General features: G+C 72.1%; 45 protein-coding genes and 2 pseudogenes (1 of these 47 running past the window's edge). 16 read left to right on the top strand and 31 right to left on the bottom strand.

Annotation, left to right across the window (positions count from 1 at the left end):
- Window positions 1-1,372, bottom strand: partial view of a phenylacetic acid degradation bifunctional protein PaaZ gene (gene paaZ, locus QSK30_RS29550; RefSeq protein WP_285507833.1) — the 5' portion only. The gene continues 656 nt to the left of window position 1, outside the view; only the first 1,372 of its 2,028 coding nucleotides appear in the window; the start codon lies at window positions 1,370-1,372; its stop codon lies beyond the left edge, outside the window.
- Window positions 1,373-1,765: 393 nt separating this feature from the next.
- Between paaZ and QSK30_RS29545 the strand changes: the two genes are divergently transcribed.
- Window positions 1,766-2,485 (top strand): S1 family peptidase, encoded by a 720-nt coding sequence (locus tag QSK30_RS29545; protein ID WP_285507832.1) that lies wholly within the window; start codon window positions 1,766-1,768, stop codon window positions 2,483-2,485.
- Window positions 2,486-3,128: 643 nt separating this feature from the next.
- Here the strand turns inward: QSK30_RS29545 and QSK30_RS29540 are convergent.
- Entirely contained in the window at window positions 3,129-3,782 is a 654-nt protein-coding gene (locus QSK30_RS29540) for an HNH endonuclease family protein (RefSeq protein WP_285507830.1), read from the bottom strand.
- Window positions 3,783-4,493: 711 nt separating this feature from the next.
- On the opposite strand from QSK30_RS29540, the gene QSK30_RS29535 reads away from it, so the two are divergent.
- A complete protein-coding gene (locus tag QSK30_RS29535; RefSeq protein WP_285507828.1) occupies window positions 4,494-5,078 on the top strand; it encodes a hypothetical protein in 585 nt (194 codons plus the stop codon).
- Window positions 5,079-5,254: 176 nt separating this feature from the next.
- Here QSK30_RS29535 and QSK30_RS29530 read toward each other — a convergent pair whose 3' ends face one another.
- Window positions 5,255-5,563: a hypothetical protein gene (locus tag QSK30_RS29530; protein ID WP_285507826.1), complete on the bottom strand. Its 309-nt coding sequence runs from the start codon at window positions 5,561-5,563 to the stop codon at window positions 5,255-5,257.
- A 3-nt stretch (window positions 5,564-5,566) separates the two neighbouring features.
- Here QSK30_RS29530 and QSK30_RS29525 point away from each other — a divergent pair, with 3 nt between their 5' ends.
- From QSK30_RS29525 to QSK30_RS29515, 3 genes are read left to right on the top strand one after another with little or no spacing between them, the layout of a single operon-like run.
- Entirely contained in the window at window positions 5,567-6,112 is a 546-nt protein-coding gene (locus QSK30_RS29525) for a hypothetical protein (RefSeq protein ID WP_285507824.1), read from the top strand.
- Window positions 6,105-17,741, top strand: a complete 11,637-nt coding sequence (locus QSK30_RS29520) for a DUF7927 domain-containing protein (protein WP_285507822.1) — start codon at window positions 6,105-6,107, stop codon at window positions 17,739-17,741. The genes QSK30_RS29525 and QSK30_RS29520 overlap by 8 nt, the downstream gene beginning before the upstream one ends.
- A 25-nt stretch (window positions 17,742-17,766) precedes the next feature.
- Window positions 17,767-18,414 carry a hypothetical protein gene (locus QSK30_RS29515; RefSeq protein WP_285507820.1) on the top strand — a complete coding sequence of 216 codons (648 nt, stop codon included), beginning with the start codon at window positions 17,767-17,769 and terminating at the stop codon, window positions 18,412-18,414.
- A gap of 10 nt (window positions 18,415-18,424) precedes the next feature.
- On the opposite strand, the gene QSK30_RS29510 is transcribed toward QSK30_RS29515, so the two are convergent.
- From QSK30_RS29510 to QSK30_RS29475, 8 genes are all read right to left on the bottom strand, one after another.
- A complete protein-coding gene (locus QSK30_RS29510; RefSeq protein WP_285507844.1) occupies window positions 18,425-20,050 on the bottom strand; it encodes a monocarboxylic acid transporter in 1,626 nt (541 codons plus the stop codon).
- Between the two features lie 11 nt (window positions 20,051-20,061).
- Complete coding sequence (locus tag QSK30_RS29505; RefSeq protein WP_285507819.1) at window positions 20,062-20,424, bottom strand: DUF485 domain-containing protein; 363 nt, start codon at window positions 20,422-20,424, stop codon at window positions 20,062-20,064.
- A 63-nt stretch (window positions 20,425-20,487) separates the two neighbouring features.
- On the bottom strand, window positions 20,488-22,251 hold the full coding sequence (locus QSK30_RS29500; protein ID WP_285507818.1) for a sodium/solute symporter: 1,764 nt from the start codon (window positions 22,249-22,251) through the stop codon (window positions 20,488-20,490).
- Window positions 22,248-22,598, bottom strand: a complete 351-nt coding sequence (locus QSK30_RS29495; protein ID WP_285507816.1) for a hypothetical protein — start codon at window positions 22,596-22,598, stop codon at window positions 22,248-22,250. The genes QSK30_RS29500 and QSK30_RS29495 overlap by 4 nt, the downstream gene beginning before the upstream one ends.
- 390 nt (window positions 22,599-22,988) lie before the next feature.
- A complete protein-coding gene (locus QSK30_RS29490) occupies window positions 22,989-23,780 on the bottom strand; it encodes a LytR/AlgR family response regulator transcription factor (RefSeq protein ID WP_285507815.1) in 792 nt (263 codons plus the stop codon).
- On the bottom strand, window positions 23,777-24,844 hold the full coding sequence (locus QSK30_RS29485) for a sensor histidine kinase (RefSeq protein WP_285507813.1): 1,068 nt from the start codon (window positions 24,842-24,844) through the stop codon (window positions 23,777-23,779). Before QSK30_RS29485 ends, QSK30_RS29490 begins: the two co-directional genes overlap by 4 nt.
- A 112-nt stretch (window positions 24,845-24,956) precedes the next feature.
- On the bottom strand, window positions 24,957-25,202 hold the full coding sequence (locus tag QSK30_RS29480; RefSeq protein ID WP_285507811.1) for a hypothetical protein: 246 nt from the start codon (window positions 25,200-25,202) through the stop codon (window positions 24,957-24,959).
- A gap of 116 nt (window positions 25,203-25,318) precedes the next feature.
- Complete coding sequence (locus QSK30_RS29475; RefSeq protein ID WP_285507842.1) at window positions 25,319-27,238, bottom strand: ABC transporter ATP-binding protein; 1,920 nt, start codon at window positions 27,236-27,238, stop codon at window positions 25,319-25,321.
- Between the two features lie 110 nt (window positions 27,239-27,348).
- Between QSK30_RS29475 and QSK30_RS29470 the strand changes: the two genes are divergently transcribed.
- Window positions 27,349-28,128 carry an EI24 domain-containing protein gene (locus QSK30_RS29470; RefSeq protein WP_285507809.1) on the top strand — a complete coding sequence of 260 codons (780 nt, stop codon included), beginning with the start codon at window positions 27,349-27,351 and terminating at the stop codon, window positions 28,126-28,128.
- On the opposite strand, the gene QSK30_RS29465 is transcribed toward QSK30_RS29470, so the two are convergent.
- Window positions 28,088-28,435: a nuclear transport factor 2 family protein gene (locus QSK30_RS29465; protein ID WP_285507807.1), complete on the bottom strand. Its 348-nt coding sequence runs from the start codon at window positions 28,433-28,435 to the stop codon at window positions 28,088-28,090. The genes QSK30_RS29470 and QSK30_RS29465 overlap by 41 nt on opposite strands.
- A gap of 94 nt (window positions 28,436-28,529) precedes the next feature.
- Here QSK30_RS29465 and QSK30_RS29460 point away from each other — a divergent pair, with 94 nt between their 5' ends.
- A complete protein-coding gene (locus QSK30_RS29460) occupies window positions 28,530-29,408 on the top strand; it encodes a LysR family transcriptional regulator (protein WP_285507805.1) in 879 nt (292 codons plus the stop codon).
- 76 nt (window positions 29,409-29,484) lie between these two features.
- Window positions 29,485-29,916 carry a nuclear transport factor 2 family protein gene (locus QSK30_RS29455; protein WP_285507803.1) on the top strand — a complete coding sequence of 144 codons (432 nt, stop codon included), beginning with the start codon at window positions 29,485-29,487 and terminating at the stop codon, window positions 29,914-29,916.
- A gap of 14 nt (window positions 29,917-29,930) precedes the next feature.
- Here QSK30_RS29455 and QSK30_RS29450 read toward each other — a convergent pair whose 3' ends face one another.
- The 4 genes from QSK30_RS29450 to QSK30_RS29435 form a co-directional block, all read right to left on the bottom strand.
- Window positions 29,931-30,773: an SAM-dependent methyltransferase gene (locus QSK30_RS29450; protein WP_285507801.1), complete on the bottom strand. Its 843-nt coding sequence runs from the start codon at window positions 30,771-30,773 to the stop codon at window positions 29,931-29,933.
- Window positions 30,774-30,934: 161 nt separating this feature from the next.
- Window positions 30,935-31,810 carry a carbohydrate kinase family protein gene (locus QSK30_RS29445; RefSeq protein WP_285507799.1) on the bottom strand — a complete coding sequence of 292 codons (876 nt, stop codon included), beginning with the start codon at window positions 31,808-31,810 and terminating at the stop codon, window positions 30,935-30,937.
- A complete protein-coding gene (locus QSK30_RS29440) occupies window positions 31,807-32,112 on the bottom strand; it encodes a hypothetical protein (RefSeq protein ID WP_285507798.1) in 306 nt (101 codons plus the stop codon). The genes QSK30_RS29445 and QSK30_RS29440 overlap by 4 nt, the downstream gene beginning before the upstream one ends.
- A 526-nt stretch (window positions 32,113-32,638) precedes the next feature.
- Window positions 32,639-33,541, bottom strand: a complete 903-nt coding sequence (locus tag QSK30_RS29435; protein ID WP_285507796.1) for an XRE family transcriptional regulator — start codon at window positions 33,539-33,541, stop codon at window positions 32,639-32,641.
- 542 nt (window positions 33,542-34,083) lie between these two features.
- Here QSK30_RS29435 and QSK30_RS29430 point away from each other — a divergent pair.
- The 4 genes and pseudogenes from QSK30_RS29430 to QSK30_RS37195 form a co-directional block, all read left to right on the top strand.
- A pseudogene (locus QSK30_RS29430) lies at window positions 34,084-35,325 on the top strand (M14 family metallopeptidase); the annotation flags it as partial.
- Entirely contained in the window at window positions 35,323-35,751 is a 429-nt protein-coding gene (locus tag QSK30_RS37200; protein WP_502871904.1) for a proprotein convertase P-domain-containing protein, read from the top strand. The pseudogene QSK30_RS29430 and the gene QSK30_RS37200, both read left to right, overlap by 3 nt.
- Before the next feature lie 77 nt (window positions 35,752-35,828).
- A pseudogene (locus QSK30_RS29425) lies at window positions 35,829-36,626 on the top strand (S1 family peptidase); the annotation flags it as partial.
- Window positions 36,627-36,692: 66 nt separating this feature from the next.
- Complete coding sequence (locus tag QSK30_RS37195) at window positions 36,693-37,034, top strand: proprotein convertase P-domain-containing protein (RefSeq protein WP_502871903.1); 342 nt, start codon at window positions 36,693-36,695, stop codon at window positions 37,032-37,034.
- Window positions 37,035-37,079: 45 nt separating this feature from the next.
- Here QSK30_RS37195 and QSK30_RS29420 read toward each other — a convergent pair whose 3' ends face one another.
- Window positions 37,080-38,321 (bottom strand): hypothetical protein, encoded by a 1,242-nt coding sequence (locus QSK30_RS29420; protein WP_285507791.1) that lies wholly within the window; start codon window positions 38,319-38,321, stop codon window positions 37,080-37,082.
- 251 nt (window positions 38,322-38,572) lie between these two features.
- On the opposite strand from QSK30_RS29420, the gene QSK30_RS29415 reads away from it, so the two are divergent.
- Together QSK30_RS29415 and QSK30_RS29410 are read left to right on the top strand one after the other, a co-directional pair.
- Window positions 38,573-39,634 (top strand): ice-binding family protein, encoded by a 1,062-nt coding sequence (locus QSK30_RS29415; RefSeq protein WP_285507790.1) that lies wholly within the window; start codon window positions 38,573-38,575, stop codon window positions 39,632-39,634.
- 126 nt (window positions 39,635-39,760) lie between these two features.
- Complete coding sequence (locus QSK30_RS29410) at window positions 39,761-40,912, top strand: hypothetical protein (RefSeq protein ID WP_285507788.1); 1,152 nt, start codon at window positions 39,761-39,763, stop codon at window positions 40,910-40,912.
- On the opposite strand, the gene QSK30_RS29405 is transcribed toward QSK30_RS29410, so the two are convergent.
- Together QSK30_RS29405 and QSK30_RS29400 are read right to left on the bottom strand one after the other, a co-directional pair.
- Entirely contained in the window at window positions 40,905-41,357 is a 453-nt protein-coding gene (locus QSK30_RS29405; protein ID WP_285507786.1) for a universal stress protein, read from the bottom strand. The genes QSK30_RS29410 and QSK30_RS29405 overlap by 8 nt on opposite strands.
- A 53-nt stretch (window positions 41,358-41,410) precedes the next feature.
- Window positions 41,411-41,959 carry a hypothetical protein gene (locus tag QSK30_RS29400; RefSeq protein ID WP_285507784.1) on the bottom strand — a complete coding sequence of 183 codons (549 nt, stop codon included), beginning with the start codon at window positions 41,957-41,959 and terminating at the stop codon, window positions 41,411-41,413.
- A gap of 525 nt (window positions 41,960-42,484) precedes the next feature.
- Between QSK30_RS29400 and QSK30_RS29395 the strand changes: the two genes are divergently transcribed.
- Both QSK30_RS29395 and QSK30_RS29390 read left to right on the top strand, forming a co-directional pair.
- Window positions 42,485-43,825, top strand: coding sequence for a PucR family transcriptional regulator (locus QSK30_RS29395; RefSeq protein ID WP_285507783.1), 1,341 nt, complete (start codon window positions 42,485-42,487; stop codon window positions 43,823-43,825).
- Window positions 43,826-44,073: 248 nt separating this feature from the next.
- The gene (locus QSK30_RS29390) at window positions 44,074-45,354 is read left to right on the top strand and encodes a PucR family transcriptional regulator (protein ID WP_285507781.1); all 1,281 of its coding nucleotides are present in this window, start codon (window positions 44,074-44,076) and stop codon (window positions 45,352-45,354) included.
- Between the two features lie 77 nt (window positions 45,355-45,431).
- Here QSK30_RS29390 and QSK30_RS29385 read toward each other — a convergent pair whose 3' ends face one another.
- The 12 genes from QSK30_RS29385 to QSK30_RS29330 form a co-directional block, all read right to left on the bottom strand.
- On the bottom strand, window positions 45,432-46,133 hold the full coding sequence (locus QSK30_RS29385) for a nuclear transport factor 2 family protein (protein ID WP_285507779.1): 702 nt from the start codon (window positions 46,131-46,133) through the stop codon (window positions 45,432-45,434).
- Window positions 46,134-46,147: 14 nt separating this feature from the next.
- Window positions 46,148-46,642 (bottom strand): Rv1363c family protein, encoded by a 495-nt coding sequence (locus QSK30_RS29380; RefSeq protein WP_285507777.1) that lies wholly within the window; start codon window positions 46,640-46,642, stop codon window positions 46,148-46,150.
- Window positions 46,639-47,835 carry an MCE family protein gene (locus QSK30_RS29375; RefSeq protein WP_285507775.1) on the bottom strand — a complete coding sequence of 399 codons (1,197 nt, stop codon included), beginning with the start codon at window positions 47,833-47,835 and terminating at the stop codon, window positions 46,639-46,641. Before QSK30_RS29375 ends, QSK30_RS29380 begins: the two co-directional genes overlap by 4 nt.
- Window positions 47,835-48,884: an MCE family protein gene (locus QSK30_RS29370; protein WP_285507773.1), complete on the bottom strand. Its 1,050-nt coding sequence runs from the start codon at window positions 48,882-48,884 to the stop codon at window positions 47,835-47,837. Before QSK30_RS29370 ends, QSK30_RS29375 begins: the two co-directional genes overlap by 1 nt.
- Entirely contained in the window at window positions 48,884-49,888 is a 1,005-nt protein-coding gene (locus QSK30_RS29365; protein ID WP_285507771.1) for an MCE family protein, read from the bottom strand. Before QSK30_RS29365 ends, QSK30_RS29370 begins: the two co-directional genes overlap by 1 nt.
- Complete coding sequence (locus QSK30_RS29360) at window positions 49,888-50,880, bottom strand: MCE family protein (RefSeq protein WP_285507769.1); 993 nt, start codon at window positions 50,878-50,880, stop codon at window positions 49,888-49,890. The genes QSK30_RS29365 and QSK30_RS29360 overlap by 1 nt, the downstream gene beginning before the upstream one ends.
- Window positions 50,877-51,905, bottom strand: coding sequence for an MCE family protein (locus tag QSK30_RS29355; RefSeq protein ID WP_285507766.1), 1,029 nt, complete (start codon window positions 51,903-51,905; stop codon window positions 50,877-50,879). The genes QSK30_RS29360 and QSK30_RS29355 overlap by 4 nt, the downstream gene beginning before the upstream one ends.
- A complete protein-coding gene (locus QSK30_RS29350; protein ID WP_285507765.1) occupies window positions 51,902-53,131 on the bottom strand; it encodes an MCE family protein in 1,230 nt (409 codons plus the stop codon). Before QSK30_RS29350 ends, QSK30_RS29355 begins: the two co-directional genes overlap by 4 nt.
- Complete coding sequence (locus tag QSK30_RS29345) at window positions 53,128-53,967, bottom strand: MlaE family ABC transporter permease (protein WP_502871902.1); 840 nt, start codon at window positions 53,965-53,967, stop codon at window positions 53,128-53,130. Before QSK30_RS29345 ends, QSK30_RS29350 begins: the two co-directional genes overlap by 4 nt.
- Before the next feature lies 1 nt (window position 53,968).
- Window positions 53,969-54,691 carry an MlaE family ABC transporter permease gene (locus QSK30_RS29340; RefSeq protein ID WP_285507838.1) on the bottom strand — a complete coding sequence of 241 codons (723 nt, stop codon included), beginning with the start codon at window positions 54,689-54,691 and terminating at the stop codon, window positions 53,969-53,971.
- 68 nt (window positions 54,692-54,759) lie between these two features.
- Window positions 54,760-55,896, bottom strand: a complete 1,137-nt coding sequence (locus QSK30_RS29335; protein ID WP_285507764.1) for an ABC transporter ATP-binding protein — start codon at window positions 55,894-55,896, stop codon at window positions 54,760-54,762.
- Window positions 55,897-55,951: 55 nt separating this feature from the next.
- The gene (locus QSK30_RS29330) at window positions 55,952-57,112 is read right to left on the bottom strand and encodes a hypothetical protein (RefSeq protein WP_285507763.1); all 1,161 of its coding nucleotides are present in this window, start codon (window positions 57,110-57,112) and stop codon (window positions 55,952-55,954) included.
- Window positions 57,113-57,671: the final 559 nt, after the last annotated feature.

Below are 57,671 nucleotides of genomic sequence, written 5' to 3'. Positions count from 1 at the left end.
CGTCCAGCACCAGCAGGCGGCCGTGCCAGGGGGCGGCGCCGAGGACCACCTCGGTGGCGAAGTCGGCGTCGCCGGTGACCACGGAGCCGACGAGGCTGCCCAGGCCTCGGGCGGCCAAGGCGATCACGTGGTCGGTGCCGGTGTAGGGCATCAGGGTGCTGACCGGGCCGAAGGCCTCGACCTCGTGCGGTTCGGCGCGGTCGGGGTCGTCGGCGCGCAGCAGGATCGGGGACAGGAAGGCGCCGCGTTCGGGGTCGGCGTCGATGACCTCGACGTGGTCCGGGTCGCCGAAGACGATCGTGCCGGCGTCGGCCAGGGACTTGAGGGAGCGGCGGACCTCCTCGCGCTGTTCCAGGCCCGCCAGGGCGCCCATCCGGACCTCGGGGTTGGCCGGGTTGCCGATGGTGGTCTTGGCCAGCCGCGCGGAGACGGCCTCGGCGACGGCGTCGATGTGCGTGGCCGGGACGAAGGCGCGGCGGATGGCGGTGCACTTCTGGCCCGCCTTGACCGTCATCTCGTTCACCAGCTGCTTGACGAACAGGTCGAACTCGGTGCTGCCGGGCGCCGCGTCCGGGCCGAGGATCGAGCAGTTGAGCGAGTCAGCCTCGGCGTTGAAGCGGACCGAGTTGCGCACCACCGTGTCGTGGGCGCGCAGCTTGCGCGCGGTGGCGGCGGAGCCGGTGAAGGCGACCAGGTCCTGCGGGGTGAGGTGGTCGAGCAGGTCGCCCGCGCTGCCGCTGACCAGCTGCAGGCTGCCCTCGGGCAGGATGCCGGAGGAGATGATCAGCTCGACCAGCTTCTCCGTCACGTACGCGGTCTGGCTGGCGGGCTTGACCAGGCTGGGCACGCCCGCGACGAAGGCCGGGGCGAACTTCTCCAGCGGACCCCACACCGGGAAGTTGAAGGCGTTGATCTGCACCGCGACACCGCGCAGCGGGCTGGCGATGTGCCTGCCGACGAAGGTGCCGCCCTTGCTCAGCCGCTCGACCGGGCCCTCGGCGAGGACCTTGGCGTTGGGCAGCTCGCGGCGGCCCTTGCCGCTGTAGGTGAACAGCACCCCGATGCCGCCGTCGACGTCGACGAGTGAGTCGCGCTGGGTGGCGCCGGTGCGCGTGGACAGGGCGTAGAGCTCGTCCTTGTGCTCGGTGAGGTGCGAGGCGAGGACCTTGAGCAGCGCGGCCCGCTGGTGGAAGGTCAGCTCGCGCAGCGCCGGGCCGCCGACGCGCCTGCCGTGCTCGAGCGCGGCGGCCATGTCGACCCCGGCGGAGGAGATGCGCGCGATCTCCTCCCCGGTGACCGCGTCGTGCAGGGGCGCTCCGTCGACGGCCGGGGTGTGCCACCGGCCGGATACGTAGCTGCGCAGCAGCGCCATCGGGTTCGACCTCCTGAGTCGGGTGCCGGAGCGGCGCCGTCGCCGTCCCGCCGGGGCCGATGCTAGTGCCCGCCCCCGCGCGGGCGCGGCGCGAGAACGTGCAAAGCAATTCATTGCAATCCGTGGTCCGTCGTTACCAATTACCATTCCACACTCTGGTGACGAACCTGTGAACATCCCACCCTTGCGAATCCGTACATTCTGGTGAAAAAGTGACTACTCGACAGCGTGACGGATCGGTTCCGCCGGGTGACAGGCACGTGACCTGGGCGGATGTCGGTCCCCGGCAGCTCCGGTCCGTTCGCTGGCGCTATTTCCGCGTGGGCCGACTTTGCGGAATGTTCCCGATTCACCCCTGCCCGCGGCCTCGGCCGCAGAATCGAGAAAACGGATATGACGAAGATGAAGATCGCCGTCACCATCGCCGGTGCGGCGGCCGCTCTGCTCGCCGCGGCGCCCTCGGCCGTGGCCGCCCCGCCCGCGGGCGACCCGGTCCTGACCCCGGCGATCATCGGCGGCGGCACGGCCAGCAACGCCCCCTGGGCCGCGCGGCTGTTCGCCAACGGCCAGCAGTCCTGCTCGGCGACCATCATCGCCCCGCAGTACGTGCTGACCGCCAAGCACTGCGTCGCCAGCGGCACGATCAGCTTCCGGATCGGCAGCCTGGACCAGACCAGCGGCGGCACCACCGCCAACGCCTCGACGATCTACCGCAGCTCCAACTCCGACCTGGCGATCGCCAAGCTGGACCGCAGCGTCTCGGCGACCTACGCCCCGCTGGGCACCTCGGCCGACGCCCGGGTGGGCCAGAACGTCCAGGTCTACGGCTGGGGCGCGACCTGCACCAACCAGCCCGAGATCAACTGCCAGTCGCGCTACCTGAAGGTCGCCACCGTGCGGGTCTCCTCGACCAACGCGCGGGACGCCTACAACGGCGTGGCGATCCAGGCGACCCGGGTCAACGGCATCACCGCCGGTGGCGACTCGGGTGGCCCGATGTTCGGCAACGGCCGCCAGGTGGGCGTCGCCTCGACCAGCGACCGGTCGAGCGTCACCAACTACACGAGCGTGGCGCAGTACCGCAGCTGGATCCAGAGCATCGCGGGTGTGTGATCTGAAGTAGGACCGTTGTTCCGGGAGGGCCGTAGCGGGTGCTGCGGCCCTTTCGGGTTTCTCGGGCTTGGGATTCCCCGGCTCCCGGGGTGGTGCTAGTGGTTGCTGCCCGGATTTCCCGGCTCCCGGGGTGGTGCTGGATCGGGCGGCCGCTGCGCCGGATTCCTTGACCCGGGATGGGGCTGCTGCCCTTGGGTTTCCCGGCTCTGGGGGTGGCGCTGGATCGGGTGGCCGCTGCGTTGGATTGGGCGTTCCCGGGTTCCGGGGTGGTGCTGGATCGGGTGGTGTGGCTTGATCTGGGGACCCCGGAAGAGGCGCGGTGGGAAGGCGGGTGGGGAAGGGATCCACCCACCTGCCAGGCAGCTTAGCGCCTCTTCCCCCCAGATAAAGCCACACCACCCGATCCAGCAGTTGGGTTGCGGGGCAAGGGTTTGGAGGTGGTTGGGCTGCTTGTCTGCGGGTCGCTCAGGGGCTTGGTTGAGGGGCTTGCTTGGTTGAGGGGCTTGGTGGGGTGGGGCAGACCTGGCAGGTGGGCGGGCCGCGTTGGTCGAGGGGCTTGATCGGGTGGGACGGGCCGATCGAGTGGGGCAAGCCCGTCGAGCGGGGGCGTGGTCGAGTCGGGGAATTGGCTGCTTGAGGCCGGTCAGGCGCAGGAGCCGAGCATGCGGGTCAGTTCGGCCAGTTCCGCGTCGTCGACGGTGAGCTTGTACTTGGTCTTCACCGCGACGTAGGCGGTGGCGTAGTCGCACCAGTAGGTGCGGACGGGGCGCCACTTGGCGGGGTCGCCGTCGCTCTTCTGCTGGTTGGAGCGGCCGGACACCGCGACCAGGTTGGTGGTGTCGTTGTAGTAGGCCGCCCGCTGCTCCGCCGTCCAGTCGCGGGCGCCGGAGCGGTTGGCCTCGGCGATCGGGACGATGTGGTCGATCTGCAGGTCGGCCGGGTCCTTGGTGGTGACGTCGTCGTAGCGGCTGGTCCAGCAGGTCGCCTTGGGGCAGGTGGCCCGGCACTGGGCGTCCACGGTCTCGCCGTCGCCGTCGCGGATGAGGACCTGCTCGCGGGTGTTGCACTTGGACTTGGGGTCGTAGTCCCAGTCGCCCCAGTCCTTGCGGTTGTAGTGGGCGCCGGTGTCCTCCAGGCGGGGTTGGCCGAGGGCGGCCAGGGCGGCGGCGTGGTCGCCGGGGGCGCCCGCGGCGGGGGCCGGCGGGGTGGCACCGCCCGCGCCGGTGCCCGCGCCCAGGTTCGGGTCGCACGCGGACAGCGTGAGCACGACGGCGGCGGCGACAACGAGACGACGCATCAAGACTCCCTTCTATGCAGATTCAGCTGCATACACTCGCTTGATCATCGCGCGGGGCCGGGAGGCGCGCCGGGCGGGGCGGCGGGGGCGCGGCCACGTGCGGCCACTTCGCCCAACCGGGCCCGCCGACCGGCGGACCGCGCGCGGGTGGGTCCGGTCGGCGCGGTGGCGGGTGGTCGCGCCCGGACCGGTCCCGGTGCGCCCCGGACTCCGGCCCGGGGGAATTCGCCGAGAAATCCGGTTGGCAACGGGGTCGATTTGTCGAGCGAAATCCCGGGTGACCGAGAAAATCGCAGACGCGCGCGTGACCAGTTGTGGATCTCGCAGGCTCATCGCCCCGGGGACAGGGCACCGAAAAGGCATCAAAGTGACCGGCGACGCCGATTACTTACAGCTACGAATCTGCGGGGCTGCCTGGCCTGTGTCGCAGATCATTGCCGGACTTCCTCGCCTGCTCAGCGCAAGCACCAACCCCGACCAGGCGCACGCAGCGTGTTCGCGGCGGCTGCGAGCGGTGTGCTGGGGGCGATCCAGCCCGCCGCCGGCCCGTTGGAGGGCGGAGTCATCACGCTCCGGGGAAATGGGTCGAATTGGTGGGCGGATTCTGTTCGACGCCCCCGAAAAGGACTGATTGACCTGGCCAAGAATAGCTGTAGCGTGGCACTACGAGCGTGACTTCCAGTCAAAACGCTCCGTTTCGAAGGAACCCAAGTGACGACACCACTGTTCGCACGGGACGATTCATCCGCACCGAGGACCCAGCGAGCGCGCGTCCGACGGGCGGCGTTGCGCGGCACTGTCGTCGGGGCCGCGGTGGCCGCCTTCGCCGGGATGACGATGGGCTCGGCGGTGGCCGCGCCAGGCGACACCGACACGGGCAGCACCGACGCGAACGTCGAGGTCACCACCTCGATCGCGCTGACCGGGCTCACCCCGTCGTTCACCCTCTCGGGCATCCCGGGTGCCACCGTGACCGGTCTGGGCGCCGTGGCGCTCAACGTCGAGACCAACAACCTCGCGGGCTACTCGGTCACCGTCCAGAGCCAGACCGCCACCATGGTGGCCGGGGCGCCCGGCAACACCGACTCGATCCCGATCGGCGCGCTGTCGGTGCGCGAGACCGGGACGACGCCCTACACGGCGCTGAGCTCGGCGACGACGGCCACGGTGCACTCCCAGTCGACCAGGTCAGCCGAGGGCGGCGACGCGCTCAGCGACGACTACCAGGTGGACATCCCGTTCGTGAACGAGGACACCTACACCGCGACGCTGGACTACGTGGCGACCACCTTGTAGCAGAGCCGGTCGCCCCCCCACCGAGGAGAAGAGGCCGAGATGGCCGACGTGCTCCGACCCAGTCGCCTCCTGACGACCTGTCTGCTCGTGCTCGGCTGGTCGGCGCCCACCACCGGAGGGGCCGGGGCCACCACCCCGGCCCCTCCGGTCCCGGTCACCCCCTCGGTCTCGACCTCCTACCGCCCGGCCCCGTCGGAGTTCTCGCTGACCATCAGCCCCACCCGGCTGGTGATCAAGCCCGGCGACATCGGCAGCTCGTCGCTGGTGCTGCTGGTCAACCGCGGGACGGCCGCGGTCGACGTCGTGGTCCAGAAGCGGGACTTCACCGGCGGGCTCGACGGCAGCCTCGTCTTCCAGGCGAGCGCGCCGTACTCGGCCTCGGCGTGGGTGACCGTCTCCCCCGAGAGCTTCCGGGTGGCGCCGGGCGCGACCCAACTCGTCACCGCGACCGTCGCCCCCGCCGCGAGCCCGAACCGGGCGATCACCAGGTGGCCCTGGTGTTCCTGGTGCCCGCGGCCGAGACCGCGGCCAACGTCCGGATCAACCGCGGTGTGGCCGCGCCCGTCTACGTCACCGTCCCCGGCCCGACCGACGAGTCGGCCGCCATCAGCGACCTCGCCGTGTCCGGGTTCGCGATGGGCGGCACCGTGGACGTCACCGCACGGGTGCGCAACGTCGGCACCGTGCACCGGGACTTCCGGGGGCCGACCCGGCTCACCGTGGCCGCGCCGGGCTCGGCGGCGGCGTTCCCGGACTTCACCGTGCCGCGCGGTGGGACCCGGGACATCGGCACCACCTGGGACACCCCCTTGATGTGCGTCTGCCACCCGACGATCTCGTTCACCAACGCCGACGGCAGCACCCAGAGCGTGACCACCCGCGTCATCGTCTTCCCGTTGCACCTGCTCGGCCTCGCCATCGGGCTCGTGCTCGCGCTCGTGGTAGGGCTGCGGTTGCGGCGGCGGCACTTCCGGACCCTGGTGGCCGAGGCAGCGGCCCGGCTGACGACCCCCGCCGGGAACGCCAGTGCCTAGGCCCAAGCGGCGCGCCCTGCTCACCGTCGCCGCGGTGACCCTGCTGAGCACGTTCGGCGGCGTGGTGTCCGCCCCGGTCGCCGCGGCGGCGGGCACGGTGCTGTTCCAGAACTCCTTCGCCAACCGGACCGTCGACGGGACCGGGACGGTCACGGTGCCGCTGCCCGCCTCCGGCGTCAACGCCGCCTGCCTCACCGCCTCGGGCAACAGCGCCACGCTCCCCCTACTCAGCTGCGCGGGCACCACCGACGCGCAGGGCGCGGGCAAGCTGCGGCTGACCAACTCCACCATCAACCAGGTGGGCGGTGTGTTCGGCCAGACCAGCTTCCCCACCTCCAACGGCCTCGACGTGTCCTTCACCGCCTACCAGTGGGGCGGCGGCAGCGCCGACGGGATCGCGTTCCTGCTCGCCGCGGTCGACCCGGCGAACCCGGCCGCGCCGAGCACCATCGGCCCCTCCGGCGGGTCGCTCGGGTACTCCCCGGCGGGCTCGGTGCGGGGGTTGACCAACGGCTACCTCGGGGTCGGCCTCGACGTGTTCGGCAACTACAGCTCCAACTCGTTCTCCGGCACCGGGTGCGCCAACCCGTCGACCATCTCCGTGGTGACCGCGGGCGCGGTGGTGGTGCGCGGCCCGGGGAACGGGCTGGTCGGCTACTGCGGGCTGGTCACGACCTACGACGGCACCGCGGGCTCCAAGGTCGCGCTGCGGGCGGCCACCCGGGCCGCCTCCGCCGTCCCGGTCCAGGTGCTGGTGAACCCGACCGCGTCGGCGTTCACCTCCGACTCGGGGGTGTCGGTCGCGGCGGGCACCTACAAGGTCGTGGTCACCCCCGTCGGGCAGGCCACGAGGACCCTGGCGGGGGCACTTCCCGCGGTCGCCGCCGGCCTGTACCCGGCGACGAGCTGGCTCTCCCCGTCCGGGGTGCCCAAGCAACTGGCGTTCGGGTTCGTCGGCTCCACCGGCTCGGTGACCGACGTGCACGAGATCAGCGGGGTCAAGGTCCTGACCTTCAACCCGGTCCCGCAGCTCGCGGTGGGCACCACCTCCTACTCGGCGGCGACCTCGCAACCGGGCGACCCGGTCACCTACAAGATCGCCGCGAGCGTGCTGGCGGGCGCCGACGAGACCAGCCCGGTCTCGATCACCCAGACCGTCCCGACCGGTGTCGTCGCGGTGGGCGGGTACGGCACCGGGTGGGTCTGCCAGGCCCCGGTCGGCCGCGTGATCACCTGCACGACCAGCGGCTCGGCCTTCGCCAACGGCACCGCCCTGCCCGTGCTCACCGTGGTGGCCATCGTGACGGCGGCGAACATGACAGCGGCGACGGTGCAGAGCGCGTCGCCGACCGGGGTCACCGCCGCGGACGCCAACCCCGCCGCCGCGGGCGCCACCGCGGCGGGCACCCTGCCCACCGCGCCCGCCGCCATCACGGTCACCCCCGCCATCGGCTCGGTCTCCGGGGGCGGGACGGTCACCGTCGGCGGCACGAACATCACCGCCGCCACAGCCATCGAGATCGGCACCGCGGCCCAGCAGCAGGCGGGCACGCCGGTCACGCTGCTGCCCTGCCCGGGGGCGGCCGCGCCGGGGTGCTTCACGGTCAGCGGCGGCACGCTCGTCATCTCCTCGATGCCCGCCCGGACCGGTGCCGCGGCGGTCACCGTCACCGTGGTGACCTCGGGGGTCGCGGCCGCGGCGAGCTACGCCTACGTCGATCGGCCCGCGACGCCCGCGGCACCGAGCGTCGCCCCCGGGATCACCAGCGCGACCGTCACCTGGGTGGCCCCGGCGACCAACGGCAGCCCGATCACCGGCTACACCGTCACGCCGTACCGGGCGGGCGTGGCCCAGGTCCCCTCGGTGTTCGACGCCACGACCACCACGCGCACGCTCACCGGCCTCACCGCGGACACCTCCTACACCTTCACCGTCGCCGCGACCAACGCCTACGGGACCTCCGCCGCGAGCCCCGCCTCGGCGGCCGTCGTGCCGTACACGGTGCCCGGCGCACCGGTGATCACGGCGACCAGCGCGGGCAGCCTGGCCGCGGTCCTGACCTGGACCGCCCCGGCCAACGGCGGCAGCGCGATCACCGGTTACCGGGTTGTCCCGTACATCGGGGCGGTCGCGCAGACCCCGCAGACCTTCACCGGCACCGGCACCACGCAGACCGTGACCGGCCTGACCGCGGGCACGGCCTACACCTTCACCGTGGCCGCGCAGAACCTCGCGGGCACCGGCCCGCCCTCGGCCGCCTCGCCGTCGGTGACGCCGAACCAGTCACCGAGCCTCACCTTCCCGGCCCCACCCGCGGGCGAGGTCGGGGTCGCCTACAGCAGGCAGCTCACGGTCACCAACGGGACCGCGCCGGTCACCTGGTCGATCAGCGCGGGCGCCCTGCCCGACGGGCTGACACTCGCGAGCGCGACCGGCCTGCTCAGCGGCACCCCGACCGCGGCGGGCAGCTTCAGCTCCACCGTCCGGGTGGTCGACGCCAGTGGGCTGACCGCCACCAAGGCGGTCACGCTGGTGATCGCCGCCGCGCCCGCGCTGGTGTTCGCCCCGGCGCCGGGCGAGGTGGGCGTGGCCTACAGCCAGCAGCCGACCCTGACCGGCGGCACCGGCCCGTTCACCTGGGCGGTCACCGCGGGCGGCCTGCCCGCAGGCGTCACCCTCAACTCCTCGACCGGCCTGCTCAGCGGCACCCCGACCGCGGCGGGGTCCTTCGCGGTGACCATCGCCGCCACCGACTCGTTCGCCCAGACCGCGGCCAGGACGGTGACCGTGGTCATCGCGGCCCGGCCCACGTTCACCGACGGCGCGCTCCCCAGCGGCCAGGTCGGACTCGCCTACAGCCACTCCTTCGAGGTGGCGGGCGGGGTGGGGCCGCTGGTCTGGTCCATCCCGGCCGGGAGCCCGCCCGCCGGGCTGGCGCTGACCCCGGGGACCGGCGTGCTGTCCGGCACCCCGACCGCGGTGGGCAGTTCCTCGTTCACCGTGGTGGTCACCGACGCCAACAACCAGACCGCGAGCAAGGCGGTCACGCTGGTGGTCACCGCGGGCCCCCTGGTGATCACCAAGACCGCCGACGTCTCCTCCGCCGCGCCCGGGAGCGCGGTGGCGTACACGATCACGATCACCAACAGCTCCACGTCGCCGTTCACCGCGGTGGGCATCAGCGACCCGCTGACCGGCGTGCTCGACGACGCGGCCTACGGCGCCAACGCCACCGCGTCGAGCGGGACGGTGTCCTACACCGCGCCGACGCTCGGCTGGACCGGCACCGTGCCCGCGAGCGGGTCGGTGACCATCACCTACTCGGTCACCGTGAACAACCCGGTGGCGGGCAACAAGGTGCTGGCCAACACGGTCAGCTCGGCGACACTCGGCGCCAACTGCGCGAGCGGCGCGGAGGACAGCCGGTGCACCGCCACCGTCACCGTTCCCGGCCTGGCCATCGTCAAGACCGCCGACACCGCCACCACCACCCCGGGCGGCACCGTCCGCTTCCAGGTCGTGGTCACCAACACCGGGCAGACCGCCTACCCCGCCGCGACCCTGACCGACAGCCTGGCGGGCGTGCTCGACGACGCGGCCTACAACGGCGACGGCACCGCGACCTCGGGCAACGTGGTCTACACCGCGTCCGCGCTGACCTGGACCGGCCAGTTGGCCCCCGGGGCGACGGCGACGATCACCTACTCGGTCACCGTCGCCAACCCCGACACCGGGGACCGGTCGCTGACCGGGACCGTCATCTCGCCCTCGGCGGGGAGTTCCTGCCCCAGCGGTGCCGCGGTGGCCCAGTGCACCGCGACCGTCGCGGTGCTGATCCCGGCCCTGGTGATCACCAACAGCGCGGCCACCAGCACCACCACACCGGGCGCGACCGTGGCCTACACGGTGACCCTGTCCAACACCGGGCAGACCGCCTACACCGGGACCAGCGCGGCGATCGCGCTGGCAGGCGCGCTCGACGACGCCACCTACGCGGGCGACGCCGCCGCCACCTCGGGCACCGCGGTGTTCAGCTCGGGAGTGGTGACCTGGACCGGCGACCTGGCCGTCGGCGCCCAGGTGACGATCACCCTGTCGGTCGTGGTGCGCGTTCCCGATCCCGGCGACAAGGTCCTCACCACGGTCGTCACCTCGGCCGCCGCGGGCAGCACGTGCCCGGTGGGCGGCTCGAACCCCGGTTGCACCAGCACCGTGCAGGTGCGGATCCCGGGCATGACCATCACCGCCGCGGCGGACACCGCGACCACGACCCCGGGATCGGTGGTCCACCACACGGTGTCGGTGACCAACACGGGCCAGACCCCGTACGCCGGCGCCACGTTCAGCGCGGCGCTGGCGGGTGTGCTCGACGACGCCACCTACAACGGCGACGCCGCCGCGTCCGGCGGCTCGGCGTCGGTCACCGGCGCGACGCTCACCTGGGTGGGCGACCTGGCCACCGGCGCCACCGCCACGATCACCTACTCGGTGACCGTCAACGATCCCGACACCGGGAACCTGCTGCTGATCACGTCGGTCACCTCGGCGACGACGGGGTCGAACTGCCCGTCGGGCGGCACCGACCCGCGCTGCGCGAGCACGGTGACCGTGCTGGTCCCCGGCCTGTCGATCACCGCGGTGGCCGACACCGCCACCACCACACCGGGGTCGGTCGTGCGCTACAACGTCACCGTGGTCAACACCGGTCAAACCGACTACCACGACCTGCCGTTCACCCTCGACCTGAGCGACGCGCTGGACGACGCGGACTACAACTACGACGCGGTCGTCTCGACCGGCGGACTGGTGGCGAACCCGGACGGGACCGTCTTCTGGGTGCTGGACCTGGCCCCCGGCGCGAGCGCGGTCGGCACGATCTCGGTGACCGTGCGCAACCCGCCGACCGGCAACAGGTCACTGGTGCTGATCGCCGTCGTCGACGCCCCGGGCAGCCCGTGCGCGACCGGGTCGGCGGTGGTGGGGTGCCGCACCACGGTGACCGTCCTGGTGCCCGGCCTGACGATCACCAAGACAGCGGACACCACGACCTCGGTGCCGGGTGGGACGGTCGGGTACACCATCGCGGTGGTCAACGACGGCGAGACGGCCTTCGCCGCCGCGGCGTTCGCCGACGACCTCGCCATCGTGTTCACCGACGCGAGCTACGGGGGCGACGCCACCGCGACCACGGGGACCGTCGCGCTGACCGGCTCGACGCTGGGCTGGACCGGGGCGCTCGCCCCCGGTGCGACGGCGACGATCACCTACTCGGTGACCGTGAACGACCCGGACACCGGCGACAAGCGGCTGTTCAACACCGTCACCTCCACGACGCCGGGCGGCAACTGCCCGGCGGGCGGCGCCGATCCCCGCTGCGCCGCGACCGTGACCGTGCTGGTTCCCGGACTCACCTCGGTGACGACGGCGAGCCCGGCGACCACGGTGCCGGGCGCGGTCGTGGGCTTCACCACCACCGTCACCAACTCCGGGGCCACGGCGCTGACCTGGGCCACCATCGCGTTGTCGCTGACGGGCGCGCTCGACGACGCCGACTACGCCGGTGGCGCGAGCGCCGACACCGGTGTGGTCGGCTACTCCGGGTCGACGCTGACCTGGACCGGGGACCTCGCCATCGGTGCCACCGCGGTCATCTCCTACGCGGTCACCGTGCACACCGCCACCGGCGGCGACAACCTGGTGACCGTCACCAGCGCCTCGAGCACCTCGGGCGCCAACTGCGCCCCGGGCGGCACGGATCCCCGCTGCGCGGTCACGGTGCCGGTCGCGCGGTTGGTCCTGACCTACGGCTACATCGCGCCGACCATCACCCCGGGCGGCATGGTGCAGTACCTGGCGACCTTCACCAACACCGGGCAGGTGCCCTACGTCGACATCGCGGTGGCCTTCCTCGCCCCGGACACCGTGGACGACGCGCTGCCCGGCGGCAACCAGACCGCGAGCTCGGGCACGCTGCTGCTGAGCGCCTCCGGCATCACCTGGACCGGCTCGATCCCGGTCGGCGGCGTGGTGGACCTGGCGGCCACCCTGCTGATCCAGAACCCGGACCTGGGCGACCGGATCCTAATCGCCACCATCGAGTCTGCCGCGCCGGGGAACAACTGCCCGGCGGGCGGCACCGATCCCCGCTGCACGTCCCTGGTCACCGTCGTGGTGCCTGCCCTGACCGTGGCCAAGACCGCGAACACGACCTACACCGGGCCCGGTGGCACGGTCGGCTACACGATCACCGCGCACAACACGGGTGAGACCCCGTACACCGGGGCCACCATCAGCGACACGCTGGTCGGGGTACTCGACGACGCGAACTACAACGGCGACGCGGCCGCCTCGACCGGAGTGGTCTCGTTCAGCTCGCCGACGCTGTCCTGGACCGGCGACCTGGCCGTGGGGGCGACCGCCACGATCACCTACTCGGTCACCGCGCACGTGGCGGGCGGCGGCGACAAGACGATGGTCAACCCGGTCAGCTCCACCACGGTCGGCAGCACCTGCGCGCCCGCGTCACCGGTACCCGCCTGCCACAGCACCGTGGCCGTGCTGACCCCTGGGCTCACCATCGAGAAGACCGCCGACCTGGCCAACGCCACGCTGGGCACGGAGGTCACCTACACGGTCGTGACGCGCAACTCCGGGCAGACCCCGCAGACCGCGGCGACGTTCACCGATCCGTTGACCGACGTCCTGGACGACGCGGTCTACGACCCGGACGACACCACCGCCAGCAGCGGCACCGTCGGCTACACCGACGGCGTGCTGACCTGGTCCGGTTCCCTGGCCCCCGGGGCGTCGGCGACGGTCAGCTACACCGCGACGATCAACACCCCGGCCTCTGGCGACCGCACCATGGTCAACACGGTCACCTCGACGAGCGCCGGGGCCAACTGCGCGAGCGGGAGCACTGACCCGCGGTGCACGGCGACCGTCGCGGTCATCAACGCGGTGAGCCTGACGTTCACCAAGACGGCGGGTGTCGCCGCGACGGTGGCCGGTGGCGTGGTCGCCTACACCGTGACGGTCGCGAACTCGACCGAGGCCGCGCTGACCGGGGTGGCCTACACCGACCCGCTGGGCGGCGTCCTCGACGACGCCGACTACAACGGCGACGCGCTGGCCAGCAGCGGCACCATCGGCCTGAGCGGCACGAACCTTATCTGGACCGGCACCGTGGCCGCGCTGAGCACGGTCACCGTGACCTACTCGGTGACCGTGCACGCCACGACCACCGGCGACCAGGTCCTCGACGGCGCGGTCAGCTCGACGTCGCTGCCCGAGAGCGACAACTGCGCGCCCGGGAGCGGCGACCCGCGCTGCACCGCCCCGGTGCCGGTCGCCGGACTCGTGCTGGAGCAGCACTTCACCGAGGCCACCACCACCCCCGGCTCCGTGGTGCGGCTGACCGCGACGTTCACCAACACCGGGGCGCTGCCCTACACCGGGATCACCGTCTCCAGCCCGTCCGCGGGCGTCGTGGACGACGCGATCCCGGTCGGCGACCAGACCGCGTCCTCGGGGACCCTGGTGCTCAGCTCGACCGCGATCACCTGGACCGGCGACGTCCCGGTGGGCGGCGTGATCACCATTTCCGGCACCGTGACAGTGCAGAACCCCGACCTCGGCGACCGGTTCCTCACCGGCACGCTGGTCTCGAGCGCGCTGGGCAACAACTGCCCGGCGGGCGGCACCGACCCGCGCTGCGTCTCGGGGCTCGTCGTGCAGCTGCCCGAGTTGACCATCGCCAAGACCTCGAACACCCCGTACACCCTCCCCGGCGGCACCGTGGGCTTCACGGTGACCATCCACAACACCGGCGAGGCCGCCTACACCGGGGCCACCGTCTCCGACACGTTCGCGGGTCTGCTGGACGACGCCGCCTACGACGGGAACGCGATCGCGACCTCGGGCACGCTGGCCTTCAGCAGCCCGGTCCTGACCTGGACGGGCGACCTCGCCGCCGGGGCGACCGCGACGATCACCTACACGACCACCGCGCGCGACCCGGGCACCGGCGACAAGACCATGCTCAACGCGGTCAGCTCCGACGTGGCCGGGAGCACCTGCCCGACCGCGAGCCCCAACACCGCCTGCCGCAGCATCGTCGTGGTGCTGACCCCGCTGCTCACCGTGGTCTCGGCGGCGGACACCTCGACGACCGTGCCCGGCGCGACCGTCGGCTACACCGTCACCGCCACGAACACCGGACAGACCGTCTACCCGGCCGCAGACATCACCATCGCGCTGAGCGGGGTGCTCGACGACGCGACCTACGCGGGCGACGCGTCGGCGAGCAGCGGGTCGGTGCAGTTCAGCGCCCCGGCGCTGAGCTGGACCGGCACCCTGTACCCGGGGTCGACCGTGACGATCAGCTACTCGGTGGTCGTCGACCAGCCGGTCACCGGGGACTTCCGGCTCGACCAGACCGCAGCCTCGGCGAGCGCGGGCAGCACCTGCCCGGCCGCGGGGAACGATCCCCGCTGCGCCACCTCGGTCCCGGTCGCGAGCATGCACATCGTCAACGCGACCGATGTCGCGACGGCCAAGCCGACCTCGGTCGTGCGGACCACCGTCACCCTCACCAACACCGGGCAGGTGCCCTACTTCGGGGCCGTGGTGAGCGACAGCCTCGTCGGCTCGCTGGACGACGCGACCTACAACGGCGACGCACAGGCCACCACGGGCAGCCTGCGACTCGAGGTGGGCACCGGCCGGGTCGTCTGGACCGGTGACCTCGCCATCGGCGAGAGCGTGGCCGTCACCGGTTCGGTGACCGTGGCCAACCCGCCGCCGGGCGACCGCGTGCTGACCTCGCTGGTCACCAGCGACGCCCCCGCCACCAACTGCCCCACCGCGGACCCCGGCCCCGAGTGCGCCACCAGCGTGGCCGTGCTGATGCCCGCGCTCACCATCGTCAAGGCCGCGGACACCACCCTGAGCACGCCCGGCGGGACAGTCGGCTACACGATCACCATCAGCGACACCGGCGAGACGCCGTACACCGCGGCGACGGTGCTCGACTCGCTCGCCGGTGTCCTGCCGGACGCCACCTACGCGGGCGACGCCACGGCGACCAGCGGGTCCGTCGTGCTCGACGGCGAGACACTCACCTGGACCGGCGACCTGGCGGTCGGGCAGAGCGTGGTCGTCGGCTACAGCGTGCGGGTGGACGACCCCGACCTCGGCGACAAGAACATGGTCAACGTGGTGCGGTCGGACGAGCTGGGCAGCAGTTGCCCCTCCGGCGCCCCGGCACCCGGGTGCGCCGTCCAGGTGATGGTGCGGATCCCGGCACTGGACATCGCGATCACCGCGGACCGCACCAGCACGGTGCCGGGCGGGACGGTGGGCTACACGGTCACCGTCCGCAACGCGGGCCAGACCGCCTACCTGACCGCGAGCGTCACAACCCCGCTCGCCGGAATCCTCGACGACGCGGCCTACAACGGTGACGCGGTGGCCACCGCGGGCACGGTCACCCTGGTCGGCCAGAGCCTCACCTGGGCCGGTGACCTGGCCATCGGCGCCACCGCGGTCACGACGTTCACGGTGACCGTCGCCGACCCGGACCTGGGCAACCGGGTGCTGGCCGCCTCAGTCGGCTCCGCCGAGCCCGGCAGCACCTGCGGGACCCAACCGCAGTGCGCGAGCACCGTCGCCGTGCTGATCCCGGGCCTGTCGGTGGCGATCACGGCGGGCACGGCCACCGCGACCCCCGGTGAGCGGATCGCGTTCACGATCACGATCGCCAACACCGGGCAGACCCCGTATCCCGAGGCGTCGGTGAGCACCGCGCTCACCGACATCCTCGACGACGCGGAGTTCGACGGGGTGGTCACCGCCTCCAGCGGCGTGCCGACCTACACCGCGCCCGCGCTGGGCTGGACCGGGAGCCTGGCCGTCGGGGCCACCGCCACCATCGGCTTCGCGGTGACCGTCCGCGATCCCGACCCCGGGGACAAGGCGCTGTCCACGACCGTGGTGTCGCAGGCGCAGGGCAGCAGCTGTCCGGTCGGGTCCGGGAACCCGGCCTGCACCGCGGCGGTCACCGTGCTGGTACCCGCCTTGACCTTGGTCATCGTGGCGGGTGCCCCGGTGACGACCCCGGGCGCGGTCGTCGAGTACACGATCGTCATCACCAACACCGGCCAGACCGCCTACCTGGGCGCGGTGGTGACGAACGCGCTCAGCGCCGTGCTACCCGACGCCGACTACAACGGTGACGCCGAGGCCTCCAGCGGTGTCCTCGGCTACGAGGACCAGACCCTGACCTGGACCGGCGACCTGCCGGTGGCGGCGAGCGCGGTCATCACCTACTCGATCACCGTGCACGACCCGGACACCGGGGACAAGCAGATGGACAACCGGGTCGCCTCGACCTCACCGGGCAGCACGTGCCCCCCGGAGAGCGCCTCGCCCGCCTGCGTCGCCCAGGTCCGGGTGCTGGTGCCCGCGCTGCTGCTGACCAAGGCGGCGGACACCGCGGTGGTGATCGCGGGCGGCACCGTCACCTACACCGTGACCCTGCTGAACAGCGGGGAGACCGACTACCTCCCGGCGAGCTTCACCGACCCGCTGGTCGACGTCCTCGACGACGCCGACTACGGCGGCGACGCCACGGCGGGCACCGGGACCGTCGAGTACGCCGACGGCACGCTGACCTGGTCCGGCGCGCTGGCCGTCGGGGAGACCGCGGTCATCACCTACAGCGCCGCGGTCCGCTTCCCCGCGGGCGGGGACCGCAGCCTGGCGAACACCGTGACCTCGGCGACCCAGGGCGGCAACTGCGCCACCGGTGCCGACCCGCGCTGCGGCGCGGTGGTGGCGGTCCTGGTGCCGGGGCTGGACATCGCCAAGACAGCGGACGCGAGCCAGGTGGTCGCGGGCGGCACCCTGGGCTACACCGTGACGGCGACCAACACCGGCGCGGCCGACTACCCGGCCGCGGCGCTGGTGGACTCGTTGACCGGCGTCCTCGACGACGCCGCGTACAACGGCGACGCGACCGCGACGACCGGCACCGTGTCCTATGTGGACGAAGAGCTCGGGTGGACCGGCGCGCTGCCGGTCGGGGCGACCGTGGTGATCCGCTACTCGGTCACCGCCGCCCTCGGCGGGACCGGGGACGGCAGCCTGGACAACCGCGTGCGCTCGCTCTCGGTCGGCGGCTCGTGCGCCGCGGACAGCACGGACCCCCGGTGTACCACCAGCACCGGGCTCGCCGCCCGGACGCTCACGCTGAGCGGCCTGACGCCCTCGTTCACCCTGACCGGCCTGCCCGGCAGCACGGTCAGCGCGGACGGTGTCGTCACCATGACGGTCACCACCAACAGCTCGAGCGGGTACGCGGTGACCGTGCGGGCCACCGGTGCCGTCCTGGCACCGGCCACGCCGGGCAACACCGCGAGCATCCCGGTGGGGCTGCTGGGTGTCCGGGAGAACGGGGCCGGGGAGTTCCGCGGGCTGTCCGCGGACACCCCGCTGGTGGTGCACCAGCAGGGCACGCCGTCCGGGCCCCAGGGCGACGCGGTCAGCAACGACTACCGGATCCAGATCCCGTTCATCGAGTCGGACACGTACTCGGTGACGCTGGAGTACATCGCGGGCGCGCTGTAGTGCGGTGATCCGCCGAAGGAGAGCCATGAAACCCGTGACCCGGTTGGCCCACATGCTCGTGGGCGGCCTCGGCGCCGTGCCGCTGACCGCTTCGCCCGCCGCGGCGGGCGCCCCGACGGCGACCAACCCAACGGTGACCAACCCGACGGTGGCCAACCCGGCAGCGGCGGCGCAGTTGCGCATCGCGATCGACAACGGCCGCACCAGCGCCACGGTGGGCGACACCCTCGTCTACGCCGTCACGGTGCACAACCTCGGCACCACCGACCTGACCGCGTTGCGGGTGACCCAGAGCGCGCCGACCGGTCTGACGTTCGGGTCGGCGGACTCGGCGGGCGCGGCGGAAGCGGGCGGTGTGGCCTGGGACATCGACCTGAAGGCGGGTGCCGAGGCCGTGCTGCACTCGACGATGACCGTGGCGGGCACCCCGCCCGAGCTGCTCCGACTGGCCACCGTCGCCTGCGCGGCCCGTTCGGCGGACGATCCCCCGATCGTCTGCGCGGCGCACTCCGACCAACTGCCCGCGGGTGCGGCCGCGGCGGTTGGAGCGGCGCCGCCCGCGGCGAACCACCTCGTCGGGTGGTACGGCGCGGGCGGCGCCGTGCTGCTCGGCTGCGTGCTGGCCGCGGTGCTGCTGGTCCGGCGCCGCCACCGGACCCCCAGCACCGCGTGAGCCGCCGGTCCTAGTGCGGGGTGGCCTTCTCCGCGCCCGCGCCGGTCAGGGCGCGGACCTCCATCTCGGCGTACTTGTCGTCGCGCCGCTCCTTGGACAGGACCGTGCCCAGCCAGCCCAGCAGGAAGGCCAGCGGGATGGACACGATGCCCGGGTTCTCCAGCGGGAACCAGTGGAAGTCCACGCCGGTGACCATCGACGGGGTGGCCGCGGTCGAGGGCTTGCCGGACACCGCGGGCGAGAAGACGATCAGGATGATGCTCGCCGCGAGGCCGCCGTAGGTGCTCCAGAGCGCGCCGGAGGTGTTGAAGCGCTTCCAGAACAGCGAGTAGAGGATGGTCGGCAGGTTCGCCGAGGCGGCCACCGCGAACGCCAGCGCCACCAGGAACGCCACGTTCTGCCCGTTGGCCACGATCCCGCCGACGATCGCCACGACGCCGATCACCACCGCGGTGATCCGGGCGACCCGGACCTCGGCGTTCTTGTCCTCCAGCTTGTCCTTCTTGATCACGTTGGCGTAGATGTCGTGCGCGAACGAGGCCGAGGCGGTGATGGTCAACCCGGCCACCACCGCCAGGATCGTGGCGAACGCGACCGCGGCGATCACGCCGAGCAGGACCGGCCCGCCGAGCGCCTGGGCCAGCAGCGGCGCCGCCGAGTTGGCCTTGCCGGGGGCGTTGCGGATGGCGTCCGGGCCGACGATGGCGCCCGCGCCGTAGCCGAGCACCAGGGTGAACAGGTAGAAGATCCCGATCAGCCCGATGGCCCAGACTACCGAGCGGCGGGCCTCCTTCGCGGTGGGCACGGTGTAGAAGCGCATCAGGATGTGCGGCAGGCCCGCGGTGCCCAGCACCAGGGCCAGGCCCAGGGAGAGGAAGTCGAGCTTGCTGGTGCCGGTCGCACCGTACTGCTTGCCCGGGCTCAGCAGCGCCTCACCGGTCTTGCCGCCCGCGTCCACCGCGCCGCCGAGCAGGCTGGAGAGGTTGAAGCCGAACTTGGCCAGCACCCAGATGGTCATCGCCAGCGCGCCGGTGATCAGCAGCGCGGCCTTGATGATCTGCACCCAGGTGGTGCCCTTCATGCCGCCGACCAGCACGTAGACGATCATGATGACGCCGACCACGGCGATCACCACGGACTGGCCGGTCTTGCTGGAGATGCCCAGCAGCAGCGCGACCAGCCCGCCCGCGCCCGCCATCTGGGCCAGCAGGTAGAAGAACGAGACCACCATCGTCGAGGTGGCCGCCGCCGCGCGGACCGGGCGCTGGCGCATCCGGAACGCCAGCACGTCGCCCATCGTGTACTTGCCGGTGTTGCGCAGCAGCTCGGCGACCAGCAGCAGCGCCACCAGCCAGGCCACCAGGAAGCCGATGGAGTAGAGGAAGCCGTCGTAGCCGTTGAGCGCGATGGCGCCCGCGATGCCCAGGAACGAGGCCGCGGACAGGTAGTCCCCGGAGATCGCGATGCCGTTCTGCGGGCCGGTGAAGCTGCGGCCCGCGGCGTAGTAGTCAGCCGCGGTCTTGGTGTTGCGGCTCGCCCGGAACACGATCACCAGGGTGAACGCGACGAACGCCGCGAAGATGCCGATGTTGAGCGCCGGGTTGTTGCCCGTCACGCCCGCCGCCACCGCACTCACCGCCACTGCGCTCACCGCGCACCTCCACTGGTGTTGTCCGGGTCCTCGATGCCCTCGCGGATGCGGGTGGCCAGCGGGTCGAGCCTGCGGTCGGCGTAGCGCACGTACAGCCCGGTGATCACGAAGGTGGACACGAACTGCAGCAGGCCCAGCACCAGCCCGACGTTGATGTCGCCGACCAGCTTGGTGGCCATGAACGCGTGCGCGTAGTCGGCCAGCAGGACGTAGACCAGGTACCAGACCAGGAACAGGGCGGTCATCGGGAAGACGAACCGGCGCAGCCGCCTGCGCAGCTCGACGAACTCGGCGCTGTCGTGGATCTCCACCCAGTCCGGGTCCGGGGGCCGGGTCGGGGCGGGGTCAGGGGTACTCATCGGCGCCTCCTGCACGAGTGTGGTCCGCGCCACGGTAGGGAGACCGCCGGTGACGTTGAGGTGTCAACGGCCCAAACGACGGGTGCTGCGACGAACGGCCGACGAGCGGCGGGCCGACCAGGACGAGTGGCCCAGGTCACGTCCGCGCACCGGCCCGGGGTCGAGGCGTTCCCGCAGGTGCAGGCGCAGCATCGCGGCCGGGGCCCAGGCGGGCGGCCGCCCGGCCAGCGAGACCACCACCATGGTGCCGAAGGCCAGCGGCACCGTCCACGGCGCGGGCTGGGCGATCATGATGGCGGGCCAGCCCGCGACCGGCGGGCCGAACAGCGTCGCCACGATCGCCCCCGCGCAGGCGAGCAGGCCGGCGGCCACACCCGCGATCGCGCCCGCGGCGGTGAGCCGGGACCACCAGATGCCCAGCACCAGCAGCGGGCAGAAGGTGGAGGCGGCCACGGTGAAGCCCCAGGTGACCAGGACGCCCGCGTCCAACCGGGCCGAGGGCAGGGCGAGCAGCACGACCACGGCCGCGGCGCCGACCACGGTATAGCGCAGGCGGGCGACGCCGCCGGGCAGCAGGTCGTGCGAGATGGCGCCCGCGACCACCAGCAGCAGGCCCAGCGAGGTGGCCAGGAACGCGGCGAACGCGCCCGCGGTGAGCAGGATGGTGAACACCGTGCCGGGCATCCCGCTGTCCACTTGGGACGGAAGGGCGACTACGGCCGTGTCGGTGGCGCCGGAGAGGTAGAGCTGCGGGACGAGGACCTTGGCGAGGGTGCCGTAGACCCCGGGGAACAGGTAGAAGACACCGAGCAGACCGACGGTGATCGCCGCGGTGCGGCGCGCGGCGCGACCGTCGGGGCTGGTGTGGAAGCGCATCAGCACGTGCGGCAGGCCCATGGTGCCGAGCATGGTGGCCATCAGGACCGCCCAGGTGCCCAGCAGCGGGTGGCCCGCGTCCTGCAGGTCGAGCAGCGGCCGCTGCCAGCCGGGACCGCCGGGGGCGGTGCCGCCGCGCACGCCGGGGACCTCGGTGCCCGCGGGGAAGACCAGTGTGGTGCCCTCGGCGACCCGGAACTCCCCGGCGGGCAACGTGATCGGCGTGCCGTCGGGGGCCCGGACGGTGGTCGTCTGGTCCAGCTCGAGGGTGACCTCGAGACCGAAGTCGACCGGTGTGTCGTGCGCGAAGTGGGTGAACTCCACCGGGTGCACGGCCTCGTGCCGCACCTGCGGCCCGGCCTGGACGAGCAGCCAGATCGCCGGGACGATGAACAGCAGCAGCTTGAAGCAGAACTGGAACGCCTGCACGTAGGTCGCCGCGCGCATCCCGCCGACCGCCAGCGTCACGCTGACCACCACGGCCGCGATCACCACTCCCACCCAGTACGGGCTGCCGCTCACCACGCTCAGCACCAAGCCCGCGGTGCGGAACTGGGGCACCAGGTAGAGGCCCGCGATCACCAGGACGGTGACGGCGGCGAGCTTGCGCAGGGCGGTGGAGGCCAGCCGCGCCTCGGCGAAGTCGGGCACGGTGACCGCGCCGGAGCGGCGCATGGGGGCGGCGACGAGCACGAGCATGGCGACGTACCCCGCGGTGAAGCCGACCGGGTACCAGAGGCCGCCGATGCCGTCCTTGACCACCAGACCCGCGACCCCGAGGAAGGACGCCGCAGAGAGGTACTCGCCGGAGACGGCCGCGGAGTTGAGCAGCGGCGAGACGCGCCGGGAGGCGACCAGGAAGTCCGAGGTGGTGCGCATGGCGGCGACACCGCGCAGGCCGACCAGCAGGGTGATCAGGACAACCGGGGCGACGGCGAAGACCGCGATCACTCGGGGTCCTCGGCCGACTCGGCCGCCCGGAGGTGGTGCCAGGCGATCAGCAGCATCGCCGGGAACGGGACGGCGACGATGGCGACCCAGCTGAGCGGGATCGCCAGGACCCGGGTCTCGTCGAGGGCGGGGAAGAGCTGGAAGACGATCGGCAGACCGAACAGGAGGGTCGCGAGCGCGGCCAGCGAGACTACGGCGCGGGTGCGCTGGGCGCGGTAGACGGCCAAGGCTTGGCGGGCCTCGGTGGGGTCGAGCGACGGGGGGCGCCAAGCGGTGCGGTGGCGGCGGCGGGAGTGGGCCAGTCGGGTTTGCGGACTGGTGACGGGGATCCGTCTGTGGGGGCTCACTGCTGGTGTCCGGCTGTGCTTCGGGGGTTCGCTGCGCTCTGGGGGTTCGCTGTGCTTCGGGGGTTCGCTGGGCCTTGGGTGGATTGGTTCGGGCCGTGGGCGTTCGCGGGGTCGGGGGGTGTGCTCGATTGGGTGGTGGGTCTTCGGGCGGGGCCCCTAGGGGCGATCGTCGTGGGAAAAGCGGGTGGGGAAGGGCATCCCACGACCACGGCGAGTTTACGATCGCCCCTCCCCCCACCCAAAGACACACCACCCAATCGAGCAGGTGGATTGCGCGAGTGCGGCTGAGTGGGGGGTGGGGTTGGGGCTGGACGGAAATGGGTGTGGGCGGAGGGGGTGCGGATGTGGGCGGCGAGGTGCGGTGTGGCTGTGGGGGTGGTGGGAGTCATGTCAGCTGCCGCGCTTGCGTAGTTCGCCGCGTTGGGCTGCTTGGAGGAGGCGTTCCCTGAGTTCTCTGGCGTGGCGTCTGCTGACCGGGACGTCGCCTAAGTCCGTGTGCGCGAGCAGGCCGCCGACGGAGTCGCTTCTCAGTTCCCGGACCGCGTCGAGGGCTACCAGGAATCCTCTGTGGACTCTCGCGAAGCCGGATCCCTCCCAGTACTCCTGGAGTCTGGAGATGGGCATCCGGACCAGGTGGACGCCGGTGGAGGTGTGCAGTCGGACGTAGTCGCCGTGCGCCTCGGCGTACTCGACCTCGCCCCGGCGCACGTACCTGGTCCGGCCGTCGGACTCGACCGGCAGGGCGGGCATGGCGTCGGGGCTGGGGGGTGGCGCGGTGGCCGCGTGCGCGGTGGCCTGGCGGGAGGCGGTGACGCGGCAGACGCGGGTGAGGGCCTCGGCGAGGCGTTCCGCGCGGACCGGCTTGAGCAGGTAGTCCACGGCGCCGATGCCGTAGGCGGAGACGGCGTGGCCGTCGTAGGCCGTGACGAAGACGATCACCGGCGGGTCGGTGAGCTTGGCCAGCAGCGACGCCAGTTCCAGGCCGTTGAGGCCGGGCATCGAGATGTCGAGGAACACCGCGTCGAACGGGCGGGCCTGGATGATCTTCAGTGCGCTGACGGCGTCGCCCGCGGCGTGGACCTCGGCGACCTCGGGGGCGGCGCGCAGGAGGCGGCAGAGCTCGTCCAGGGCGGCCCGGACGTCGTCCACCGCCAAGACCCGCACGCCCGGGTTCGGGGTCACGGGACCACCCCCGGGGCGAACATCGGCATCCGCACGACCACCCTGGTACCGGCCTGCTCGGCTGTCTCCACGACCAAGCCGTACCAGGAGCCGTAGACGTTGCGCAGTCTGCGGTCGACGTTGGCCAGGCCGACGCTGCCCGCCGGGCCGCGCCCGGCCAGGATCGCCTCGGCGTGCGCGGCGGGCATGCCGACGCCGTCGTCGTCGACGGTGATCACGCAGTCGGACCCCTCGGCCTCGCCGCGGACCTGGACCAGGCCGCCGCCGGTGCGGGGCTCGACGCCGTGCCGCACCGCGTTCTCCACCAGCGGTTGCAGCACCAGGTACGGGATGGCGACCGCCAAGACCTCCGGGGCGACCCGCACCTGCACGCGCAGGCGTTCGCCGAGCACCGCGCGCTGCAGGGCCAGGTAGGTCTCGATCGCGTGAAACTCCTCCGCCACGGTCGTGTAGTCGCCGTGCCGGGCCAGGCTGTACCGGTTGTAGTCGGCGAAGTCGAGCATCAGCTCGTGCGAGCGCTCCGGGTCGGAGTGCACCAGCGAGGCGATGACGGTGAGCGCGTTGTAGACGAAGTGCGGCGAGATCTCCGCCCGCAGCGCGCGCAGCTCGGCCTGGGCGGCGTGTTCGGCGGAGGCCTCCAGCCGGGCCCGCTCCAGCGCCGCGACGAGCAGCTCCCGGACCTCGCGCAGGGCCGCGCGGCGGGTGGGGCCCGCGACCACGAGCACGCCGGCCAGCTCGTCGTGCACGTGCAGCGGCACGGCGCGCAGCGGCGGGCGGCCCGCGTCGGTCTCGGTGTGCAGGACCTGGTCGACCAGGGCGGGCCAGCGGGTACCGGAGGGCACCCGGCCCGCCCAGGTGGGGCGGCCGGACAGGTCGACCAGGCCCACGGCCTCGGCGCCGAGCAGCTTGCGCGCCCCGCGCGCGGCGGACCGCACCCGCGAGCCCGCCAGGCCGTCGGCGAGGTCGTCGCCCACGGCCCTGGCCAGCCCCAGCACGGACGCCGGATCCGTCCTGGACCAGGGCAGCGGCGAGCCCGGTGGCTCGTCCTGCTCCTGCTCCGACATCGGCGGTCCCCTCGGCGGTTTCGTAGATGTTAAGCGTCCGCCACTCGAAGGAGTGATACCGCCGGACCGCCCGTGCCGAAACCGACACCGACGGTCACCTGACCGGGTCGGGCTACTCCGCCCGGATCGGGGTGAGCACGCCGTCCATCGCGGCCAGCCGCGCCCCGGCCCGTCTGCGCAGCAGCCTGCCGAACTCCTCGGCCGACCGGGACCGGCCCGCGAGCTCGCCCGCGGCCTGCAGCACGACCACCTCGACGACGTCCACGGCGATGGCCGGGTGGGCGTCGGCGAGCTCGCGGCAGGTGGTCTCGGCGATCTGCTGGAGGGGACTGGTCTGGGGGTTGGTTGAGGTAGGCATCTCCCTAGAATGCCGACGTTGTAAAGCCCCCGGGTTTCCGCCCGGTGACGGCCGACTGTCCCGTGTGGACTCGCGGTGGGTGCCTCACCCGATCGGCCGTCGGACGACCGGGTGACTCAGACCGGCACCGGTACCGCGCCGTCGACCGTGCCCGCGCTGCCCTCACTGCCCTCGCCCGCCGCGCGGTCCTGGTCGGCGAACTGCGTGTGGTAGAGCTCGGCGTAGCGACCGCCCGCCGCCAAGAGATCGTCGTGGGTCCCGCGCTCGACAACCTCGCCCGCCTCGACAACGAGGATCTGGTCGGCCGCGCGGATGGTGGAGAGCCGGTGGGCGATCACCAGGGCGGTGCGGCCCGCGAGCGCCTCGGCGAGAGCGGCCTGCACGGCGGCCTCGGAGGTCGAGTCCAGGTGCGCGGTGGCCTCGTCGAGGATCACCACCCGGGGCTGGGCGAGCAGCAGCCGGGCGATGGTCAGCCGTTGCCGCTCACCGCCGGAGAGCCGGTAGCCCCGCTCCCCCACCACCGTGTCCAGGCCGTCGGGCAGCGAGCGGACCAGCTGGTCGAGGCGGGCCCGGCGCAGCGCGTCCCACACCTCGTCCTCGGTGGCGCCCGGGCGGGCGAGCAGCAGGTTGGCCCGCACCGACTCGTGGAACAGGTGGCCGTCCTGGGTGACCATGCCCAGGGTGTCCCGGACGGACTCGGCGGTGAGCTCCCGGACGTCCACACCGGACAGTCGGACGGCACCGGAGTCGACGTCGTAGAGCCGGGGCGCGAGCTGGGCGATGGTGGACTTGCCCGCGCCGGACGAGCCGACCAGCGCGACCAGCTGCCCCGGGTCGGCGCGGAACGAGACCTCGTGCAGCACCTCGACCCCACCGCGGGTGTCGAGCGCGGCGACCTCCTCCAGCGAGGCCAGCGACACCTTGTCCGCGGCCGGGTAGGCGAAGCGCACCCGGTCGAACTCCACCGACACCGGACCGTCGGGGACCGCGCGGGCACCGGGCGCGTCGGTGATCAGCGGCGGCAGGTCGAGCACCTCGAAGACCCGTTCGAAGCTCACCAGCGCGGTCATGACCTCCAGCCGCGCGCCCGCCAGCGCGGTCAACGGGGCGTAGAGGCGGGTGAGCAGCAGCGCCAGCGAGACCACCGCGCCCGCGTCGAGGCTGCCGATGATCGCGAGGTAGCCGCCCAGCCCGTAGACCAGGGCGAGCGCGAGCGCGGAGACCAGCGTGAGCGCGGTGACGAACACGTACTGCACCATCACGGTGCGCACGCCGATGTCGCGCACCCGCGACGCCCGGGCGGCGAACTCGCTCGACTCGTCGGCGGGCCTGCCGAACAGCTTCACCAGGGTGGCGCCGGGCGCGGAGAACCGCTCGGTCATCTGGGTGCTCATCTTGGCGTTGTGCTCGGCCGCCTCGTGCTGCAGCGCGGCCAGCCGACCGCCCATCCGGCGGGCCGGGATGACGAAGACCGGCAGCAGAACCAGGGCCAGCAGGGTCACCTGCCAGGAGATACCGATCATGACGATCAGCGTGAGCAGCAGCGTGACCACGTTGCCGACCAAACCTGAAAGAGTTTCTGAAAACGCTCGTTGCGCGCCGATCACGTCCGAATTGAGCCTGCTGACCAGCGCGCCGGTGCGGGTCCGGGTGAAGAAGGCGACCGGCATCCGCTGCACGTGGTCGAACACCTTGGTGCGCAGGTCCAGGATCAACCCCTCGCCGATACCCGCGGACAGGTAGCGGCTCACCAGGCCGAGTGCGGCCTCGACGATCGCGGCGAGCGCGATCACCGCGGCCAGCGTGATCACCACGCTGGGCGCGGACCCGCGGACGATCGCGTCGACCACCCGGCCCGCCAGGACCGGGGTGGCCACCGCGAGCGCGGAGAGCAGCACGCTGAGACCGAGGTACGGGGCTATTCGGCCGCGGTGCGGGCGGGCGAAGGCGAGCACGCGGCGCAGGGTCGCCCGGGAGAGCCCCCGGTCGCCCTGCCGGGCGTGCGAGGCGCGGTAGAGCGATTGCCACGCCGTCATCTGGATGTCCACGCTGGTCCCCCTGGGTGCTGGTGCGCTGTCGGGGGTAACGGTAGGAGTTCGACCATCCTGGAGGTCAAGCCGGAACCGCCCCCCTACACTGCGGGGCCGTGATCACCTTCTTCCGCGACTTCGGCGCCGGTGTCGGGCTGCTCGGCCGCGGCCTGCGCCTCGTGCTGGCCGACCGGGCGCTGCTCGCCCGGGGCGCGCTGCCCGTGCTGCTCACCAGCGTCCTGCTGTTCACCGGCCTGGGGGTGCTCGCGGCGAACGCGAGCGACCTGGTGGCCTGGGCGACGCCGTTCGCCGACGACTGGGCGCAGGTGTGGCGGATCGTGCTGCGGGTGGCGGTGTGGGTGGCCGTGGTCGTCGGCGCGGCGGCGGTGTCGCTGCTGCTGTTCACCGCGCTGACCCTGGTGGTGGGCGGGCCGTTCTACGAGAGCATCGCCGAGCGGGTCGAGGACCGCGAGCTCGGTGGGGTGCCCGGGGCGCAGGAGATCGGCTGGGGTCGGGCCGCGTGGATCGGGGTGCGGGACGCGGTCCTGCTGGTGCTGCGCGGGCTGGTGTGGGCGATCGTGCTGCTGGTCCTCGGGTTCGTGCCGGTGCTCGGCCAGACCGTGGTGCCGGTGCTCGCGGTGTGCGTCGGCGCGTGGCTGGTGGCGGTCGAGGTGACCGGGATCCCGTTCGTGCGCAGGGGGATCGGGCTCGGCGAGCGGCGCCGGGCGCTGCGCGGCAGGCGGGGGCTGACGCTGGGCTTCGGCGTCCCGGTCTACCTGCTGTGCCTGATCCCGTTCGCCGCGCTGCTGGTGTTCCCGGCGGCGATGGCGGGCGGGACCCTGCTGGCGCACCGGGTCATCGGGCAGGTGGGAACAACGGCCGCGGGTCGAAGGTGACCCGGATCCGGGTGACCTTGCCGTCCACCACGCGGCTCCAGTTGGCGGTGGGCAGCGGCGGGGCGTCGGCGGTGTGCAGGTCGAACCAGGTGAGCACGTCGGTGCCGTCGACGAACACGCGCTGGACCTCGATGTCGGTCACGATCCGCGACATGCCCTCGATCCCGGCCCGGCACTCCTCGGCGTCGGCCGCGGTGCCCAGCGGTCCGGCGAAGGTGACCTCGTCGGCCAGGATCGAGCGGAAGCGGTCGAAGTCCTTGGCGCGCCAGGCGTCGAAGTAGGTCCGCATCGTCTCTTCCGGGGTCATCACAGGCTTCCTCTCCTCGGGTTCAACTCCAGTCTGGTGACCGCGCGACCATAAGTCGAATAGCTGGTTCTTGTGAGTGGTAGAACTGGCACTTATGGAACTCCGGCAGCTCGCGTACTTCCTCGCGGTGGCCGAGGAGGGCAGTTTCACCCGGGCGGCGGCGCGCGAGCACGTCGCCCAGCCCGGCGTGAGCGCGCAGATCCGGCAGCTGGAACGGGAACTGGGCCACCCGCTGTTCGACCGCGGTCGGGCCGTGCGGCTGACGCAGGCCGGTGAGGTGCTGCTCCCCTACGCCCGGTCGGCGTTGCGCGCCGCGGCCGACGCGCGGTTGGCGATGGACGAGTTGGCTGGACTGCTGCGCGGCCGGGTCACCGTCGGCATGCTCACCGCCACGCCCGCCGACGAGCTGGTGGAGCTGCTCGGGGCCTTCCACGCGCGGCACCCGGCCGTGGAGGTCAGCCTGCGCGAGGACACCTCCGACCGGTTGGTCGCCGGGCTGCTCGACGGTTCGGTGGACCTGGCGTGGGTGAGCGTGTCCGGGTCGACGCCCGCCGGGCTCGAGGGCGTCCCGCTCACCGACACCGCGCTCGTCGCCGTCGTGGCCGCGGCGGACCCGTTGGCGGGCAAGACTTCCGTGCGGCTGGCCGCCCTGCGCGACCGGGTGCTGGGCAGCCTGCCGCGCGGGTCCGGGCTGCGCTCGGCCCTGGAGGACGCGTGCGCGGTGGCGGGTTTCGCGCCGCGGGTCGGGTTCGAGGCCAGCGCGCCGGAGGTGTTGGCCCGACTCGCGGCCAAGGGCATGGGGGTGGCGGTGGTGCCGGTGGCGATCGCCGAGCTGCACCGCGACCGGGTGCGCCGGGTCGAGCTGACGCACCCGGTGCCGCGCGGGCGGATCGAGCTGGCCTGGCGCGCGTCCGGACCGCTCAGCCCACCGGCCCGGACGCTGGTGGCCATGGTGCGCGCGGGGCTGGAGTGACGCCTGGTCGGCGGTTGTCCAGGTGATCACCACGCTGGTTGACTGGGGTCGAGGGGCTCGCCGACGAGGAGGCGCCATGGCCACGACGACGCGCGACACAACCGAGCTCGCGGCGGCCTACGCGCGAGCCTGGAACGACCACGACCTGGACGCCATCCTGTCGATGCAGACCGACGACATGGTGTTCCACCTTCACGTGGAGGGATTGACCGAGGTCCGCGGGAGCGCCGCGCTGCGTGAGCAGTTCGCGTTCTTCTTCGCCGCGCTGCCCGACTACCGCGCCGACATGCGCCGCAGCCACGTGCGGGAGGGGCTGGTGGTGCTGGAGTACGACATCAGCGCGACCCTGGCGCTGCCGTTCCCGGTGGGCGACGAGGTCGGGCAGCCGACCGGGCGGCCGATGCGCCTGGCCGCGGTGGACGTGCTGACCTGCCCGGTGGGCGCGTTCAGCCGCAAGGACACCTACGTCGACGGGTTCGCGCTGCGCCGCGGGCTGGGACTCGACTAGCTCTCACCGACGGGCTAGGGCTTGCGGGCCAAGGCGCCCAGCATGATGTAGTTCATGTCGGTCAGCGGGGTCTGCCGGGGGCCGTCCGGCCACCACTCGTGCAGGTAGGTCAGGCCGGGGTCGATCAGCTCCAAACCCTCGAGGTAGCCCTCGATCACCTCGCGGGTGCGGAACACCGTTGCCACGTCGGTGCCGACGAACGCCGCCTGCAGCGCCTGGGCGAGCTCGCTGTGCCTGCTCCCGTCGGCCGGGTCGTACTGCTGGCTGAGCACGATGAACGAGCCGGAGGGCACCGCGTCGATCCAGCCGCGCACGGTGTCGTGGGCCCGCCGCTCGTCGACGATGTGCCCGGTGACCGCGCAGAGCATCACCGCGACCGGGCGCTCGAAGTCGACCTTGCGGCACAGGTCGGGGTCGGTGCTGGCGTAGCGCGGGTCGGTGAGGTCGAGGTCGGCCATGTGGGTGTACTCGTTCTCCTCCAGCAGCGCGCGCCCGTGCGCGAGGACCACCGGGTCGGTGTCGATGTAGACGACCCGCGCCTCGGGGTTGTGCCGCTGGACGATCTGGTGGGTGTTGTCGGCGGTGGGCAGGCCCGAGCCGAGGTCGAGGAACTGGTCGACGCCACGCTGGGTGACCAGCAGCCGGAGCGCCCGGCCGAACCACTCGCGGTGGTCGCGGGCCATCTCGTGCACGTGCGGGGCGATCTCGGCGATCCGGTCGACCAGCGCCCGGTCGGCGGCGTAGTTGTCCCGCCCGCCCAGCAGGGCGTCGAACATCCTGGCCTGGTTGGGCGCCTCGAAGTCGAGTGCGGCCACCCTCGGGTACATCTCGCACGACGAGCGTTCAGCGGGCGTCATGTGATGGACTCCACAGTTCGACAACGGACGGTGAACAGCGTAGGACATCCGATGGCCGCCTCGGACGGCCCCCGACGTACGTCGTACCCGGATGGACGCGTTCGGGTGCTCAGTACGGTGACCGGCGGAAACGAATGATGGCCGTGCGTTGTTCGTTGCCGTCAGGGCAGCGGATTGGTCGCGCGCCCGACTTCTTCCCGGGTCGGCGGGTTCGCGCCGGCGCGGGCACACGTGATGGCCGCCACGGCGTTGGCGAAGTCCAGCAGCGCGGGCAGGTCGGCCTCGGCCGGGGTGGCGAGCAGGTCGGCCTCGGTGAGCCAGGCGAGCAGCCCCGCGGTGAACGCGTCACCGGCCCCGACGGTGTCCACCACGGTGGTCCGCGGCCCCGGTCGGTCGAGTGCGCTCGATGCGGTGATGGCGTGCGCGCCGTTGGCACCGAGGGTGACGACGACGAGCCGCGGCCCGCGGTCGAGCCAGTCGCGTGCGGTGGCGTGCGGGTCCGCGCCGGGGTAGAGCCACGCCAGGTCCTCCTCGCTGACCTTGACCATGTCGGCGAGGGACACCTGGCGCTCGACCCGCTCGCGTTCCTGGGCCACCGGGCCGGACAGGGAGGGGCGGACGTTGGGGTCGTAGGAGACCGTGTCCGCGGCGGCCATCGCGGCCTCCACCGCCGCGGGCCCGAGCAGGGCGGCCAGCGAGCCGGTGTGCAGGAAGCCCCGGGCAGGCGGGATCCGCTCGGCGTCCCAGGTGACCCGGAAGTCGTAGCGGGCCACACCCTGCTCGTCGGTGGCCGCGAAGGCGAGGCTGGTGTCGCGGGTCGGTAGCGCGCGGATGTCCACCCCGGACTGTTCGAGGTGGGCGCGGACCATGGCGCCGAACAGGTCGTCGCCGAGGTGGGTGGTGAGGGTGGCCGGGACGCCGAGCCGGGCCAGGCCCAGGGCGACGTTGGCGGGGCTGCCGCCGGGGTGGGCGGTGAAGGTGCGGCCGTCCCGGCCCGCGATGAGGTCGACGAGGGCTTCGCCGAGGACGTTGATCACCGGAACGGCAGCGGGGGCTGGGAGGTGCCGTCGCCGGTGGCGGCCGCGGCCCGCGCCTCGGCGGAGGAGAGGCAGTGGCCGCAGTTGACCGCGTCCGGGACGGGGTGGAGCTCACCCGCGCCCGGGCCGGACCAGCCCTGACCGCAGGCCGGGGACGGGAGGGTCAGGCCTGCCACCCACGGGATCATGCGGACGGCGTGCACGACGGCCGAGCGGCGGACCCGGAGGTTGCGGTCGGCGAATCTCGTGGCCTCCTGGCGGGCCACTGAGGACAGGCCTGCGTAGAGGGGGTCTTCCGTCACGTGCTCAGGATGCCTTATGGGGGTGACAGTTCGCTGCGTGTGTGGCTGCTTGTTGGGGTTGCGCCTGGGGTGTCAGGGGGCCGCGCCCCGGGGTGTCATGGGGCCTGCGTTCCCTACGCACAATTGTGACTACGGGCTGGACCTGGGTGTCAAGGCGGGAAAGATGCCTTGACACCCAGGTCCAGCCCGTGTTTTGGCTGCGTATGGGATGCAGGGCGGGGAGTGGTCAGCGGGGCGGTGGGTTGCCGGGCTGGGGTTGGTGGTGGGGACGGGAGGTTGGAGGGTGGGGGGCTTGGTTGTCGGGGCGGACTTGGTGGGTGGGCTGCAGAGGGTGCGATCGGGGGGTGGGCGGGAGATGTGTGGCCGGGGGGCTGTGGGTGGCCGGGCTGGAGGTGGGTGGGTGGGTGAGTTGGGTGGATGGGAGGGAGTTGGGTGGGTGAGTTGGGTGGGAGGGAGGGGGAGTTGGGAGTCGTCGGGTGGGTGGGGGCAGGGGTCTGGTGGTCGGCCGACTCGGCTGCGGGAGGGGCTAGGGAGCGCCCCAGGACCAGCGGATGCCGTAGCGGCCGGGGTCGAGGTCCAGGGCTACGGCGTGGGCGGTGTAGGCCGAGTCCAGGGTGATGGCGCGGACCTGCTCCCGGCCCGCCACCTCGCTGAACTGGACGCAGTACCTGGGGAGTGCTCGGGGGTGGAAGCGGATCTCGATCAGGTACTCGCGGACCGGCAGCCTGCTCATCCGCTGGTGGCCGTAGGCGACCGGGCGCGGGGTCGGGACGTGGGTCTCGTGTTCGACGATGATCGTCTCGCGGCGGGTCAGGGCGTGGTCGAAGAGCAGTTCGGCCGCCACTTGGCCGCCTCGGACGTCGACGTTGACCTTGCCGAGGGTGCAGTTGCGGGTGCCCGCGAGCGTTGGTGGTGGGCCGCCCCGGCGTTCTGCCCAGCTGGTGACGACGAGGCGGTCGACGCCGTCGGTCTCGGCGCGGAGGACTTGGCGGGTGCGTTGCAGGCGTTTGGCGCGGTCGGCGCCGATCTCGATGCGGTCGTGGGCGCTGATCCGGGTGAGGTGGGCGTCCTGGCTCAGGTCCAGTTCGGCGACCAGCCTGCGGAACTCGCCGGTGTCGGACCACGGGGCGGAGCCCTGGACCGGGACCGGGGTCCTCCTGGCGGCGCGGCCGCGCGGCTTGGGGGCGTCCAGCAGGGCGCGCAGTGTCCCCCGGCCGAGGCCGAGCAGGTCCTCGAGGTGCTCGAGCGCGGCCATCGACCTGGGCCGTTCGGGTCTGCTGCGGCCGGTCTGCCAGTAGCTGAGCGTGGCCAGGCTGACCGGGGTGCCGCGGTCGCGCAGGTGCTCGGCGACCCGTTCGAGGGTCGTGTCGCGGTGCTGGATGGCCGCGCGCAGGGCGTCGGCGAAACCGGAGGGGGACGGGTCCATCACCTACCGCAAGGTAGCTCCAGTGCCGCCGCGGCGGAAGGGGGGTTCGTTGCGGATGGCGCTACGGGTCCGTGGGAAATCGCCGGTGTGCGTTCGGAATCGCCGTTCGGTGTATTCAGAACAAGCGGGCGCGCCTGTCGAACGAGGGTCATCCCTATTGGGAGTTACCCGATCCGGTAACAGCCGGGGAAACCCCACGACATAGCGAAACCGGCACCGGGCAAGCCGGACTTATCGGCTGGGCCGAACGTGTGGGCAGCGGCTTCCACCGTTGACAGAGAGAGACCATCGCGGTCCGTTGCCGTCGTTGACCTGCACAGCGGCCACCAAGGAGTGGATTCACCGGTCGCCGAACGTGGCGACCTGGCCATTTTCGGGTCTGGGAAAGAACCGGGAACATCCCATTGTGCGCGTGCCCTTGTGGCCACCGGTCGACAGGCACCACTATTCGCCGGTAACGCAGTCGGCGGGCTTGTGAGGGTTAGCGCGCCGACCGCGCGGCAATCCCTCCAGCGCCGTTAGCGGCGCCCCCTGCGGGAGGTACGTTGAAACGCACCCGTCTTTCCCTGCTCGCCTGCGCGGTGGCGGCGGTCGCCGTCGTCGCCTCGACGGCGGGCAGTGCCACAGCGGGCGAGAGCGCCGGTTCCGGCCAGGAACAGCGCGCGTCCGCCGAGTACTCCGTCCTGAACGTCCGCACCGCGCAGCAGCGCAACGCCATCGCGGCCACCGGTGCCGCGATCAACGGCGCCGAGGACAGCCGGACGCTCATCACCGCCACCCCGGCCGAGGTCGCGAAGATCCGCGCCCTCGGGCTCAAGGTCGTCGCGGAGGCCACCGTGCCGACCGACCGCGGCGGGATGGGCGCCCAGGACTTCCCGAGCGCCGACTCCGGCTACCACAACTACGCGGAGATGACCCAGGTCATCGACCAGGCCGTCGCCGCGCACCCCGGGATCATCACCAAGCAGGTGATCGGCAAGTCCTACCAGGGCCGCGACCTGTACGCGGTCAAGATCTCGGACAACGCCGCCACCGACGAGAACGAGCCCGAGGTCCTGTTCACCCACCACCAGCACGCCCGCGAGCACATCACCGTCGAGATGGCGGTGTACCTGGTGAACCTGTTCACCGACAACTACAGCACCGACAGCAAGATCAAGTCGCTGGTGGACTCGCGGGAGATCTGGATCCTGCCCGACCTCAACCCCGACGGCGGCGAGTACGACATCAGCACCGGCGCCTACAAGAGCTGGCGCAAAAACCGCCAGCCCAACTCCGGGTCGTCCTACGTGGGCACCGACCTCAACCGGAACTGGGACTACAAGTGGGGCTGCTGCGGCGGTTCCTCGACCAGCACCAGCTCGGAGACCTACCGCGGCCCGGCCCCCGGCTCGGCGCCCGAGGTGTCCACGGTGCAGAACTTCGTCAAGAGCCGGGTGGTCGGCGGCAAGCAGCAGATCGTCACCGCGATCGACTTCCACTCCTACAGCGAGCTGGTCATGTGGCCGTTCGGCTGGACCCAGGAGCAGGTCGTGCCGGGGATGACCCGCGACGAGTACACCACCTTCTCCACCCTGGGCAAGGCCATGGCGCAGACCAACGGCTACACCCCGGAGCAGGACTCCGCGCTCTACATCACCGACGGCGCGATCGACGACTACCTGTGGGGCGCGCACAAGATCTGGGCGTTCACCTTCGAGATGTACCCGACCGGCTCCAGCGGTGGCGGCTTCTACCCGCCCGACGAGGTGATCAACCGGGAGACCGCGCGCAACAAGGCCGCGGTGCTCTACTTCCTGGACTACTCGGACTGCCCGCCGCGGGCGATCGGCAAGACCTGCGGCAGCGACCCGAACCCGCCCACCGGCAAGGTCTTCGAGAACGCGAACAACGTCAACATCCCGGACGCGGGCGCCGCGATCACCAGTGACATCGCGGTCACCGGCGTGACCGGCAACGCGCCCGCCACCCTCAAGGTGGACGTGGACGTCAAGCACACCTACCGCGGCGACGTGGTGCTCGACCTGGTCGCGCCGGACGGCTCCACCTACCGGCTGAAGAACTCCAGCACCAGCGACTCGGCCGACAACATCCTGGCGACCTACACCGTGAACGCCTCCACCGAGGTCGCCAACGGCACCTGGAAGCTCAAGGCCCAGGACGTCGCGGCCCAGGACACCGGCTACATCGACAGCTGGAAGCTCACGTTCTGACCAACCCCGGCTCGATCTCCACACCCTGCAGCAGCAGCCGGCCAACGGTGCTGTGTGGACACTGAGAGGATCCCGCGTTGAAGAGGTTGACCAAGCTCCAGAAGGCCCTGGCCCTGGCGGTCGGCACGATCGCCGCCGCGGCCGCGGTCGCCGGACAGGCGATCGCCGCTCCCCCGCCCGGCGACCCCGGCACGATGCAGCCCCAGGTGGTCGGCGGCACCCGCGCCGCCCAGGGCGAGTTCCCGTTCATGGTGCGGCTGTCCATGGGCTGCGGCGGCGCCATGTACAGCGAGACACTGGTGCTGACCGCGGCGCACTGCGTCACCAGCACCGGCAACAACACCTCGATCACGGCCACCTACGGCGACGTCGACCTGCAGGGTTCCTCGCGGGTCACGCGCACCTCCAAGTACGTCTACCGCAACCCGGGCTACTCCACCTCGACCGGCGGCGACTGGGCGCTGATCCAGCTCTCCAGCGGGATCCCGGGGGCGGCGCTGCTCCCGATCGCCACCACCGCGGACTACGACACCGGCACCTTCACCATCGCCGGCTGGGGCGCGGCGTCCGAGGGCGGGGCGCAGCAGCGCTACCTGCTCAAGGCCCAGGTCCCGTTCGTGGCCGACACCTCCTGCAAGTCGGCGTACCCGAGCCTCAAGGCCCCGGTCGAGATCTGCGCCGGCTACACCCAGGGCGGCACCGACACCTGCCAGGGCGACTCCGGCGGCCCGATGTTCCGCCGGGACAACAACAACGCCTGGATCCAGGTCGGCATCGTCTCCTACGGCCAGGGCTGCGCCCGGCCGAACTACCCGGGCGTGTACGGCCAGGTCAGCGCGCTGTCCTCGGCGATCGCGGCGAAGGCGGCCGAGCTGGGCGGCCAGCCGCCGACCACCACGACCACCCCGCCGACGACGACCACCCAGCCGCCGAACGGCCGGGTGTTCGAGAACGCGAACAACGTCAACATCCCGGACGCGGGCGCGGCCATCACCAGTGACATCGCGGTCAGCGGCATCTCCGGCAACGCCCCGGCCACCCTCAAGGTGGACGTGGACATCAAGCACACCTACCGCGGCGACCTGGTCGTGGACCTGGTGGCCCCGGACGGCTCGGCGTACCGGCTGAAGAACTCGAGCACGAGCGACTCGGCCGACAACATCCTGGCGACCTACACGGTCAACGCCTCCTCGGAGGCGGCCAACGGCACCTGGAAGCTCAAGGTGCAGGACACCTACGCCCAGGACACCGGCTACATCGACAGCTGGAAGCTCACCTTCTAGTCCCCGCGTAGCCGCAGGAACCGGCGCCACCCCCGCCTCGGTCGGTCAGGCGGGGGTGGCGCCGCCGCGTTCCGGGCCGCCCTCGGCCGCGCGCTCGTGTCCCGCGACCTCCGCCGCGTGGCGCAGGCGCCGCTCCACCCGCTCCAGGTGCGTGCGGATCGGGTCGAGGTACTCCTGCGGGGTGGCGGCGCCACGGGCCAGGACCAGCGCCCGGCCGCGGGCGTCGAAGGTGACCACGGCACCCGAGCCGGGGTCCGCGCCGAACTCGAACCCCGCGCGCCCGAGCCGCTTGTCCGGTCGCCGGGCCACCGCCACGAACTCGTCCCACCCGACCGGCCCCTGGCCCCGTGCCCACACGAGCAGTCGCAGCACCGGTCCGCGCCGCCGCGGCGGTGTCAGGACGAACAACCGCTCAGCGGCCCCCTCGTCGCGGATGACACCCAGCTCGTAGGGGAGGTTGGGCCACGGCGCGGTGTGGGTGAGGACGCACCGCGCGGGTCGGACCAGGGCGGTGAACGCCTCCCGCCACCGCTGGTCGTCCACGTACTCCCGGCGGGCGCCCACCGGGGGCAGGTAGTCGGTCGGGTTCCCGAGGCCCCGCCACTCCCCCAGCCGCGCCCGCGCGGTGGGTTCGAGGAAGCGCTCGAAGGTCACGTGCTCCCGGGCGGTCGGGTTCAGGGCGTCGAGCACCCGCCCGGCGGACACCTCCTGGTATCCCGTGTACGTGGTGAACCGCGTGGACTCATGGGCGAACCCGCGCATGTACAAGACCACCGAGCTGCCCGGGCGGACGGGGCCGGGTGGCTCCTGGGCGACGCGCTGGACCGCGGCGAAGCACCGGTACGCCAAGGCGAATCCGATGATGGCGGCCCCGTACGCGGGCCGGCTGTGCTCGGGGTCGGTGGCCAGCAGGTATCCCACCGCGGCGGTCGTCAGGACGACCACCAGCGTGCCGATGAGCCGGAACGGCAGCCGCGGCGCCCGCTGGCCCGCGGGCCGTCGCCTGCTCACCGGGAGCACCCGGACGACCAGGGCCGCCACCGCGAGCAGGGCCGCGTGGACGGTGCAGACCAGCAGCGCGAACCTCCACCCGACCGGGTGCGGGTCGCCTGCCTCGGCGGCGGTCTGGAACCACCACCACACGGCCGCGAACACCGCGCCGAGGGTGATCACCCAGGCCAGGACCGGCGGTACCGGACCGCGGTAGCCCTTGGCCTGGAGCCGCCGGTGGATCCGGGACATCAGGACGCAGACCGCCGCCCAGGTGGCGATCAAGGTCAGCGACACCACGGTCCGCACCCCCGGGGTACTCGGGCGAACCGCCAGTATCCGGTGGTCCGCTCCGGAGGACGACCCGTTCCGGGCGGACAGAAGGCGGTCAGATCCTGGGCGAGCCCGACCAACCCGCCCACGGATGGGTGAACAACCGGTCGGTCCCGGTCTGGTCGGGCTACCGTCCACCGCAGGTCACGCCCCAGCGTCCCTGTTCGGGCCCAGCCCTCGCCCGCTCTGCTCTGCCGGTCGACGAGAGGCTCGCCATGACCGCCCCGCACCAACCCGTTCGCGGGTACCACCGCCTGCTGCCGCCCCTCGCCGTGCTGGTCTTGGCCGTGGGGGTGGTGCTCTTCCCCGCGAGCACGCCCGCCGCGCGCGCGGCGGGTACGCCCGTGGGGCTCGGGAGGGCGGGGACGTACTCGGTGCTCGCTGGGCAGGCGGTCACCAACACCGGGCCCAGCACGCTCGACGGCGACCTCGGGGTCAGCCCGGGCACCGCGATCACCGGGTTCCCGCCCGGCCTGGCCGCGGGGACCACCAACGCGGGCAACGCCGCCGCCCTGGGGGCGCAGTCCGACCTCGTGCTCGCCTACAACGACGCGGCGGGCAGGCCGACCACGGGGTCCGTCGCGGGCGACCTCGGCGGGCAGACGCTGGTCGAGGGCGTGTACACGGCGTCCAGCTCGATCGGGCTCACCGGGACGCTCACGCTCGACGCGGCGGGTGACCCGGACTCGGTGTGGATCTTCCAGGTCGGCTCGACGCTGACCACGGCGTCCGCGAGCGCGGTCGCGCTGGTCAACGGCGCCCAGGCGTGCAACGTGTTCTGGCAGGTGGGCAGCTCGGCGACGCTGGGCACGAACTCGTCGTTCACCGGCACGATCATGGCGCTGACCTCGATCACCGTCACCACCGGGACCGCGGTCGCCGGGCGCGCGCTCGCCCGCAACGGCCAGGTCTCGCTGGACAACAACGTCTTCACCACACCCGACTGCGACGCGCCCACCACCACGACGACCACCACGACCACGACGTCGGCGACCACCACCACGACCGCAGGCGAGACCACGACCAGCACGAGCACCCAGCCGAGCACGACCACCAGCCCCACCACCACGCCGGTGCTCAGCCCGGTGCCGGAGGGCGGGGCGAGCTCCGGCGAGATCCCCGGACAGCCCAGCGGCGGCCCGGGCCCGAGCGACCTCGCTGTCACCGGCGTGAGCGCCGGGCTCGGCGCGTTGGTGGGCCTCGGGGTGCTGCTCGTCGCGCTCGGCGGTCTGCTGCTCGGCGTCCGGCGCACCCGGCGCCCCCACCCTCCCAAGTAGACCGACCGACCGCCGGATCCCTTGTCCGGCGAGCACTTCACCCGTCAAGACAAGCGGTTCGCCGAACAACGACATTGGGCTGTCCGGCGCTGCCGCGGTACCCGGGCCCGGCACTAGCCTGCGGGTATGTCCCCCAAGATCCTCACTCGCGTCGCCCCGGCCGCGCTGCTCGCGCTCGCGGTGGCCGTGCCGTTCACGGCCGGCACCGCCGAGGCCGCCGCGCGCGGCCCCCTGGTGTCCGCGGAGATCCTGCCCCTGCCCGCCGACGGCACCGGCGGCGAGCTGATCGCGCTCAACAGCGGCAACCAGATCGCGGGCGCGGTCTCCTTCCCCACCGGGCCCCGCCACGTCGCGCTGTGGAAGGGCGCGGCGGTCACCGACCTCGGGGTCGGGTCGCCGTCCGGGATCAACGACCGCGGTCAGGTCGTCGGCACCGATTCCGTGGTGGCCTCGGGTTCCTACGAGCGCACGCCGAAGATCTGGTTCCGCGGCAAGACGACCGTCATCACCACCCCGCACAAGGGCTACTTCGTCACCAGCGGCATCAACAGCACCGGCTTGGTGCCGCTGGCGTCCTCGAGCTCGCCCTACGGCTACCACCTGGAGCGCCTCGGGGTCTGGTCCAACGGCACGTACACGCCGCTGAACGGCAACGGCCCGGAGCTCAGCCTCAACGTCGTCACCGACAACGGCCTGACCGCGGGCGCGCTCCTCCCGCGCACCGGCACCGGTTACGCCTACAGCTGCACCGCCGGGACCTGCACCCCGCTGCCCACGCTCCCGGGCGCCACCGGCTTCTACCGGGTGAGCGCGGCCAACGAGAGCGGAGTGCTGGTGGGCACGGTCGGCAGCGTCGGCGTGCGCTGGTCCGGCGGCCAGGTGACCGCGCTGCCCGCGGTGGCGGGGGCGACCTCGGCGACCGTGGCCTCCGGGCCGCAGGCCATCAACGAAAGCGGTGACGTGGTCGGCGAGTCGGGCCCGCACGCGGCTCTGTGGCGCGGCGGCCAGGCCATCGACCTCGGGTCGCCGCTCGGCGGGCGCAGCGCCGCGGTCGCGGTCAGCGACGCGGGCGACGTGCTCGGCTGGACCGAGAGCCCCGACGGCACGCAGCGGCACGCGTTCCTGTGGCGCGCGGGCACGGCGACCGACCTGGGCAGCGCCGGGGCACCGAAGGCCTACCCGGTCGCGATCAACGACCACGGCGTGATCATCGGCAACGGCTACACCGCGGACTACCGGTCGCTGCCGCTGCGCTGGAAGGTGCGACCGGTCAGGTAGTGCGCACGATCAGGACGTCCACTGTGGACTTGCGGGCCGCTTCCGCGGGCACTGACCCGAGGATGCGGCCCGCGATCGTGTCCAGCCCCCGGTTGCCCACCACGAGCAGGTCGGCGTCGAACCGCCGGACGGCCTCGGCCAGCACCGGCACCGGGGCGCCGTCGCGCACCACGGTCTCCACGGTCGTGGCCCCGGCCGAGGTGGCGCGCTCGGCCGCCGTGCGCACGGTCTCCGCCGCGGGCGTGTGGCCGACCACCTGGTAGCCGACGTCGTCGCCGAGCACGTCCCGCGCTCGGTCGACCGCGCGCGGGTCGGGGGCCTGGTACGCGCAGACGATGACCAGCGCGGCACCGGTGTCACCCGCGATGGCCCCGGCCCGGTCGACCGCGCGCAGGGAGGTCTCCGAGCCGTCGGTGCCGACGACGATGGTGCGGTAGACGGGCATGGGACTCCTCCAGCGGGGAGCTAGGCCGGATCACCCACGGGGGCGGGCGGGGCTCACGGGGTGCCGTCGAGCTTGCGGCAGGTGGGGGCCTTGGCGTAGGCGTCGTTGATCTCGGGGTTCTCCCGCAGGTCCTTGAGCGGACCGTCGCTGTCGGTCAGCGCGCCGAGGCTGGGGCCGAGCTCGGTGATCGCCGCCTGGAACGCCACCGGGTCGGTCACCGGGATCGCCGCGAGCTTGGACTTGGCCGAGTCCAACGAGGTCTTGGCCCCGTCGATGCCCGCCAGGGCCTTGTCCACGGCCGGGCCGCCGTTGGCCACCGGCGGGGCGCCCGCGCCGGTGATGCCGTCGTTGACCGAGGTGAGCGCCTCGCTGAGGGTGCCGAGGAAGGCGAGCAGGCCGTCCCTGGCCTCGGCGGGCTTGCCCGGGTCGATCGGCGGCAGCGCCGAGAGCCGGGCGCCGTTTGCCTCGACCGCCTGGCACACCCGGTCCACCCAGCCGACCGCCGGGGCCTGCGGCGCGGGTGCCGGGGAGTCCGACCCGCACCCCGCGGCCGCGCAGACGAGCAAACCGGAGAACACGACGGCGAGCGCACGACCGACCATTAGTCCGCTTCCTCACTCCGAATGGCAAACCCACGCGGAACCGCATTTCGGCCGCGATTGCCGACACCCGTGCCGACCGGTGGGTGAAACCCTACTGAAACCGCGGCGACCCCGGCAAGAACCTGGTTCTCGGCGTCGCCGACGCGCCCGGGGTTTTGTCACCGGCGGACAGTTCTCACCGGTAACTTTTGTGGGATCACCAAGCCGGGACTGCCGCCGTTCGGGTGGTTCGATCCCCACCAGGTAGTCTGACATGGCAAAACACGGCGACGGCCGGTGATCGACACCGGCGGATCCGACTGTGCGCGCACAGCGCTTTTATCACTGGCGCACAAGACGGCGATCCTGTTTCCACCACATCAACGGAAACCGGTGAACCGTTCTGCGCCATACGAGTGGCGCGCTGCCGCGCCGCGCTTTCGTTTGACACGCGCGGGCAGCCGAACTTATGGTCGTCGTCACAAATTAGCGCCCACCCGACGGCGTGCCGCGGTGGAGTTTTGTGAGCGAGCAAAGGGGACGAGAATGCCGACAGAACTGGGCAGGCGACCCGCACCCCCGGCGCCGCGGCAGGACCAGCACCCCCGGCCCCGGCTCGGCGCCGTGCCGCGGCCCAGGCCACCGCAGGACCGGGCGACCGCGCTCTGGGCGAGCCTGCCCAGGGAGCTGGTCGCGCGGTTCCGGCCGGTGGTCGGCAGGCTCACCCAGGACATGATCGCCGAGATCCAGCGCGCGGTGCCCGCCTACGCCCAACCGCTGGACGGGCAGTTCGGCGCGATCATGGTGGCCGGGGTCGAGCAGTCCGTGCTGCGCATCCTCGACACCGTCGGCGTCGGCGGCGGCACCGACGAGGACTGGGCCGAGGTGTTCCGCGGGCTGGGCCGGGTGGAGTTCGGCGAGGGCCGCAGCCTGGACTGCCTGCAGACCGCCTACCGGGTGGGTGGTCGGGTCGCCTGGCGCCACCTGGCCGCCTGGGGCCAGCAGCAGCGGCTGCCCACCGCGATGCTCACCGTGGCCGCCGAGGCGATCTTCGCCTACGTCGACGAGATCTCGACCCTGTCGATCGAGGGCTACACCGCCGCGCAGGCGCAGTCGGTCGGGGTGGTCGAGCGGTCCAGGCGGCGGCTGGTCGAGCTGGTCCTGGGCGAGCCGCCCGCGGCCGCGGCGGCCATCGCCAAGCTGGCGGCCACCGCCCGCTGGCGGGTGCCCGAGACCGTCGCGGTCGTGGTCGTGGAACAGGCGGCGGACGGCGAGGCCGACGAGCTCACCGGGCCGGGCCTGCCCGATGACGTGCTCACCGACATGGACGGGGACCTGCCGTGCCTGGTGGTCCCGGACCCGGAGCGGCAGCTGGGCGGGCTGCCCGCGCGGCTGGGCGGCAGGCGGGCCTGCGTGGGGCCGGTGGTGCCGCTGCGCGAGGCGGCCACCTCGCTGCGCTGGGCGCGCCGGGCGATGGGCCTGGTGCGGCGCGGGATCATCGGCGCGGGCGCCGGGGACGGGCCGGTCACCTGGTGCCAGGACCACCTGTCCACGCTGTGGCTGCTGGCGGACGAGTTCCTGGTGCGCGAGCTGCTGCGGCGCGCCCTGGCGCCGCTGGCCGACCTGACGGTCAAGCAGCGCGCCCGCACCGCCGAGACCCTGCTGGCCTGGCTGGAGACCCGGGGCAGCGCACCGGAGATCGCCGAGCGGTTGGCCATCCACCCGCAGACCGTGCGCTACCGCATGCGCCAGGTGGACAAGCTCTTCGGCGACCAGCTCGCCGACCCGGACGCCCGGCTGGAGCTGGAGATCGCGCTGCGCGCCCGCAGGCTGCTGGCCCCGGTCGACCGCGCGGAACCCGCCCGGGAGGTGCCCCGCGCCGGGTGATCACGCCCAGCCCGGCACCGACGGCCGGTCCCGGTTCCGGGGCCGGCCGTCGGCGTGCTCGCGGGCTGAGCGAGGGGCTCCGGCGGACTGTTCCACAATGACAATTTCAGCGATTCCCGCCGCTGTTAAGGAAATACTTCTCGGAATCGTCCTACTGCGGCGGTAGATTCCGTGGCGGACGTCCAGACGACCAATGTGGAATTGCTCGCGGCCGTGCCGCCGCGATTCCCCGCCCGAGGAGGCCGACGGTGGCAGAGCAGTGCGACGCCGAGGACCGGGCCGCCGGGCTCCCGCCGCGGATCGCCTTCGACTCGCTGCTGTCCCCGCCGGGCGCGGGCGACGAGGTGGCGATCGACCTGTGGTCGCTGCTGCCCGCCGAGCTGGCGCCGCTGTTCCGGCCCCGGGTGCAGGACCTCACCGAGGAGATCCGGACCGAGCTCAACCGGGCCATCCCGGCGTTCGGCAGGCGGGTGGACGGCTCGTTCGGGCGGGCGGTCACCGAGGGGATCGGGCAGGCGGTGCTGCAGTTCGTCGACCGGCTGGCCGACCCGTCGGCGCCGCAGGACGACCGGGTGCGGCTGTTCCGGGAGCTGGGTCTGCACGAGCTCTACGACGGTCCGATCCTCGACGTGCTGCAGACCGCGTACCGGATCGGCGCGCGGGTGGCCTGGCGGCGGATGGCCCAGGTGGGCGAGCAGGCGGGCATCCCGACCGCGACCCTGTGCCTGCTCGCCGAGGCGATCTTCGCCTACATCGACGAGCTGTCCGCGCTGTCGGTGGAGGGCCACGCCTCGGTGCGGGCCCGCGAGCTGGGCGCGGTGGAGCGCAGGCGGCGGCAGCTGCTGGAGGTGGTCCTGTCCCCGGTCCCGCCGAACCCGCAGGCGTTGGCGCGCCTGGCCGAGGGCGCCCGGTGGCCGGTTCCCGAGCGGGTCGTGACCATCGCGCTGGAGCAGCGCGAGGACGCCGCGGCGCCGATCGGGGCCACTGTGGACAGTCGGGTGCTGGTGGACCTGGAGGGCGCGGAGCCGTGCCTGGTGCTCGGCGAGCAGGACCGCGACCTGGTGCCCGACCTGGCCGCCGAGCTGCCCGGCTGGCGCGCCGCGGTGGGTCCCGCGGTGCCGGTACCCGCGGCGGCGGAGTCGCTGCGCTGGGCCCGGCGCACGCTGGGGCTGGTGGCCCGGGGGGCGCTGCCCGACGTCGCGGTGACCTGGTTCGACCGGCACCTGTCGGTGCTGTGGCTGCTCAACGACCCGTTCCTGGTGAACGAGATCGCCGCGCGGGCGCTGGCGCCGATGGCCGAGCTGACCGGCAAGCAGCACGACAAGCTCAGCGAGACGCTGCTGATCTGGCTGGAGAGCAGGCGCAGCGCCCCGGAGATCGCCCACCTGCTCGACGTGCACCCGCAGACGGTGCGCTACCGCCTGCGCCAGCTGGAGCGGCTCTTCGGGTCCACTTTGGACGACCCGGACCGCAGGTTCGACCTCGAGGTGGCCCTGCGCGCCCGCCGGACCCTGCGCGGCGTGCGCTGAGGAACCCGGCCGCGCACCATTTCGTGGAATGGCACGGGCGCCGCTTTCACATTTTCACCGCGGTCGGAGGATATTCGTCACCGGGGTACGAGTGCGGAAATACGCCAGCGCCCGTCGACTTTCTCGGCCGTGATGCTCAGTTGGGCGCCCGCGGTCGTGGCCTGCCCGTTGTCGCCGCGGGTGGCCGCCTGGTCGAGGAAGACCAGGAGGGTGGCGCGGTCGCCGTCGAGCACCGAGACGCCGGAGAGCACGACGTGTGAGCGCAGGACCAGTTGTTGGGCGGGAGCCTGCTCGCGCACCTGGCGGAACAGCTGCTCGTACTGGGTCTTGGCCGCACCGGTGAGCAGATCGCCTGCGGCGGCCTCGGTGGCGGCGGTGTCGGTGTACGAGTAGGAGAAGACCCTCTCCACCGCGTCCCGCACCTGGGTGCTGACCTCAGCGGTGGCGCCGGTGTCCACAAGCGCTGCATTGCCACCGGAATCGCGCGCCTGGAGCGCCAGCCAGGTGCCCGCGGCGGACACCAGGAGGGCAAGGGCGACCAAGACCCACGGCAGTACCCGCCGACGCACCGCGTCCGCGCCGGAGGCTGCTGGGTCAGCCTCGACCAGCTCGTCCGTGTCGGAAGCGTCGAGATCCTCAGTGACCACGACGTCGGCGGGCGCAGCGGTGTCCACGGCAACGGCTTCGGCGGGGGTGGGCGGCCTGCCCGGACTGGGGCGGCGGATGCCGGTGCCCGCCACCACCGGGCGGCGGCGGACGGCGGCGGGGCCGGGGCGCATCGGGTCTCCCTCGCTCAGGTGGTGACCGGGACCTGGGCCAGCGCGCTGAGCCGCCAGCCGGTCTCGGTCCGGGTGAGCTCGGCCTGGAACCGGCCACGCTTGGTGGTGGCCTGGCCGCCGTCGGGGACGACCACCGTCTCGACGGCCGCGAGGACCTCGGCGGTGCCGCGCGCGGTGTCCAGCTCGGTGACGGCGGCGTCGACCACGCGGCCCTCGGTGACGGTCTTGGCCGCTTCGATGCGTTGTCTGCTGCTGTCCCTCGTGCGGGTCAACTCGTCGTGCAGGGTGCCGGTGGACGAGGCCAGCCAGCGGTCCAAGCCCTGGTCGGCCTGGCGGTAGTCCAGGGTGTTGAAGGTGGCCACGGCCTGCCGGGCGGTGGCCAACACCTCGTCCCGGGTGGCGCCCTGGTCGGTGCCACGACCGAGGTACCCGGCGCCCGCCCAGGCCGCGAAGCCCAGCGCGGCCGCCAGCAGGAGCGCGGCGAGGGTGGTGGACCGCTTCGACGTCACGGGTTCAGCTCCAGGAGTTGGCTCAGCGAACTGCGCAGCCCCGGCGAATCGGCCGAGCCGCCGTAGTCGGCGGGGCGGACCGCGGGCGGCACGCCGCCGGAGGGCGCGTTCTGCGACCCGCGCACGTTGCCGCTCGCCGGCGCCAGCGCGCACCGGGCGTTGGTGTTGAACGGCGCCGCCGAGGTGTCCAGGCCGTTGCGGTAGCGCGTCCCCTCGTAGCCCGCCGTGCACGGCAGCGGGTCGAAGAAGGTCGTGGCCAGGCCGAGGTGGGCGCCGTCGGGGCGGATCACGTCGTTGGCCGCCGCGACGGCCTGCGGGGTGACCACCAACAGCTGTTGCAGCCCCGCCTGCCGGGTGACCAGCACGTTGGACGTGGTGAGCAGGTTCGCCAGGAGCACGCCCAGCGTCGGGCCGGTCTCCTTGAGCAGGGCGCTCACCTCCTGCGCCGCGGCGGGGGCGCTGCCCAGCAGGGTGCGCAGGTCGCCGTCGGAGCGGCCGAGCTGCTCGGCGATCAGCCTGGTGTTGCCCGCGAAGTCCTTGATCGCGGCGGCACTGGCGACCTGGGTGGCCAGCACGGTGCCGGAGTCGGTGATCAGCGAGGTGGTCTGCGGCAGGTACTCGGTCGCGAGCTTGGTGAAGCTGTTCGCCGAGTCCAGCAGCGCCTGCAGGCTGGGCCCGGTTCCCTGGGTGGCCAGGTAGAGCTCGTCGACCACCGAGCGCAGGTCCTCCTTCGGCACCGACTCGACCAGCCGGTCCAGGTTGAGCAGCACGGTCTCGCTGGGCAGCGGCAGTCGGGTCGCCACCCGCGGGATGACCGAGCCGTCGGCGAGGTAGGGCTCACCGTCGCGGTGCGGGCGCAGGTCGAGGTACTGCTCGCCGACCGCGGACCGGTTGGCCACCACCGCTTCCACGTCTCTGGGCACCCGCGGCGCGTCGTCGCGGACGCGCAGGTCGACCTCGACGCCGTCGTGCACCAGGTGCAGGGCCTCGACCCGGCCGATGCCGACGCCCCGGTAGGTGACCTCGGCGTTGGTGAAGATGCCGCCGGAGTCGGCGAGTTCGACCTTCACCACGTACCCGGTGACGCCGAAGAGGGTGTCCAGCCCGGCGTAGCGGGCGCCGACGTAGCTCACCCCGACCAGCGCGATCAGCACGAAGACCGCGACTTGGGCCCGGACCCGTCTGGTGATCATCAGCCCGTCCCTCCCGGCGTGTCGGTGGCGGGCAGCGGCAGCGGCGCCGAGGCGGGGCGCGCTCCCGGGCCCTTGGTGGCGGAGTCGAACTGCAGGTAGGTGTTGATGTAGTCGCCCTTCACGGCGTTCATCGCCGAACTCGGGAAGGGGAAGGTGAACAGCAGGTCCATGGCCTGCGGGAGCTTCTGCCCGGCCTCGTTGAGCTTGCGCAGCGTGGGTTCCAGGGCCCGCAGGTCGGCGACCAGGTCCGCGCGGCTGCGGTTGACCGTGTCGGTGGCGACGCCCGAGAGCGAGTCCAGCGCGGTGAGCATCTTGACGAACTGGCCGCGCTGGTCGGAGAGCACCTGGATGCCCGGGCCGAGGCCGTCGAGCAGGCCCGCGATCTGCTCCTTGCGCGCGCCCAGCGAGGTCGACAGCCGGTCCAGGCTGTCGAGGGCGCGGGTGATCTCGGTGCGGTGGGCGTCCAGACCGCCCGCGAAGGTGTCCAGGTTGGTCAGCAGGGCGCGGATGTCGCCGGTGTTGCCGCCGAGGGCGTTGTTGAGCTCGCGGGTGATCTGCTGGAGCTGGCCGACGCCGCCGCCGTTGAGGAGCATCGACAGGGCGCCGAAGACCTCTTCGATCTCGGGGTTGCGGTTGGTGCGTTCCAGCGGGATGTTGGCGCCGTCGGTCAGCACGCCGTCCCGGGCCTCCGCGACCGGGTCGTCGAGCTCGACGAACTTCTCCCCCAGGACGCTGGACTGGCGGAGCCTGGCCAACGCGGTGCCGGAGAGCCGCACGGAACCGTTGACGGCGAGGGTGACCTTGGCCGAGCGGGCGTCCGGCGCCAGGTCGATGGCCTCGACCTTGCCGACGGTGACGTCGTCGACCTTGACGCCGGACTGGGGAACCAGGTCGAGCACGTCGCGGAACTCCGCGGTCACCCGGTACGGGTGGTCGCCCAGGTCCGCGCCACCGGGGAGGTCGACGTCGTAGAGACCGGAGCCGCAGCCGGAGAGCAGCAGCCCGGCGAGGGTGAGCGGGACCACTCGTGGCAGTCGTCGGGCGTTCATCAGTTGCCCCCGGCGACAGCGGGCAGCGGCAGCATCGAGTACTCGTTCAGGTTGGCCCGGCCGTCGATGGTGCGGGTGGCCGGGTCGTAGGCGTTGAGCAGGTTGCTCAGCGCCAGCGGGGTGGCGTCGAGCGCCTCGGACAACGACGCCCGCTGGTCCACCAGCAGCTTCGTCGTGCCGGCCAGCTTGTCCACATTGGACTTGATCCGGCCGCGGTTGTCCTTGATGAACCCCTGGACCGTGCCCAGCGCGATCGCCAGCTCGTGCAGCGCCGCGTCGAAGTTGGCGCGCTCGTCAGCCAGGAAGCCGGTGACCGTCGAGAGCTGGTCGTTGACCTCGCGGACCTGCTTGTCGTTGGCCGCCAGCACCGCGGTGAACTTCGACAGACCATCCACTGTGGAGAACAGGTCGTCCTGGGAGCCGTTGAGCGTGCGGGCGAGGTCGCCCAGGTCGCGGAGGGTCTGGCCCATGTCGGCGCCGTTTCCCCTGAGGTAGTCCTCGCTCGTCTTGATCAGATCGGTGAGGGCGCCGTTGGAGTTGGCCCCCTGCGGCCCCAACGCCGTCGCGAGGGTGTTGAGGTTGCTGAACAGCTCGTCCAGCTCGACCGGGACCACGGTGCGGTTCACCGGGATCACCGCGCCGTCGGCGATGCGCTTGCCGGTGGGGGCCACCGGCGCGAGTTGGACGTAGCGGTCGCTGACCAGGCTCGGGGTCACCACCAGCGCCGTGGCGTCCGGCGGGACGGGGGCGTCGGCGTCGATGGTCATCGAGACCTTCACGTTGGCGCCCTGGGGTTCCACGGCGTCGACGGTGCCGATCGCGACGCCCAGGACGCGGACGTCGGAACCGGGGTAGAGCCCGACGGCGGCGGCGAAGTACGCCGTCACCGAACGGGTCTTGCCCTTGTCGAACAGGGCGACCGTGCCCGCCGCCAGCACGAGGATCGCGACCGCGGTGAGGGCGGCGGCGCGCAGCAGGCGGAACCGGCGCTTGGTGGTGGGCATCAGCGGCCTCCGGGCGTGGGCGGGACGCACCCGGCGGTCCCGTTGGCGGCCGGGATGAGGCCGCAGATGTAGGTGTCGATCCAGTGCCCGCTACCCACCGAGTTGCCGATGAGCCGGTAGAACGGGCCGGCCAGGCGCAGGCTGCGGTCGAGGTTGTCCTGGTTGCGCTGCAACACGGCCGTGACCCGGTCCAGCTGCTCCAGCGCGGGGCCGAGCTGGGCCTGGTTCTCCGCGACCAGGGCGGAGAGCTGCTTGGACAGGTCGCGGGTGCCGGTGAGCAGGCCGTGGATCGCCTCGCGGCGCCGGGCGAACTCGCCGAGCAGGGTGTTGCCGTCCTTGATCAGCGCGGCGAACTGGTCGCCGCGGTCGGCGAGGGTCTTGCTCACCCCACTGGTGCTCTCCAGCAGCTTCTTCAGGTCCTGGTCACGGGAGGAGATCGTGTGCGAGAGCTTGGACAGGCCGTCCAGCGCGGTGCGCACGCTCTCCGGCGTGGTGGCCGAGAACGTCTGCGACAGCGTCTCGAAGCTCTGCGCCAGCTGCTTGGTGTCGATCTCCCCGGTGGTCTTGGCCAGGTCGCCGAAGGCGTCGTTGACGTCGTAGGCGGTGACGGTGCGCTCCTGCGGGATCGGTGTGTCCGGGTCGAGCTCGTTGGCGCCCAACGGGTCCAGCGCGAGGTTCTTCTGACCGAGCAACGTCTTGATCTTGATGGCGGCCACCGTCTGGTCGCCCAGCCAGACGCCCCGGGCGCGGAAGGTGACCTTGACGTAGGTGCTCTCCAGCTCCACGGCGGTGACCTTGCCGACCTTGACCCCGGCGACCCGGACCTCGTCGTCGGGCTTGAGGCCCGCGGCCTCGCGGAAGTGCGCGGTGTAGGTGGTGCCGCCGACGACCGGCAGCCGGTCCCAGTTGAACACCACCAGCCCGACCAGGACCATGACCACCGCGCCGACGACGCCGACCTTGACCGTGTCGCGCTCCCGGAACGGTTTCACGACCGGCACCTCGCATCCGTGACCGGGATGCCCACGTCGCCGGGCGACTGCCCCTGGGCGGGTGGCACGTCGGTCGTCGCCGAGCACAGGTAGAAGTTGAGCCACGAGCCGTAGGACGCGGTGCGCCCGATGGCCTCGTACTTGACCGGCAGGTTCGCCAGGAACCGCTCGAACTCGGGGGTGTTGTCCGCCAAGGTCTTCGACAGCGTGCCCAGGGCGTCGATGTCGCGGCGCAGCGGCTCGCGCCCCTGCTCCAGCAGGCCCGCGGTGCTGGTGGTGAGCGCGGAGATGCCGTCGATGGCCTCACCGATCGGCTTGGCGTCCTCGGCCAGCCCGGAGACCAGTTGCTGAGTGGTGAGCACCAGGCTGGAGAGCTGGTCGTCCTTGTCGTTGACCTGGGCCAGCACCGTGTTCAGGTTGCCGATCACCCGGCCGATGACATCGTCCTTCTGCGCCAGCGTCGTGGTCAGCGACCCGATGTGCTGCAACAGGTTCTCCACGGTGCCGCCCTCGCCCTGCAACACCTGCACGACCTCGAGCGAGAGCTTGTTGACCTCCTGCGGCGAGAGCGCCTGGAAGAGCGGCTTGAAGCCGTTGAACATGGCGGTGAGGTCGAGCGCGGGCCGGGTGCGCTCCAGCGGGATGGTGGCGCCGGGGGTCAGCGCGCCCGACCCACCGCCCTGGTCCAGGGCGATGTAGCGCTGGCCGATGAGGTTGCGGAACTTCACCGTGGCGGTGACCGTGGGCGCGAGCACCCAGCGCCGGTCGACGTCGAACTCGACCTCGCTGAACCGCCGGTCGACCACGCTGATGTCCTGCACCTGGCCCACCCGCACGCCCGCCATCCGGATGTCGTCGCCGGTGTTGAGCGAGGTGACGTCGGAGAAGCGCGCCCGGTAGGTGACCGTGTCGCCGCTGCCCTTGTTGGCGATGGTGACGGCCAGCAGCGCGGTCGCCAGCACCGTGACCACGGTGAAGACCAGCCCCTTGACCAGCGGGCCGCGCACGTCCTTGAGTCCACTCACGACAGGTCCACCTCGGCTCCGCGCAGCAGGGGCCCGACCAGCAGGCTGCTCCAGCCCGGGATCTCCCCCGGCGACACACCCTCGACCGGGGCCAGCAGCTCACTGATGAACCGCGCCTCCTCGGGCGAGTTCGCCACCCCCAGTCCGTCCTGTGTGTACGCGGCCGGGGTGACCGCGCCCGTGCTCAGACCGGCCGCGTAGCACCGCGGGCCGCCGGTGGCGTTGTACGACGGCCGGTCGCGGCCGGGCTGGTAGGCGCCCCGTCCGGGTTTGACGGTCAGCGTCACGTGCAGGCCGGGTTGACCGGTGCCCACGCCCAGCGCCTTGTCCACCGACGTCCGCAGCTTGGCGACCGCGTCGGTCAGGCAGGGGAACTCCGGGGAGTAGCGGGCCAGCAGCTCCAGCGTCGGGCGGCTCGCCGCCGACAACCCGATCAGCGTCGGGCGGTTGGCCCGGACGAACTGGTCGAGGTCGGTCGCGGTGCTGGTCAGGGTCCCGAACAGGGCGGCGACCTGGTCCTTCTGCTCGGCGAAGGTCTTGGTCGTGGTGGTCAGGCCGTTGAGCGCGTCGACGATGTCCGGGCCCGCGTTCTCGTACACGGCGAAGGTGTCCGCGAGCTTGGTGATGTCCTGCTGGATCTGCGGCATCTGCGGGTTGAGCTTGTCCAGGTACTGGTTGAGGGTCACCAGGGTCTCCCCCAGCGGCTTTCCCCGGCCCTCCAACGCTTGCGACAACGCGCCGAGCGTGCTGGACAGCTTCTGCGGCTGCACGGCCTGCAGCACCGGCAGCAGGTCCTTGAGCGCCTTCTCGACCTCGATCGCCCGGGTCGTGGTGTCCTGGTGGATCACGTCGCCCGCGGCGAGCGGCCGGGCCGGGCTGACGGGCACGACCAGGCTGACGTAGCGCTGGCCGAACAGCGTCTTGGGCAGCAGCCGCGCGGAGACGTTGCTGGGCAGCAGTTCCAGCTTGTCCGGGTCGATGGCCAGCTCCACGGCGACCCCGTCGCCGGTGGTGCTCACCGAGCGGACGCTGCCGACGACCATGCCGCGCACCTTCACGTCGGCGTTGACCTTGAGCTGGTTGCCGACCCGGTCGGCGCGCAGCGTGACCGGCGTGGTGCTGACGAAGTCCTTGTCGTAGATGGCGATCGCCAGCCAGCCCAGTGCGCCGAGCAGCACGATGAACACCACCCCGAGCGCTTGGTCGCGCAACCGCTTGCGGTTCATCCGGCGATCCGCACGGTGGTGCTGGCGCCCCAGATCGCCAGGCTGAGGAAGAAATCCAAAATGGACACCACGACGATAGCGGTGCGCACCGACCGGCCCACCGCCACGCCGACGCCAGCCGGACCGCCCGCGGCGCGGTAGCCGTAGAAGCAGTGCGTGAGGATGATCGCGACGCTGAACACCAGCACCTTCACGAAGGACCAGATCACGTCCTCCGGCGGCAGGAACAGCGAGAAGTAGTGGTCATAGGTGCCCGCCGACTGCCCGTAGACCCCGACGGTGGTGACCCGCGCAGCGAGGTAGGAGGTGAGCAGCCCAATCACGTACAGCGGGATGATCGCGACGAAGCCCGCCACGATCCGGGTGGTGACCAGGTAGGGCATCGAGCGCACCGCCATCACCTCGAGCGCGTCGATCTCCTCGGAGATGCGCATCGCGCCCAGCTGCGCGGTGAACCCGGAGCCGACCGTCGACGACAGCGCCAACCCGGCCACCAGCGGCGCGATCTCCCGGGTGTTGAAGTACGCGGAGAGGAAGCCCGCGAACGCCGAGGTGCCGATCTGGTTCAGCGCCGAGAACCCCTGCAGGCCCACGACCGTGCCGGTGAACACGCTGAGCCCGACCATCACGCCGATGGTGCCGCCGATCACCGCGAGCGCGCCGCTGCCGAAGCTGACCTCGGCCAGCAGCCGGACCACCTCGCGGGAGTAGCGGGTCACCGTGAACGGGATCCAGGCCAGCGCGCGCAGATAGAAGCCGAGCTGGTCGCCGAGCCGCTCGAGCGCGGAGAGCGGGCGCCGGAGGTACCCGCGGTGCCTGCCGCCGAGGATCGCCACCTCATGCCCCCTTCGCCGGGACGAGCTGCAGGTACACCACGCTGATCACGAAGTTCACGAAGAACAGCAGCAGGAACGTGATGACCACCGACTGGTTGACCACGTCGCCGACGCCCTTGGGCCCGCCCTTCGGGTTCAGCCCGCGGTAGGCGGCCACCAGGCCGGCGAGGAAGCCGAAGATCAGCGCCTTGATCTCGCCCACCCACAGGTCAGGCAGCTGGGCCAGGGCGGAGAAGCTGGCCAGGAAGGCGCCGGGGGTGCCGTCCTGCACCACGACGTTGAAGAAGTAGCCACCGCACACGCCGACGACGCTGACCATCCCGTTGAGCAGCGCGGCCACCGCCATCGCGGCGAGCACCCGGGGCACCACCAGGCGGTGGATCGGCGAGACGCCGAGCACCTGCATGGCGTCGATCTCCTCGCGGATCGTCCGCGAGCCCAGGTCCGCGCAGATCGCCGAGCCGCCCGCGCCCGCCACCACCAGGGTGGTCACGATCGGGCTGGCCTGCTGGATCACCGCCAGCACGCTGGCCGCGCCGTTGAACGAGTCGGCGCCGATCTGGGCGGTCAGCGACCCCAGCTGCAGGGTGATCACCGCGCCGAACGGGATGGACACCAGCGCGGCGGGCAGGATCGAGACGCTGGCGATGAACCAGAACTGCTGGACGAACTCCTTGAGCTGGAACGGCCTGCGGAACAGGGCGACCACCACGTCGAGCGCCATCGCGAACAGGTTGCCGAACTCGCGGAACGCGCCGGTGACCGCGCCGCCGATGATCCTGCCCGGGGCGGTCACTGGGCACCGCCTCGGCGCCACGGGCGCGGGCGCGTCTTGGTCTGCTGAACGGGCTGCTCCTGCCGGGCGGGCGCGGGTCGCCGCGCGGGCATCGGGGTGGGCACCGGCAGACCCGCCGTGCGGCGCCGCCAGTCCTGGTAGCGCTCGATGTCGTCGCGGCTGAGGCTGGCGAGGATCCCGTGCTGGGCGGGCTCGGGCAGGGTGTGCAGGATCTGCATGACCCGCTGACGCCTGCGCCGGACGGCGTCGCGCCCCGGCAGGCCGGGGGTGGGCTCCAGCTGCGGCACCACACCGCGCACGTCCTGGTCCGGCGAGCCGTCGTAGGCGGCGGCGCGCTGGTTGGCCAGCTCGGTGGCCATGGTCGCGGAGTCCTTCTCCTCGGACATGCCGATCGGGCCGATCTTGCGGCCGTTGAGGAACTGCTCGACCACCGGCTCGTCGCTGGTCAGCAGCACCTCGCGCGGGCCGAACATCACCAGCTCCTTGCGGAAGAGCATGCCCAGGTTGTCCGGGACGGTGCGCGCGACGGTGATGTTGTGCGTGACGATCAGGATGGTCGCGTCGATCTGCGCGTTGAGGTCGATCAGCAGCTGCGAGAGCAGCGCGGTGCGCACCGGGTCGAGGCCGGAGTCCGGCTCGTCGCACAGGATGATCTGCGGGTCGAGCACCAGCGCCCGGGCCAGCCCCGCGCGCTTGCGCATGCCGCCGGAGATCTCCCCGGGCAGCTTGCGCTCGGAGCCGAGCATGCCCACCATGTCCACTTTGGACATGACGATCCGGTGCACCTCCTTCTCGCTCTTGCGGGTGTGCTCGCGCAGCGGGAAGGCGATGTTGTCGTAGATGTCCATCGAGCCGAACAGCGCGCCGTCCTGGAACAGCACGCCGAAGAGCTTGCGGACCTCGTAGAGGTCGCGCTCGGCGCAGGTGCACAGGTCGACCCCGTTGATCACGACCCGGCCGCGCTCGGGCCGGAGCAACCCGATGAGGCACTTGAGGAACACCGACTTGCCGGTACCCGACGGGCCGAGCAGCACGCTGACCTCACCGGAGGGCAGGGTGAGCGTGACGTCCCGCCAGATGGCCTGCCTGCCGAACGACTTGCTCAGGTCCTCGACGACGACCTCGACACCCATCACACCTCCCACACGTGCGGACGAACCGGACCCGGCACGACGCCGGTCCAGAGATCTAGACCGGCGCGCGGGTGACGAGCTCGTTCTCCAGCTCGTTGCCCGGCCCGGAGACCAGGCCGGTGATCAGCCGGTCGAGGTTCTCGGTGGTGCCGCACCCGGTGAACGCCGGGATCGCGATGGTGGTCTTGAGGACGCTGCGCGACCCGGGCACCACCAGCACCTTGCCCTTGAGGTTGATCCGCAACGGGGTGACCGTGCGGCACTTGTCCCCGACGTTGAGCGGCACGCCGTCCTGGCGGACGTCGGAGATGCGCAGGTTCACCCGCAGGTCCACGTCGATGTCGGCGTTCGAGTTCGGCGTGCCGTCGACGGTCAGGACCGCGGAGCCGGTGGCCTGACCGTCCGGGGTGAGGGTGATGGTGTTGTCCACCGGCATGAACCGGAACACCACCAGGTACGCCTTCGCGGGCGGCAGGTCGAGGTCACCGGTGAGCGGCAGCTTGCCATCCGGCCCGGGGGTGAACCCGATGACCGACCTGAACGAGCCCGGCCCGATGACCACATCGGACTTCAGCTTGGCGATCCGGGTCTTGACCGTGAGGTCGAAGTTGTAGGGCAGACCAGGCGGCAGCTCGGCGAGCGCGGTCACCGGTGCGGCTTTGAGCACCGGCACCTGAGGAGTGGGAGCGGCGGCGGAGACGTTGACGGCGCCCAGCACCCCGGTCCCCGGGTTGGCGGCGCACTCCACAGTCAGACCGCCGACGCGCAGACTCGCCGTGAGGCCACTGAGGTCTACCCGTGCCTCACCCTCGGCCGGGCTGAAAGTGGCGACCTTGCCAATGGCGGTGACCGTGAGATCACCATCCACAGGCAGCGCGGTCTCACTCGCGACCAGATCCTCGACCGGCAGATCGTTCGCTGCTTTCCCCTGGCGCAGAACGAGTTTGGACTTGACGGCGGTGTCCACACTCGGACCACTGGCACGCAGCGCTCGCACGGTGGCGGCGGGAAGGACCAGGCGAGCGGTCGGCTCAACGGTGACCCGCGTACCCGCGACAGCCGACGACGGCACGACGAGACCGAACTCAACGGGGACGTCCACCCGTTCCCCACCGGGCAGCGCACAACCGAAAGTGCCAGGCGCGACGGACTGGTCCGCACTGGCGGTGGTGGCGGTGTAGAACGCGCAGGCGAGCACGACGCCAACAGCGACCAACCGCGCCTGCCTGGGAATCCGGGAAACGTCCATGAGACGAGCACTCACCGCCAGCGAATCCGTGGGAACAGTTGCCGAATACGTCCGAAAAGAGCTGAGAATGAGGCACCGAATACACACTGGGACTACGAGATCGGACGTTACCAGCGGGTCAACATGGTGACAATACCTCGGGACACACCGGCGGACAGGCCGCCATTTCTTGTCACCGAACGCACAAAACCGGGACCAAGTTTGTGCCGACCCCCAGAGCGCCCACCAACCCCGGACACCAGCCACGCACCACCATGGATCCACCGACCGCCACCCACCAACCACAGCGGAGAGACCGAGCCCGCTGGCACCCCAGACCGACCATGGACCCGCCCCCACCACCCATGAGACCGCAGCGGATAGGCCGACCCCGCTGGAAAGCAACAAGATCCCAGCCCGGCTGGTACGCAAGTCCCGTTACGGATGCTCGATCTAGTGGACTCGCTTCGTGTGGGGGGAGAGTGCCGCTAAACTTGCCGTGGGTGGGGATGCCCTTACCCTGCCCTTTTCTCTCCACCGCGGTGCT

Source organism: Actinokineospora sp. NBRC 105648 (assembly GCF_030269645.1).
GTDB lineage: Bacteria > Actinomycetota > Actinomycetes > Mycobacteriales > Pseudonocardiaceae > Actinokineospora.
This window is presented reverse-complemented; position numbering and strand designations above follow the sequence as displayed.

Coding starts and splice junctions, on each gene's coding strand:
- QSK30_RS29545 (WP_285507832.1), top strand. CDS start 1,766: ATGACGAAGATGAAGATCGCCGTCACCATCGCCGGTGCGGCGGCCGCT.
- QSK30_RS29540 (WP_285507830.1), bottom strand. CDS start 3,782: ATGCGTCGTCTCGTTGTCGCCGCCGCCGTCGTGCTCACGCTGTCCGCG.
- QSK30_RS29515 (WP_285507820.1), top strand. CDS start 17,767: ATGAAACCCGTGACCCGGTTGGCCCACATGCTCGTGGGCGGCCTCGGC.
- QSK30_RS29505 (WP_285507819.1), bottom strand. CDS start 20,424: ATGAGTACCCCTGACCCCGCCCCGACCCGGCCCCCGGACCCGGACTGG.
- QSK30_RS29485 (WP_285507813.1), bottom strand. CDS start 24,844: ATGTCGGAGCAGGAGCAGGACGAGCCACCGGGCTCGCCGCTGCCCTGG.
- QSK30_RS29480 (WP_285507811.1), bottom strand. CDS start 25,202: ATGCCTACCTCAACCAACCCCCAGACCAGTCCCCTCCAGCAGATCGCC.
- QSK30_RS29475 (WP_285507842.1), bottom strand. CDS start 27,238: ATGACGGCGTGGCAATCGCTCTACCGCGCCTCGCACGCCCGGCAGGGC.
- QSK30_RS29465 (WP_285507807.1), bottom strand. CDS start 28,435: ATGACCCCGGAAGAGACGATGCGGACCTACTTCGACGCCTGGCGCGCC.
- QSK30_RS29460 (WP_285507805.1), top strand. CDS start 28,530: ATGGAACTCCGGCAGCTCGCGTACTTCCTCGCGGTGGCCGAGGAGGGC.
- QSK30_RS29455 (WP_285507803.1), top strand. CDS start 29,485: ATGGCCACGACGACGCGCGACACAACCGAGCTCGCGGCGGCCTACGCG.
- QSK30_RS29450 (WP_285507801.1), bottom strand. CDS start 30,773: ATGACGCCCGCTGAACGCTCGTCGTGCGAGATGTACCCGAGGGTGGCC.
- QSK30_RS29415 (WP_285507790.1), top strand. CDS start 38,573: ATGACCGCCCCGCACCAACCCGTTCGCGGGTACCACCGCCTGCTGCCG.
- QSK30_RS29410 (WP_285507788.1), top strand. CDS start 39,761: ATGTCCCCCAAGATCCTCACTCGCGTCGCCCCGGCCGCGCTGCTCGCG.
- QSK30_RS29405 (WP_285507786.1), bottom strand. CDS start 41,357: ATGCCCGTCTACCGCACCATCGTCGTCGGCACCGACGGCTCGGAGACC.
- QSK30_RS29400 (WP_285507784.1), bottom strand. CDS start 41,959: ATGGTCGGTCGTGCGCTCGCCGTCGTGTTCTCCGGTTTGCTCGTCTGC.
- QSK30_RS29395 (WP_285507783.1), top strand. CDS start 42,485: ATGCCGACAGAACTGGGCAGGCGACCCGCACCCCCGGCGCCGCGGCAG.
- QSK30_RS29385 (WP_285507779.1), bottom strand. CDS start 46,133: ATGCGCCCCGGCCCCGCCGCCGTCCGCCGCCGCCCGGTGGTGGCGGGC.
- QSK30_RS29375 (WP_285507775.1), bottom strand. CDS start 47,835: ATGATCACCAGACGGGTCCGGGCCCAAGTCGCGGTCTTCGTGCTGATC.
- QSK30_RS29370 (WP_285507773.1), bottom strand. CDS start 48,884: ATGAACGCCCGACGACTGCCACGAGTGGTCCCGCTCACCCTCGCCGGG.
- QSK30_RS29365 (WP_285507771.1), bottom strand. CDS start 49,888: ATGCCCACCACCAAGCGCCGGTTCCGCCTGCTGCGCGCCGCCGCCCTC.
- QSK30_RS29350 (WP_285507765.1), bottom strand. CDS start 53,131: ATGAACCGCAAGCGGTTGCGCGACCAAGCGCTCGGGGTGGTGTTCATC.
- QSK30_RS29340 (WP_285507838.1), bottom strand. CDS start 54,691: ATGGCGCTCGACGTGGTGGTCGCCCTGTTCCGCAGGCCGTTCCAGCTC.
- QSK30_RS29335 (WP_285507764.1), bottom strand. CDS start 55,896: ATGGGTGTCGAGGTCGTCGTCGAGGACCTGAGCAAGTCGTTCGGCAGG.